This is a genomic window from Streptomyces sp. NPDC087300 (genome assembly GCF_044744425.1).
Taxonomy (GTDB): domain Bacteria; phylum Actinomycetota; class Actinomycetes; order Streptomycetales; family Streptomycetaceae; genus Streptomyces.
The window spans coordinates 55,002-112,672 of record NZ_JBIUYI010000013.1; the positions used below are offsets into that span (position 1 = coordinate 55,002).

The 57,671-nt window shown below is 70.9% G+C and carries 46 protein-coding genes and 1 pseudogene (2 of these 47 cut by a window edge); 12 read left to right on the forward strand and 35 right to left on the reverse strand.

From position 1 onward, the window contains the following. From ACIO9J_RS38975 to ACIO9J_RS38985, 3 genes are all read left to right on the forward strand, one after another. A protein-coding gene (locus tag ACIO9J_RS38975; RefSeq protein ID WP_402009874.1) for an HRDC domain-containing protein crosses the window boundary here: on the forward strand, positions 1 to 850 show its 3' portion. The gene continues 428 nt to the left of window position 1, outside the view; 850 of the gene's 1,278 nt are visible here — the last part of the coding sequence; the start codon falls outside the window, past its left edge; the stop codon is at positions 848 to 850. Between the two features lie 292 nt (positions 851 to 1,142). Further along, on the forward strand, positions 1,143 to 2,369 hold the full coding sequence (locus ACIO9J_RS38980; protein ID WP_402009875.1) for a thiolase family protein: 1,227 nt from the start codon (positions 1,143 to 1,145) through the stop codon (positions 2,367 to 2,369). Continuing rightward, positions 2,366 to 4,501 carry a 3-hydroxyacyl-CoA dehydrogenase NAD-binding domain-containing protein gene (locus tag ACIO9J_RS38985; protein ID WP_402009877.1) on the forward strand — a complete coding sequence of 712 codons (2,136 nt, stop codon included), beginning with the start codon at positions 2,366 to 2,368 and terminating at the stop codon, positions 4,499 to 4,501. Before ACIO9J_RS38980 ends, ACIO9J_RS38985 begins: the two co-directional genes overlap by 4 nt. 79 nt (positions 4,502 to 4,580) lie before the next feature. On the opposite strand, the gene ACIO9J_RS38990 is transcribed toward ACIO9J_RS38985, so the two are convergent. Next, positions 4,581 to 5,717: a hypothetical protein gene (locus ACIO9J_RS38990; RefSeq protein ID WP_402009879.1), complete on the reverse strand. Its 1,137-nt coding sequence runs from the start codon at positions 5,715 to 5,717 to the stop codon at positions 4,581 to 4,583. A 113-nt stretch (positions 5,718 to 5,830) separates the two neighbouring features. Here ACIO9J_RS38990 and ACIO9J_RS38995 point away from each other — a divergent pair, with 113 nt between their 5' ends. Continuing rightward, positions 5,831 to 6,238: an NTP pyrophosphohydrolase gene (locus tag ACIO9J_RS38995; RefSeq protein ID WP_402009881.1), complete on the forward strand. Its 408-nt coding sequence runs from the start codon at positions 5,831 to 5,833 to the stop codon at positions 6,236 to 6,238. Here the strand turns inward: ACIO9J_RS38995 and ACIO9J_RS39000 are convergent. The 7 genes from ACIO9J_RS39000 to ACIO9J_RS39030 all read right to left on the reverse strand — a co-directional run bounded on the left by ACIO9J_RS39000 (position 6,211) and on the right by ACIO9J_RS39030 (position 16,387). Beyond that, the gene (locus ACIO9J_RS39000; protein WP_402009883.1) at positions 6,211 to 7,701 is read right to left on the reverse strand and encodes an ArnT family glycosyltransferase; all 1,491 of its coding nucleotides are present in this window, start codon (positions 7,699 to 7,701) and stop codon (positions 6,211 to 6,213) included. The two genes, ACIO9J_RS38995 and ACIO9J_RS39000, sit on opposite strands and share 28 nt — an antisense overlap. An 84-nt stretch (positions 7,702 to 7,785) precedes the next feature. Further along, entirely contained in the window at positions 7,786 to 9,312 is a 1,527-nt protein-coding gene (locus tag ACIO9J_RS39005; RefSeq protein WP_402009884.1) for an amino acid permease, read from the reverse strand. Between the two features lie 114 nt (positions 9,313 to 9,426). After that, positions 9,427 to 11,358, reverse strand: a complete 1,932-nt coding sequence (gene dxs / locus ACIO9J_RS39010) for a 1-deoxy-D-xylulose-5-phosphate synthase (RefSeq protein WP_402009886.1) — start codon at positions 11,356 to 11,358, stop codon at positions 9,427 to 9,429. 318 nt (positions 11,359 to 11,676) lie between these two features. Then, a complete protein-coding gene (locus tag ACIO9J_RS39015) occupies positions 11,677 to 12,978 on the reverse strand; it encodes a sugar ABC transporter permease (RefSeq protein WP_402009888.1) in 1,302 nt (433 codons plus the stop codon). Further along, positions 12,975 to 13,775 (reverse strand): ATP-binding cassette domain-containing protein, encoded by an 801-nt coding sequence (locus tag ACIO9J_RS39020; protein WP_098245374.1) that lies wholly within the window; start codon positions 13,773 to 13,775, stop codon positions 12,975 to 12,977. Before ACIO9J_RS39020 ends, ACIO9J_RS39015 begins: the two co-directional genes overlap by 4 nt. Positions 13,776 to 13,967: 192 nt before the next feature. Next, a complete protein-coding gene (locus ACIO9J_RS39025) occupies positions 13,968 to 15,065 on the reverse strand; it encodes a substrate-binding domain-containing protein (RefSeq protein WP_402009890.1) in 1,098 nt (365 codons plus the stop codon). Positions 15,066 to 15,187: 122 nt separating this feature from the next. Beyond that, positions 15,188 to 16,387 carry an ROK family protein gene (locus ACIO9J_RS39030; protein WP_402009892.1) on the reverse strand — a complete coding sequence of 400 codons (1,200 nt, stop codon included), beginning with the start codon at positions 16,385 to 16,387 and terminating at the stop codon, positions 15,188 to 15,190. Between the two features lie 417 nt (positions 16,388 to 16,804). Here ACIO9J_RS39030 and ACIO9J_RS39035 point away from each other — a divergent pair, with 417 nt between their 5' ends. After that, positions 16,805 to 18,406 (forward strand): protein kinase, encoded by a 1,602-nt coding sequence (locus ACIO9J_RS39035; RefSeq protein WP_402009894.1) that lies wholly within the window; start codon positions 16,805 to 16,807, stop codon positions 18,404 to 18,406. A gap of 55 nt (positions 18,407 to 18,461) precedes the next feature. Here the strand turns inward: ACIO9J_RS39035 and ACIO9J_RS39040 are convergent, their stop codons facing one another. The 21 genes from ACIO9J_RS39040 to ACIO9J_RS39140 all read right to left on the reverse strand — a co-directional run bounded on the left by ACIO9J_RS39040 (position 18,462) and on the right by ACIO9J_RS39140 (position 42,724). Further along, a complete protein-coding gene (locus ACIO9J_RS39040; protein ID WP_402009895.1) occupies positions 18,462 to 19,460 on the reverse strand; it encodes a CHAT domain-containing protein in 999 nt (332 codons plus the stop codon). Between the two features lie 2,356 nt (positions 19,461 to 21,816). Beyond that, positions 21,817 to 22,287 carry a hypothetical protein gene (locus ACIO9J_RS39045; RefSeq protein ID WP_402009897.1) on the reverse strand — a complete coding sequence of 157 codons (471 nt, stop codon included), beginning with the start codon at positions 22,285 to 22,287 and terminating at the stop codon, positions 21,817 to 21,819. Positions 22,288 to 22,323: 36 nt separating this feature from the next. Next, positions 22,324 to 23,205 carry a carbohydrate ABC transporter permease gene (locus tag ACIO9J_RS39050; RefSeq protein WP_402009899.1) on the reverse strand — a complete coding sequence of 294 codons (882 nt, stop codon included), beginning with the start codon at positions 23,203 to 23,205 and terminating at the stop codon, positions 22,324 to 22,326. Further along, positions 23,205 to 24,152, reverse strand: coding sequence for a carbohydrate ABC transporter permease (locus ACIO9J_RS39055; protein WP_402009901.1), 948 nt, complete (start codon positions 24,150 to 24,152; stop codon positions 23,205 to 23,207). Before ACIO9J_RS39055 ends, ACIO9J_RS39050 begins: the two co-directional genes overlap by 1 nt. A gap of 99 nt (positions 24,153 to 24,251) precedes the next feature. After that, positions 24,252 to 25,514: an extracellular solute-binding protein gene (locus ACIO9J_RS39060; protein WP_402009903.1), complete on the reverse strand. Its 1,263-nt coding sequence runs from the start codon at positions 25,512 to 25,514 to the stop codon at positions 24,252 to 24,254. Positions 25,515 to 25,664: 150 nt separating this feature from the next. Continuing rightward, positions 25,665 to 26,558, reverse strand: coding sequence for a carbohydrate ABC transporter permease (locus ACIO9J_RS39065; RefSeq protein WP_402009905.1), 894 nt, complete (start codon positions 26,556 to 26,558; stop codon positions 25,665 to 25,667). Positions 26,559 to 26,579: 21 nt separating this feature from the next. Then, entirely contained in the window at positions 26,580 to 27,521 is a 942-nt protein-coding gene (locus tag ACIO9J_RS39070; protein ID WP_402010037.1) for a carbohydrate ABC transporter permease, read from the reverse strand. Positions 27,522 to 27,670: 149 nt separating this feature from the next. Further along, the gene (gene ngcE / locus ACIO9J_RS39075) at positions 27,671 to 29,104 is read right to left on the reverse strand and encodes an N-acetylglucosamine/diacetylchitobiose ABC transporter substrate-binding protein (protein WP_402009906.1); all 1,434 of its coding nucleotides are present in this window, start codon (positions 29,102 to 29,104) and stop codon (positions 27,671 to 27,673) included. 364 nt (positions 29,105 to 29,468) lie between these two features. Continuing rightward, positions 29,469 to 30,698, reverse strand: a complete 1,230-nt coding sequence (locus ACIO9J_RS39080; protein ID WP_402009908.1) for an MFS transporter — start codon at positions 30,696 to 30,698, stop codon at positions 29,469 to 29,471. After that, positions 30,695 to 31,969, reverse strand: coding sequence for an N-acetylglucosamine/diacetylchitobiose ABC transporter substrate-binding protein (ngcE, locus tag ACIO9J_RS39085; protein WP_402009910.1), 1,275 nt, complete (start codon positions 31,967 to 31,969; stop codon positions 30,695 to 30,697). Before ngcE (ACIO9J_RS39085) ends, ACIO9J_RS39080 begins: the two co-directional genes overlap by 4 nt. 123 nt (positions 31,970 to 32,092) lie before the next feature. Beyond that, positions 32,093 to 33,085 (reverse strand): LuxR C-terminal-related transcriptional regulator, encoded by a 993-nt coding sequence (locus ACIO9J_RS39090; RefSeq protein WP_402009912.1) that lies wholly within the window; start codon positions 33,083 to 33,085, stop codon positions 32,093 to 32,095. A gap of 188 nt (positions 33,086 to 33,273) precedes the next feature. Continuing rightward, a complete protein-coding gene (locus ACIO9J_RS39095; RefSeq protein ID WP_402009914.1) occupies positions 33,274 to 34,413 on the reverse strand; it encodes an acyl-CoA dehydrogenase family protein in 1,140 nt (379 codons plus the stop codon). An 88-nt stretch (positions 34,414 to 34,501) separates the two neighbouring features. After that, on the reverse strand, positions 34,502 to 35,365 hold the full coding sequence (locus ACIO9J_RS39100) for an HAD family hydrolase (protein ID WP_402009915.1): 864 nt from the start codon (positions 35,363 to 35,365) through the stop codon (positions 34,502 to 34,504). 21 nt (positions 35,366 to 35,386) lie between these two features. Further along, positions 35,387 to 36,799 (reverse strand): condensation domain-containing protein, encoded by a 1,413-nt coding sequence (locus ACIO9J_RS39105; RefSeq protein WP_402009916.1) that lies wholly within the window; start codon positions 36,797 to 36,799, stop codon positions 35,387 to 35,389. Beyond that, entirely contained in the window at positions 36,796 to 37,599 is an 804-nt protein-coding gene (locus ACIO9J_RS39110) for a 4'-phosphopantetheinyl transferase family protein (protein ID WP_402009918.1), read from the reverse strand. The genes ACIO9J_RS39105 and ACIO9J_RS39110 overlap by 4 nt, the downstream gene beginning before the upstream one ends. Beyond that, positions 37,596 to 38,405, reverse strand: coding sequence for a class II aldolase/adducin family protein (locus ACIO9J_RS39115; RefSeq protein WP_402009920.1), 810 nt, complete (start codon positions 38,403 to 38,405; stop codon positions 37,596 to 37,598). Before ACIO9J_RS39115 ends, ACIO9J_RS39110 begins: the two co-directional genes overlap by 4 nt. Next, the gene (locus ACIO9J_RS39120; RefSeq protein WP_402009922.1) at positions 38,393 to 39,145 is read right to left on the reverse strand and encodes a dihydrodipicolinate reductase C-terminal domain-containing protein; all 753 of its coding nucleotides are present in this window, start codon (positions 39,143 to 39,145) and stop codon (positions 38,393 to 38,395) included. The genes ACIO9J_RS39115 and ACIO9J_RS39120 overlap by 13 nt, the downstream gene beginning before the upstream one ends. Positions 39,146 to 39,186: 41 nt before the next feature. Then, positions 39,187 to 39,450, reverse strand: coding sequence for a hypothetical protein (locus ACIO9J_RS39125; protein ID WP_402009924.1), 264 nt, complete (start codon positions 39,448 to 39,450; stop codon positions 39,187 to 39,189). Beyond that, positions 39,447 to 40,943 (reverse strand): class I adenylate-forming enzyme family protein, encoded by a 1,497-nt coding sequence (locus tag ACIO9J_RS39130; RefSeq protein ID WP_402009926.1) that lies wholly within the window; start codon positions 40,941 to 40,943, stop codon positions 39,447 to 39,449. Before ACIO9J_RS39130 ends, ACIO9J_RS39125 begins: the two co-directional genes overlap by 4 nt. A gap of 5 nt (positions 40,944 to 40,948) precedes the next feature. Beyond that, on the reverse strand, positions 40,949 to 42,454 hold the full coding sequence (locus ACIO9J_RS39135; RefSeq protein ID WP_402009928.1) for a nitroreductase family protein: 1,506 nt from the start codon (positions 42,452 to 42,454) through the stop codon (positions 40,949 to 40,951). A 126-nt stretch (positions 42,455 to 42,580) separates the two neighbouring features. Further along, on the reverse strand, positions 42,581 to 42,724 hold the full coding sequence (locus ACIO9J_RS39140) for a hypothetical protein (RefSeq protein WP_402009930.1): 144 nt from the start codon (positions 42,722 to 42,724) through the stop codon (positions 42,581 to 42,583). A gap of 310 nt (positions 42,725 to 43,034) precedes the next feature. On the opposite strand from ACIO9J_RS39140, the gene ACIO9J_RS39145 reads away from it, so the two are divergent. Then, positions 43,035 to 46,913 (forward strand): GH92 family glycosyl hydrolase, encoded by a 3,879-nt coding sequence (locus tag ACIO9J_RS39145; protein WP_402009931.1) that lies wholly within the window; start codon positions 43,035 to 43,037, stop codon positions 46,911 to 46,913. Between the two features lie 265 nt (positions 46,914 to 47,178). Then, complete coding sequence (locus ACIO9J_RS39150) at positions 47,179 to 49,560, forward strand: hypothetical protein (RefSeq protein WP_402009933.1); 2,382 nt, start codon at positions 47,179 to 47,181, stop codon at positions 49,558 to 49,560. Positions 49,561 to 49,695: 135 nt separating this feature from the next. Here the strand turns inward: ACIO9J_RS39150 and ACIO9J_RS39155 are convergent, their stop codons facing one another. Both ACIO9J_RS39155 and ACIO9J_RS39160 read right to left on the reverse strand, forming a co-directional pair. Further along, on the reverse strand, positions 49,696 to 50,157 hold the full coding sequence (locus ACIO9J_RS39155) for a hypothetical protein (RefSeq protein WP_402009934.1): 462 nt from the start codon (positions 50,155 to 50,157) through the stop codon (positions 49,696 to 49,698). Positions 50,158 to 50,220: 63 nt separating this feature from the next. Continuing rightward, the gene (locus tag ACIO9J_RS39160; protein WP_402009936.1) at positions 50,221 to 51,204 is read right to left on the reverse strand and encodes a helix-turn-helix transcriptional regulator; all 984 of its coding nucleotides are present in this window, start codon (positions 51,202 to 51,204) and stop codon (positions 50,221 to 50,223) included. 112 nt (positions 51,205 to 51,316) lie between these two features. On the opposite strand from ACIO9J_RS39160, the gene ACIO9J_RS39165 reads away from it, so the two are divergent. After that, on the forward strand, positions 51,317 to 51,715 hold the full coding sequence (locus ACIO9J_RS39165) for a VOC family protein (protein ID WP_402009938.1): 399 nt from the start codon (positions 51,317 to 51,319) through the stop codon (positions 51,713 to 51,715). Here the strand turns inward: ACIO9J_RS39165 and ACIO9J_RS39170 are convergent. Next, complete coding sequence (locus ACIO9J_RS39170; RefSeq protein WP_402009940.1) at positions 51,629 to 52,138, reverse strand: ATP-binding protein; 510 nt, start codon at positions 52,136 to 52,138, stop codon at positions 51,629 to 51,631. The two genes, ACIO9J_RS39165 and ACIO9J_RS39170, sit on opposite strands and share 87 nt — an antisense overlap. 153 nt (positions 52,139 to 52,291) lie before the next feature. Here ACIO9J_RS39170 and ACIO9J_RS39175 point away from each other — a divergent pair, with 153 nt between their 5' ends. Together ACIO9J_RS39175 and ACIO9J_RS39180 are read left to right on the forward strand one after the other, a co-directional pair. After that, positions 52,292 to 53,077, forward strand: coding sequence for a Scr1 family TA system antitoxin-like transcriptional regulator (locus ACIO9J_RS39175; protein WP_402009941.1), 786 nt, complete (start codon positions 52,292 to 52,294; stop codon positions 53,075 to 53,077). Next, on the forward strand, positions 53,074 to 53,325 hold the full coding sequence (locus ACIO9J_RS39180) for a DUF397 domain-containing protein (protein WP_402009943.1): 252 nt from the start codon (positions 53,074 to 53,076) through the stop codon (positions 53,323 to 53,325). The genes ACIO9J_RS39175 and ACIO9J_RS39180 overlap by 4 nt, the downstream gene beginning before the upstream one ends. A 91-nt stretch (positions 53,326 to 53,416) precedes the next feature. Here ACIO9J_RS39180 and ACIO9J_RS39185 read toward each other — a convergent pair whose 3' ends face one another. Continuing rightward, a complete protein-coding gene (locus ACIO9J_RS39185; protein ID WP_402009944.1) occupies positions 53,417 to 54,586 on the reverse strand; it encodes a S1 family peptidase in 1,170 nt (389 codons plus the stop codon). Positions 54,587 to 54,957: 371 nt separating this feature from the next. Between ACIO9J_RS39185 and ACIO9J_RS39190 the strand changes: the two genes are divergently transcribed. Both ACIO9J_RS39190 and ACIO9J_RS39195 read left to right on the forward strand, forming a co-directional pair. Beyond that, positions 54,958 to 55,380: a cysteine/serine endopeptidase inhibitor gene (locus ACIO9J_RS39190; protein ID WP_402009946.1), complete on the forward strand. Its 423-nt coding sequence runs from the start codon at positions 54,958 to 54,960 to the stop codon at positions 55,378 to 55,380. Between the two features lie 76 nt (positions 55,381 to 55,456). Beyond that, positions 55,457 to 56,440 (forward strand): alpha/beta hydrolase, encoded by a 984-nt coding sequence (locus ACIO9J_RS39195; protein WP_402009947.1) that lies wholly within the window; start codon positions 55,457 to 55,459, stop codon positions 56,438 to 56,440. Between the two features lie 81 nt (positions 56,441 to 56,521). On the opposite strand, the pseudogene ACIO9J_RS39200 reads toward ACIO9J_RS39195, so the two are convergent. Next, positions 56,522 to 57,045 (reverse strand): annotated as a pseudogene (locus tag ACIO9J_RS39200) (AAA family ATPase). A 73-nt stretch (positions 57,046 to 57,118) separates the two neighbouring features. Beyond that, positions 57,119 to 57,671, reverse strand: partial view of an SMI1/KNR4 family protein gene (locus ACIO9J_RS39205; RefSeq protein ID WP_402009949.1) — the 3' portion only. It continues 1,328 nt past the right edge of the window; the window shows 553 of its 1,881 coding nt (coding positions 1,329–1,881); its start codon lies beyond the right edge, outside the window — the gene reads right to left on this strand; the stop codon is at positions 57,119 to 57,121.

The window sequence follows — 57,671 nt, forward strand, 5'->3', positions numbered from 1 at the left end:
GCTCGCGGGCCGGCTCGCCGGGTTCCCGCGCGTGGGACTCGGCGCGATGGTCGAGAGCGTCCTCGGCTACGTACTGGAGAAGGGCCACTCCGCGGTCGACTGGTCGACGCGGCCGCTGCCCGAGCCCTGGCTGCGGTACGCGGCGCTCGACGTCGAGCTGCTCGTGGACCTGCGCGACGCCCTGGAGAAGGAGCTCGACCGGCAGGGGAAGCTGGAGTGGGCCCGCGAGGAGTTCGACGCCATCGCGTCCGCGCCGCCCGCGCCGCCCCGCAAGGACCCCTGGCGTCGTACGTCAGGGATGCACAAGGTGCGGCGGCGCCGTCAGATGGCGGTCGTACGGGAGCTGTGGACCGCGCGCGACAAGGTCGCCCAGCGGCGTGACGTGTCGCCCGGCAAGGTGCTCAGCGACGGCGCGATCGTCGAGGCGGCGCTCGCCGTGCCGCCCAACGTGCACGCGCTCGCGGCGCTGACCGGCTTCGGGCACCGCATGGGGCGGCGCCAGCTGGAGCAGTGGCAGGCCGCGGTCGACCGCGCCAAGGCGCTGCCGGACGCGGAGCTTCCGCAGCCCGGACAGACGGTGAGCGGGCCGCCGCCGCCGCGCTCCTGGGCGGACCGGGATCCGGCGGCCGCGGCGCGGCTCTCCGCCGCGCGGGCGGCGGTCTCGGCGCTCGCCGAGCAGCTGAACATGCCGCAGGAGAACCTGATCACTCCGGATACGGTCCGGCGCGTCTGCTGGGAGCCTCCGGCTCAGGTGGACGGGGAGTCCGTGGCCTCCGCGCTGGCCGGGCACGGCGCTCGGCAGTGGCAGATCTCTCTCGTCACGCCCGTTCTGGTGACGGCTCTCGGCTGACTGCCGGTCGTCGTACGTCAGACCGCCGCTTCGCGGCGAATCTTTCCCGCCCACCCACCCAACACTCCGCACCGAGCGGTGAAGGGGTGGGTGGGTGGTTCCGGTTGTGGGCAGACGCCTCGCCCCGCTGTGCCCACGTTGCCGAGTTCCGGTACCGAGGCGTCAGCCAGTGTGACCTTCGCCTCGCCCACGGGGCGCAGGGCGGGCCTTGGCCGCATAGTTACTGGCAAGTAGGGTGGATGGAGGAAGCGCGCCGCAGGCGTGGCGCACCGCACCCTGGAGGAGAGCCATCGTGCCTCGTACCGTCAGGGACGTCGTCTTCGTGGACGGCGTCCGCACCCCGTTCGGCAAGGCGGGCCCGAAGGGCATCTACCACGAGACCCGTGCCGATGACCTCGTCGTGAAGGCCATCCGGGAGCTGCTGCGCCGCAACCCGGACCTCGACCCCGCCAAGATCGACGAGGTCGCCATCGCCGCGACCACGCAGATCGGCGACCAGGGTCTGACGCTCGGCCGCACCGCCGGCATCCTGGCCGGACTGCCGCAGTCCGTGCCCGGGTACTCCATCGACCGCATGTGCGCCGGTGCGCTGACCGCCGTGACCTCGGTCGCGGGCAGCGTCGCGTTCGGCGCGTACGACATCGCCGTCGCCGGTGGCGTCGAGCACATGGGCCGCCACCCCATGGGTGAGGGCGTGGACCCCAACCCGCGCTTCGTGAGCGAGAAGCTGGTCGACGAGTCCGCCCTGTTCATGGGCATGACCGCCGAGAACCTGCACGACCGCTACCCGAGCATCACCAAGCTGCGCGCCGACGAATACGCCGTGCGCTCGCAGGAGAAGGCCGCCAAGGCGTACGCCGACGGCAAGATCCAGGCCGACCTCGTACCGATCTCCGTACGCCGGACGAACGAGGAGGCCGGTGAGACCGGCTGGGGCCTGGCCACCGCCGACGAGCCGATGCGTCCGGGGACGACCCTGGAGAACCTGGCCGGGCTGAAGACGCCGTTCCGTACGCACGGCCGCGTCACCGCCGGTAACGCCGCGGGTCTCAACGACGGCGCCACCGCCTCCCTCATCGCCTCCGAGGAGTTCGCGCGGGAGAACGGCCTGCCGGTCAAGATGCGCCTGGTGTCGTACGCCTTCGCGGGCGTCGAGCCCGAGGTGATGGGCTACGGCCCGATCCCGGCGACGGAGAAGGCGCTCGCCAAGGCCGGTCTCGGCATCGGCGACATCGGCCTCTTCGAGGTCAACGAGGCCTTCGCCGTGCAGGTGCTCGCCTTCCTTGAGCACTACGGCATCGCCGACGACGACGCGCGCGTCAACCAGTACGGCGGCGCCATCGCGTACGGCCACCCGCTCGCCTCCTCCGGCGTACGCCTGATGACGCAGCTGGCCCGGCAGTTCGAGGAGCAGCCCGAGGTGCGCTACGGCCTCACGACCATGTGCGTCGGCTTCGGCATGGGCGCGACGGTCATCTGGGAGAACCCGAACCACAAGGACGCCGGAGGCGAGAAGTGAGCACCACGACCACCGCTGAGCTTCTGAAGGGTGCGGCCGAGCTGTTCCCCGACGAGGTCGTCACGCAGGCGCACGTGCGCCACCTCGACCTCCCCCACGGCGCCGGGCGCTTCGCGCTCATCACCCTGGACAACGGCTTCGACCACACCAAGCCGACCACCTTCGGCCCGGCCTCGCTCGCGAACCTGAACGCCGCGATCGACCAGGTCGAGAAGGAGGCGGCCGAGGGCGCCATCGTCGGTGTCGGCATCACCGGCAAGCCGTTCATCTTCGCCGTCGGCGCCGACCTCAAGGGCGTGGAGCTCCTCAAGCACCACGAGGACGCGCTCGCCATCGGCAAGGGCGGCCACGAGGTCTTCAAGCGCCTCTCGGGCCTGGCCGTGCCGACCTTCGCGTACTACAACGGTGCCGCGATGGGCGGTGGCGTCGAGGTCGGTCTGCACTGCACCTACCGCACCGTCTCCAAGGCGCTGCCCGCCTTCTCGCTGCCCGAGGTCTTCCTCGGCCTGGTCCCGGGCTGGGGCGGCTGCGCGCTGCTCCCGAACCTGATCGGCGCCGACAAGGCCGTCTCGGTCATCATCGAGAACTCGCTGAACCAGAACCGCCAGCTCAAGGGCAAGCAGGTCTTCGAGCTCGGCATCGCCGACGCGCTCTTCGAGGGCGCGGACTTCCTGGAGCAGTCGCTGATCTGGACGGCCTCCGTCCTGACCGGCTCGACCCAGGTCGTACGACCCGAGATCGACCGCGCCGAGGGCTGGGACGCCGCCGTCGCGCGCGGCCGTGCCATCGCCGACTCCAAGGTGCACGGGGCCGCGCCGGCCGCCTACCGCGCCCTGGAGATCATCGCCGCGGCCAAGGACGGGGACCTCCAGCAGGGCTTCGACGCCGAGGACACCGCGCTCGCCGACCTGATCATGGGCGGCGAACTGCGGTCGGGCATCTACTCGTTCAACCTCGTGCAGAAGCGCGCCAAGCGCCCCGCGGGCGCCCCGGACAAGAGCCTGGCGCGCCCGGTCACCAAGGTCGGCGTCGTCGGCGCGGGCCTGATGGCCTCGCAGCTGGCGCTGCTCTTCCTGCGCCGCCTCGAGGTGCCGGTCGTGCTGACCGACATCGACCAGGCGCGCGTCGACAAGGGCGTGGGCTACGTCCACGAGGAGATCGACAAGCTCCTCCTCAAGGGCCGCGTCAACCAGGACAAGGCCAACCGCCTCAAGGGCCTGGTCTCCGGTGTCCTGGACAAGGCCGAGGGCTTCGCCGACGCCGACTTCATCATCGAGGCCGTCTTCGAGGAGATCGGCGTCAAGCAGCAGGTGTTCGCGGAGGTCGAGGCGGTCGCCCCGGCGCACGCCATCCTCGCCACCAACACCTCCTCGCTGTCGGTCTCCGAGATGGCGTCGAAGCTGAAGCACCCCGAGCGGGTCGTCGGCTTCCACTTCTTCAACCCGGTCGCGATCCTGCCGCTCCTGGAGATCGTCCGCGGCGAGCAGACCGACGACGCCTCGCTGGCCACGGCGTTCGGTGTCGCCAAGAAGCTGAAGAAGACCGCGGTGCTCGTGAAGGACGCCCCGGCGTTCGTCGTGAACCGCATCCTCACCCGCTTCATGGGCGAGATCCAGAACGTGATCGACGAGGGCACCCCGGTCGCCGTCGCAGAGAAGGCCGTCGAGCCGCTCGGCCTGCCGATGTCGCCGCTGGTCCTCCTGGAGCTGGTCGGTCCGGCCATCGGTCTGCACGTCTCCGAGACGCTCAACCGTGCCTTCCCGGAGCGCTTCACGGTCTCCCCGAACCTCGCGGCCGTCGTCAAGGCGGGCAAGCGCGGCTTCTACGTGTACGACAGCGGGAAGCCGGAGCTCGACCCGGAGGTCGCCGCGCTCCTGAAGCAGGGCGACTCCGTCCTGACCGAGGAGCAGGTCCGCGACCGCGTCCTGGACGCCGTGGCGCAGGAGATCGGGCTCATGCTCGACGAGGGCGTCGTCGCCGAGGCCCAGGACATCGACCTCTGCCTGATCACCGGTGCGGGCTGGCCCTTCCACCTGGGCGGCATCACGCCGTACCTGGACCGTGAGGGCGTCAGCGAGCGGGTGAACGGGAAGCGGTTCCTGGCGCAGGGCGTGGCGAGCGTCCCGGCGTAACCTTTCGCCTGCCAGCAGCAGCACCAACGCGGCGGGGCCGTACGGGAGTTGATCCCGTACGGCCCCGCCGTCGTGCTGCTCAGACCCGCGTCCACGCCCCGAGCGCCAGGCCCGTCTCCGGCTTCTGCCGCGCGACGCGCAGCGTGCCGTCGACGCCGACGGCGGCGATGACGACCCTGCCCTGCGCGTCGAGCGCCAACGCCGGTGCGCCCAGGCACGGTTCGCCGGTCTCCGCCCACCACAGGCCCGCCGCCTCGTCCTCCGTGGGGAACGCCGCGATGGCGGGGCGGCCCGAGCGGGTGCGGTGGGCCAGGACCGTGCAGTCGTGGCCGTCTATGGTCGCGCGCAAGGCCGCCGTGGGGCCCTGGTCCGGTTCGCCGCCGAGCGGGACGGCGGCGTCGCCGGTCCCCGGGCGGTGCGCCAGGACGCCCTTCCCGGACGCGTCGACGGCGTAGTACGTGAAGCGGTCGTCACCGGTCTCCAGGGCCGTGCCTGAGCCGGGCGCGGGGGTCGGCGGGATGTCGTCCGCGCGCTTGAAGTCGCCGCCGCGCTTCTCCTGGGCCCAGTGCTCGGTGCCGTCGGCGGTGGGCGCGTAGACCTCGATGCGGCCGGTCGACGTGGTGAGGGCGACGATGCCGTCGAGGGCCTCGCTGCTCTTGAGGTCCTTCCAGTTCTCCCACTTGCCGCTCTTGTCCTCGCGGCGCAGCCGGACGCTGCGCACCCCGTCCCGTACGAAGACGTGGACGGTGCCCGCGGTGTCCACCGCGACGGCGGGGGCGCCGAGGTTCGGGGCGCGCTCGACGAGCTTGGTGTGCGGGTTCCCCGCGGTCCGCCAGTCCATGAGCGGGCGGCCCGACTGGTACTGGACGGTGTGCATGAGGTCGACGAGCTTCTTGCCCTCGCCGTCGCGCCGCTCGCGCCTGCCGATGAAGTGCACATAGCCGTCGTCGCCCTGCGCGAGCGTGAGGAACGTCAGGTCGGCGACCTCGAAGAATTCGGGTCCCGTCCACTCCGGGCCGCCGGGGCGCTCCTCGGTCCAGCGCAGGACTCCCCCCGCGGCGCGGGCGTACGCGGAGAGTCTGCCGTCCTTGCCGCGGAGCAGCCAGCGGCCGGTGTCGGGCGGGCCCGCGGCGGGGCGGGCGACGGTGGCTGCGGATTCCGCGACCGGAGGTCTGGAAGGCTTCCGCTCGGACTTTCGGGCGGACCTCGACGGCATGACTCGGCGCCAACCTTTCCACGTTCACCAGCGGGGGACATCGGTCCTTTAGTCTACGTTTGCCGTCCGCGAATGCGGCCGGGGGCACGGCCCGCGTGTGCCACCCTGGCGCCATGAGCACCCCGCACACCCTTCTCGTGGTCGACGCGGCGAACGTCGTCGGCTCCGTCCCCGACGGCTGGTGGCGCGACCGTCGGGGCGCCGCCGAGCGGCTGAGGGACCGGCTCGTCGGCTACGCGGCCGAGGGCCTGCCGGACCATCCGGGCCCGCTGGAGGTAGTCCTCGTCGTCGAGGGCGCGGCACGCGGCGTCGAGTCCGTGCCGGGCGTGCGGGTGGTCTCCGCGCCCGGCAGCGGCGACGACCGCATCGTGGAGCTGGCGGCCGAGGCCGCGGACAGGACGTGCCTGGTCGTCACGGCCGACCGCGAGCTGCGGCGCAGGGTCGGCGAGTGGGGCGCCGGGTGTCTGGGGCCGCGCACCGTGCACGGCCCGGGTCAGGCGCCCGGGTCCGCCCGTACGTAGAACACCGCGCCCTCGACCGTGAGCAGCGGCCGGTAGCCGGCCGCGAGGATCCGGTGCAGGGACGGCACCCGGTGCGGCGCGTACGGCTTGCCCTGGGAGTCGTCGACGACGAGCGCGGGCGGGTGGGCGCGCAGCTCCGCGCGGAAGACGGGCCAGGCACCCGCGACGCCGTACTTCTCGCCGACCCCGGGGCCGTTCCTGCCGCCGCTGTAGTTGGTGAGCAGTCCGGCCGTGAGGTAGCGGCTGGCGGGCGCGCGCCGGGCCAGCCAGTACGTCTCGGGGTGTATCCCCCACAGGAGCACCCGGTCGCCCGGGCCGGTGTGCGCCTGGACGACGGCGGCGAGCCGGGTCGCGTGCGCCAGTTCGGGCCGGGGCGCGAGCAGTCCCCAGGCCAGGAACAGCGCGCTCGCGCAGGCCGACACGGTCACCGCGCGTGCCGCGCGCCCCGGCAGGATCTGGAGCGCGGCGGCGCCCAACAGGGCGAGCGGCGGCATGAGTTGGAGGTAGTAGTGGCCGAAGAAGTGGAAGCCGAGCAGTACGGCGGCGACCGCGGAGGCGAGCCAGAGCCAGAGGTCGGCGGAGCCGGTGCGGGCGATGCGCAGGACGCGTACGACCGGGGGGACGATGCCCGCGCAGGCCGCGGCGAGGATCGCCGTGTTGCCCAACCCGCGCCCCAGGACGTGGAGTTCGGAGCCCGTGAAGGAGGCGTAGGCGCCCGAGCCCGTCACCGTCCAGAACAGGAAGCCGCCCGGGTCGGTCAGGAGGGCGGCGGCGACGACCGGGGCGGACAGGCCCGCGGCCAGGCGCAGGACGTCCCCGCGGGTCGCCCCGGACCGCCAGAGCAGCCAGCAGACCGGGAGCAGGACCGCTCCCCCGGTCTGCTTGGCGAGGAAGGCGCAGGCCACCGCCGCGCCCGCGGCGCCCCATCGGCGCCGGTCGGCGCACCACATGGCGGCGGCCGTGCAGGGCAGCATGAAGATCTCGAAGGTGGCCGCCTGCGCGTCCTCGGGGTTGAGGCCGATGGAGATCAGCAGGTGGAGGACGCCTGCGGTGCGGCCCGCGCGGTCGCCCCAGCGGCGCCGGGCGATCGAGGCGAGGAGCACCGCCGTCAGGAGCTGGGCGGCGACGGCGAGGACCTTCAGGGGCAGCAGCGAGTCGTCGCCGAAGAGCGCGAAGGCGCCCGCGTACAGCCAGGGGACGAGGGGCGGCTTGCGGTCGACGACCGTTTCGTAGAGCGTGCCGCCGTCGGCGAGCAGCCGCGCCTGGACGGCGAGATAGCCCTCGTCGGGGTTCCACAGGGGCCCCCGGAAGGAGGGCAGCCGGGTCGCGCACGCCAGCGCGGCAAGGAGCGGGAACAGCCGTGTCCAGTAGGGGTCGCGGAGGTCGGGGACGCACTCCGTGCGCGGGCCCGGCACCCGGGTGGCGCGTACGGAGCGTAGCGAGGCGGAGGGCGCGGCGGGCATACGGTGCACGCTATCCGGCCCCGCAGTTCCCGACGGAACGGGACATACGGGGCCGGTGAAGAAGCCTTGCCGAAAGGCCGGTGACTACCGTGCGTCGTCGGCGTGCGGGTCGCGCAGGTGCAGCCTGCTGTGCGAACGCCCGTACGCGAAGTAGATGACGACGCCGAGGACCATCCAGACGCCGAACCGCAGCCAGGTCTCCGCGGGCAGGTTGAGCATCAGCCACAGCGAGGCGAGGACCGAGAGGATCGGCACGTAGGGCACCAGCGGGGTGCGGAAGGCGCGCGGCAGGTCGGGGCGCTGCTTGCGGAGCAGGATGACGCCGAGGGCCACCACGACGAAGGCGAACAGCGTGCCGATGTTGACCAGTTCGGCGAGTTCGTCGATGGAGGTGAAGCCCGCGACGACGGCCACGATCCCGCCGAGCAGGACCGTCGAACGGTAGGGCGTGCCGAACTTCGGGTGCACCTTGGAGAAGGTCTGCGGGAGCAGTCCGTCGCGGCTCATCGCGAAGAAGACGCGGGTCTGGCCGAGCAGCAGGATCATGCAGACCGAGGTGAGTCCGACGGCCGCGCCGAAGCTGATCAGGCCCGCCCAGAAGGGGTGGTCGACGGCCTTGAAGGCGTCCGCGAGCGGTGCGTCCGTGGAGAGGTCGCTGTACTTCTGCATGCCGGTGACGACGACGGAGACGGCCACGTACAGGACCGTGCAGATGAGCAGCGAGCCGAGGATGCCGCGGGGGACGTCGCGCTGCGGGTTGTGGGTCTCCTCGGCGGCGGTCGCGACGATGTCGAAGCCGATGAACGCGAAGAAGACCACGGCCGCCGCGGTGAAGATGCCCATCACGCCGAAGTTCGACGGCGTGAAGCCGAAGATCAGCTGGACCAGCGGCGCGGTGATGCCGCCGCCGCCCTCGACGTGCTCGGCCGGCGGCACGAACGGGTCGTAGTTGGCGCCGGTGATGAAGAAGGCGCCGACGATGATGACCAGCAGGACGACGGTGACCTTGACGGCGACGATGACGTTCGTGACGCGCGACGACAGCTTCATGCCCGCGACCAGGATGGCGGTCAGGACGAGCACGAGCACGCAGGCCAGCAGGTCGAAGCCGAACTTCCCCTCGTGGGTGCCGCTGAGCGCCTGCGGCATGTGCAGGCCCGCGGTGTCCAGGAGCGAGCGCATGTACCCGGACCAGCCGACCGCGACCACCGCGCAGCCGAGCGCCAGCTCCAGGATCAGGTCCCAGCCGATGATCCAGGCGGGGAACTCCCCCAGCGAGGCGTACGAGAAGGTGTACGCGGAGCCGGCCACCGGCACGGTCGAGGCGAACTCGGCGTAGCACAGCGCCGCGAGGGCGCAGACGAGTCCCGCGACGACGAAGGCGAGGGCCACCGCGGGCCCCGCCGTCTCCTTGGCGATCTTTCCGGTCAGGACGAAGATGCCGGTACCGATGATGACGCCGACGCCGAAGACCGTGAGATCGAGGGCTGACAACGACTTCTTGAGCGCGTGCTCCGGCTCCTCGGTGTCCCTGATGGACTGCTCGACGCTCTTCGTCCTGAAGAGACTGCTGCTCACGGGCGTACCTCCCACGCTTGTCGTCCCCGACATGATCGAGAGGACGGGTACCCCGTAAGCCCCGGCACGGGCCCATTCACGCGAATGGGCCGGTCCCACCACCCGTACAGGGTGTGGAAACCGGCCCGTCGGCGGTGCGTGTTGACGTCAGTCGCGGGCGGGCTCCACGGAGTCCACGGCCGCGGCGGTGTTCCGCTCGAACCTGGCGTCCAGTTTGGCCACCAGACCCGTCACCTGGCGAGCGATGTCCGGGGCGGTCAGGCCGATCTCGGCCATGATCTCCTTGCGGGACGCGTGGTCGAGGAAGCGCGGCGGGATGCCGAAGTCGCGCAGCGGTACGTCGACGCCCGCGTCGCGCAGGGCCTGCGCGATCGCGGAACCTACGCCGCCCGCACGGGAGTTGTCCTCGACGGTGACCACGACGCGGTGCTGCTCGGCGAGCGGCGCCATCGCCTCGTCGACCGGCTTGACCCAGCGCGGGTCCACCACGGTCGTGGTGATGCCCTGCTTGTCGAGCAGATCGGCGATCTCCAGGCACATCGGCGCGAGCGCGCCGACGGAGACCAGCAGGACGTCCGCCTTGCCGGTGCCCGGCCTGCGCAGGACGTCCATGGCGCCGACCTTGCCGACGGCCTTGACCGCGGGTCCGACCGCGCCCTTGGAGTAGCGCACGACGGTCGGCGCGTCGTCCACCTCGACGGCCTCGCGCAGCTGGAGACGGACCTGGTCGGCGTCGCGCGGGGCGGCGATCCGCAGCGTCGGCACGCACTGGAGGATCGACATGTCCCACATGCCGTTGTGCGAGGCGCCGTCCGTGCCGGTGACGCCGGCCCGGTCCAGGACGAAGGTGACGCCGCACTTGTGCAGGGCCACGTCCATCAGGAGCTGGTCGAAGGCACGGTTCAGGAAGGTCGCGTAGACCGCGAAGACGGGGTGCAGTCCGCCGCTGGCCAGGCCCGCCGCCGAGACCGCCGCGTGCTGCTCGGCGATGCCCACGTCGTAGACCCGGTCGGGGAACGCCTTGGCGAACTTCGCCAGGCCGACCGGCTGGAGCATGGCGGCCGTGATCGCGACGATGTCCTCGCGCTCGTGACCGAGCTTGACCATCTCCTCGCCGAAGACCGAGGTCCAGTCCATGCCGCCCGCCGCGATGGGCAGGCCGGTGTCGGGGTGGATCGGGCCGATGCCGTGGAAGTGGTCGGCCTCGTCCTCCTCGGCGGGCTTGTAGCCCCGGCCCTTCTCGGTGATGCAGTGCACGATGACCGGGCCGCCGAAGCGCTTGGCGCGCTGGAGGGCGGACTCCAGGGCCTCGACGTCGTGGCCGTCGATCGGGCCGACGTACTTCAGGCCGAGGTCCTCGAACATGCCCTGCGGGGCGATGAAGTCCTTGAGGCCCTTCTTGGCGCCGTGCAGGGTCTCGTAGAGCGGCTTGCCGACGACCGGCGTGCGCTCCAGGAGGTCCTTGCCGCGGGCCAGGAACCGCTCGTAGCCGTCGGTCGTGCGCAGCGTCGCCAGGTGATTGGCGAGCCCGCCGATCGTGGGGGCGTAGGAGCGTTCGTTGTCGTTGACGACGATGACGAGCGGGCGGTCCTTGGCGGCGGCGATGTTGTTCAGCGCCTCCCAGGCCATGCCGCCGGTGAGCGCGCCGTCACCGATGACGGCGACCACGTGGTCGCCGTTGCCGCGCACCTCGTTGGCCTTGGCCAGGCCGTCGGCCCAGCCGAGGACCGTGGAGGCGTGGCTGTTCTCGATCACGTCGTGCTCGGACTCGGCGCGCGAGGGGTAGCCGGACAGGCCGCCCTTGGAGCGCAGCTTGCCGAAGTCCTGGCGGCCGGTGAGCAGCTTGTGCACGTAGCTCTGGTGGCCGGTGTCGAAGAGGACCTTGTCCTTGGGGGACTCGAAGACGCGGTGCAGGGCGATGGTGAGCTCGACCACGCCGAGATTGGGGCCGAGGTGGCCGCCGGTCTTGGAGACGGCGTCGACGAGGAATCCCCTGATCTCTCCGGCCAGCTGGTTCAGCTCCTCGGCGCTGAGCCGGTCCAGATCGCGCGGTCCCGTGATGCGGGTCAGCAGCGGCACCCGTGCCTCCTTGCAGTAGAGCTGAGATGTGCTGTTCGAGCGTTGCCGGGTCTGTCGAGTCTAATGTTCCGCGACTGACGACCGCGTCCGGGAGGCGTATTCCGGGTCACACGAACAGACGCACTGGACGAGGAACAGGTGTTCCTCGTCCAGTGCGTCTGGGGCGCCCTTCATGCCCCGGGGCTCCGCCCCGGACCCCGCTCCTCAAACGCCGGAGGGGCTGAAATTCGGGCCCCGTAAGGGGCGCGGGGAACTGCGCGACCAGCCAAAATCGGCCCGCAGCCAGAGAAGCGGCCCAAGGGACAGCTCAGGGGAACGCTACGCGCGCCCCGCGGACTTCTGCGTGCGCCGGGAGACGGAGTCGATGACCACCGCCGCGAGCAGAACCGCGCCCGTGATCATGTACTGAATCTCACTCGCCATACCCAGCAGGTTCAGGCCCTGCTGGATCGACTGGATCACCAGCATGCCGAGGAGCGCGGACCAGACCTTGCCGCGCCCGCCGAAGAGGCTCGTGCCGCCGATGACCGCCGCGGCGATCACCATCATCAGCGTGTTGCCGCCGCCCAGGCTCTTCGTCGCGCCGCCGGAGAGGCTCGCGATGAAGAGGCCGCCGAAGGCCGCGAGCATGCCGGATATGGCGAAGACGGTGATCCGGACCCGGTCCACGTTGATGCCGGCGCGGCGCGCGGCCTCCGCGTTGCCGCCGACCGCGAAGACCTGGCGGCCGAAGGTGGTGCGCCGGGCCACGAAGTCCGCGATCACCAGGACGGCGAGGAAGAGCACCAGGGCCAGCGGCAGGCCGCGGGCGCCCTCGGGCTCGTTCAGCTCGTAGGCCGCGCCGCCCGCGAGGACGGCGACGACGACGGTGCGCAGCACGATCTCGCTGACCGGCCGCGACGGCAGGCCCGCGGTCTTGCGGCGGCGGCTGTCCAGGAGCAGCGACCCGGCGTACGCGACGATGGCGACGGCCGCGAGACCGTACGCCGCGCCCTTCTCCGCGAAGAAGTGCCCGGTCAGGTCCTCGACGACGCTGCCTTCGGGCGTGTTGATGCTGCCCTCGCTGCCCATCAGCCAGATCTGCAGACCGCTCCAGCCGAGGAAGCCCGCGAGGGTGACCACGAAGGCGGGCACGCCGATCTTGGCGAAGAAGAAGCCGTGGGCGGCGCCGATGACCAGGCCGGAGGCGATGGCGATGAACACCGCGAGCCAGTCGTTCAGGCCGTGCGTGACGCTCAGGACGGCCCAGACGGCCGCGCCCATGCCCGCCACCGAGCCGACCGAGAGGTCGATCTCGCCGAGCAGCAGGACGAAGACGATGCCGACGGCCATGATGCCGAGGCCGGAGGTGAAGACCGCGATGTTCGCGAGGCTGCTCGCGTCCAGGAAGTGGTCGTTCTTCAGCTGGAAGATCAGCGCGATGACGATCAGGCCGATGACGACGGGCAGCGAGCCCAGCTCACCGCCGCGCATCTTGCGCTTGAACTCGGTCCAGTAGCCGGCCAGGCCCTCCTCGCGGATGAGCAGGCGCGGGTCGACGGCCGGGACGGGCGCCGCCGAGGCGTCGGCCGCGGCGGGCGCTTCGGTGTCGGGCTTCGGGGTCTTGGCGAGGTCGCTCACTTCGCGTCCTCCTTCGTAACCGTGGCCGTACGCGCCCTGCGGCGGGTCACGGCGTTGTCCGTGGCGCCGGTGATGGCGGCGATGATCTCTTCGTTGGTGGTGTCGGCGACGGAGAAGGTGCCGTTGTTGCGGCCGAGCCGCAGCACCGCGACCTTGTCGGCGACGGCCTTCACGTCGGCCATGTTGTGGCTGATGAGGATCACGCCGTGGCCGCGCTCGCGCAGCCGCTCCACCAGGTCGAGGACCTGGGCGGTCTGCTCGACGCCGAGGGCCGCGGTGGGCTCGTCGAGGATGACGACCTTGGGGTCGCCGACCAGCGCGCGGGCGATGGCGACGACCTGGCGCTGACCGCCGGAGAGCGCCGCGACCGGGATGCGGACGCTGGGGATGCGGATGGAGAGGGTGTCGAGGAGTTCCCTCGCCCGCTTCTCCATCTTGATCTCGTCGAGGACGGAGACGCTCTTCAGCTCGCTGCCGAGGAACAGGTTGGCGACGACGTCGAGGTTGTCGCAGAGCGCGAGGTCCTGGTAGACGGTGGCCACGCCGAGGTTCTGGGCGTCGTGCGGCCGTCCGATGCGGACGCTCCTGCCCTCCCACTCGATGGTGCCGTCGTCGATCGGGTGAACGCCCGAGATCGTCTTGACGAGGGTGGACTTTCCGGCGCCGTTGTCGCCGACGAGGGCGACCACCTCACCGGTGCGGATTTCGAGGTCTACGTCCGTGAGCGCCTGGACGGCGCCGAACCGCTTGGAGACCCCGCGCAACGCCAGCACGGGCGTAGCGGACACGTGAATCATCTCCTTCGCCGCCTGACCGGCGGGGATGGTGGTGCAACAAGGGCAGGTCCGGTGCCCGCCCCTCCGATTGCGGGGCGGTTTGCGGGGCGGGCACCGGGCCGGTACTGGAGGCCGTCGCACGTACGCGCCCGTGGAGCGCTCTCACGCTCCGGGGCACTCACTTCGTACGAACGGCTTTACCGCAAGCGGGCGTTACTTGATACCCGCCGCGTCGCACGCCTTCTTGTACTGGGCCGTGCAGATCTCGCTGACCTTGTAGACCTTGTCCTTGACGATCGTGTCGGCGACGTCGTCCTTGGTGATCGCCTCGGCGTCGTACAGCTTGGCCGGGATGTCCTTGAAGTCGCCGCTGAGCGAGTCGACCTTGCGGTCGGTGACGTCGTCGATGTCCTTGCCCTTGAGCAGGCGCACGGCGATCTCGGCGGTGGTCTGCGCCTCCGGCTTGATCTGCTTGTAGATCGTGTAGTCCTGGGTGCCGCTCAACAGGCGCTGCACGCCCGCGAGTTCGGCGTCCTGGCCACCGACGGGGACCTTGATGCCGCGCTGCTTGAGCGCGGTGATCACGCCGCCCGCCATGCCGTCGTTTGCGGCGTAGACGCCCTGGATGCCGTCCTTGCCGAGCTTGTCGATCGCGGAGGACATCTTGCGGTTCGCCTCGTCCGAGGACCACTCGGGGATGTCCTGCTCGTACGCGATCTTCTTGACGGCCTTGTCGAGGACCGAGTGGGCGCCCTTCTTGAAGAAGGGGGCGTTCGGGTCGGTCGGCGAGCCGTTGATCATGACGACGTTGGCGTCCTTGGCCTTGGCGCCGAGCGCCTTGACCATGGCACCGCCCTGGAGGCGGCCGATCTTCTCGTTGTCGTACGACACGTAGGCGGACAGCGGGCCCTCGGCCAGGCGGTCGTACGCGACGACCTTGACGCCCTGCTTGTCGGCCTGCTTGACCCACGACTTCGTCGACTTGTAGTCGACGGCGTCCAGGATGATCACCTTGATGCCCTGCGTGACAAGGGCGTCGAACTGCTTCTTCTGGGTCTCGATGTCCCCGGCGGCGTTGTTGTACTTCACGTCGCAGTCGGAGCAGAGTTCCTTGATCTTCGACTCCATGATGGGGCGGTCGAAGGTCTCGTAACGCGTGGTCTTGTTCTCGGGGAGCAGCAGACCGATGGTCTTGCTGTCGCCGCTGCCCTTGTCGTCGTCGCCGTCGCCGGCCTTGCCGCAAGCGGTCATGGCGAGTGCCATCGAAACCGCGGCCGTGCCTATGACGACGCGACGCGTCATTGCGTTCATGGTGGGGTGCCTCCCTGACGAGGCCGCGTCGTTGCGGCCGAGGTGGCTCGAAGTCAACTCGGCCGCCACACCAGCGTCAAGGAGTAAATCCTTAACGAGATGACAACGGTGCCATGCGTTATCTAAGTGAAGGCAGGTGCGCCCGCAGGGAGAGATCCGTCCAAAAGGGTTGAATCGCCCATCTCGCTGAGCGCGAGGGCCAGCGCGCCGAGCACCTCGGCCCGGCCGCCAAGTGCCCCGGGAAGGACGGACAGTTGGCGCGCGGCGCTCGGGATCGCGTACCGCCCGACCGACTCCCTGATCGGTCCGAGCACCAGCTCACCGGCCTCCGCGAGGTCCCCGCCGAGCACGACACGGGAGGGGTTGAGGAGGTTGCAGAGGTTCGCCACGCCGCTGCCGATGTGCCGCCCGACGTCCGCGATCACCCGGCGGCAGCCCGGGTCCCCGTCGCGCGCGAGACCGACCACGCGCTCCATGGTCAGATCGGTGCCGTGGCTCGACTGGAGCAGCGGCAGGACGTACCGGGCCGCGGTGAAGGTCTCCAGGCAGCCGCGGTTGCCGCAGCGGCAGACGGGTCCCGACTCGTCCAGGGTGATGTGCCCGATCTCGCCCGCGGTGCCGCCGGGCCCCCGGTAGATCCGGCCACTGATCACCAGGCCCGCGCCGACCCCGCTGGCGACCTTGATGTACGCCAGGTCCTTGACGCCACGGCCGCTCCCCCAGACCAGCTCGCCGAGCGCGCCGAGGTTGGCGTCGTTGTCGACGTGCACCGGCACGCCGAGCCTGCTGGCGAGCTCCTCGGCGGGCTTGGTGCCCGTCCAGCCCGGCAGGATCGACGTCGAGCCGAGCGTGCCCGACTCCACGTCGATGGGTCCCGGCACGCCGAGCCCGACGCCCGCGATCTTCGCGCGGTCCACGCCGGTGGCCGTGAGCAGCCTGCTGACCAGCTGCTCGGCCCGGTCGAAGCCCTGCGCGGCGGAGGCGTCCACGTCCAGCGGCTCGGACTCCTCGGCGAGCACCTGGTGGGCGAGGTTGCCGATCGCCACGCGCAGGTGGGTGTGGCCGAAGTCGACGCCGATCACGATGCCCGCGTCACCGCTCAGCGAGACGCTGCGGGCCCGCCTGCCGCCCGCCGAGGTGGGCGTGACCTCGACCGTGCCGCCGTCCTTCAGCTCCCGGACGATGTTGGAGACCGTCGCCGCCGACAGGCCCGTCGTCCGCGCGATCTCCGCCTGCGTGAGCGATCCGGCGAGCCGTACGGCGCGTACGACCCGTTCGAGATTGGCCCGGTGCAGAGAGGACTGCGACCCCGGAGTCTCCATTGACTCTCACCCTTTGCCCTATTTCGGGCTACCCCGAAGGCACCCGTGACGCCGGTCCCGGAAATGAGCACCGGGCCATGTACAAGTTGTGAACTCCAAACTCTGCTGAAGGAGATGCCGCAGTCAAGTCCTTGACGGAGATCCGGCCTGGGTGACCTCGCCTCCCGCGCGGGCCCGCTCACTGGACGGACCTGCTCCGCATCGCCGCTCCCGCACACGCTCACCACCTGTGCCCTCACCCCCTTCCGCGCGCCCGACCCGGCGAGGACGCGTGTAAGAGGTGTCGGCACGGCGCCCCCCTCCCCGCCGGTACGCCGACCGCCCTCCCTCCTCCCGCACCCGCCCTCTTGCCGGGGTTCACGGGGCACGAGACGCTGCTTGGTCCGTTGCGCGGCTCGTGCGACCCGAGGGGACCCGGTGGAACGACTGACGGCGAACGATCCGGCGGAGGTCGGGCGCTACCGCTCGCTCGCGGAGCTGGGCAGGGGCGGCATGGGCCGGGTCCTGCTGAGCAGCGCCCCGGACGGCAGCCTGGTCGCGCTCAAACAGGTGCACACCCAGTTCGTCGAGGACGACGGCTTCCGGGCCCGTTTCCGGCGCGAGGTGGCGGCCTCCCGCAAGGTGTCCGGCGCGCACACGTCGGCGGTGATCGACGCCGACGCGGATGCCGAAGAGCCGTGGCTGACCTCGGAGTTCGTGCCGGGCCCCTCGCTCCAGGAGGCCGTGACGGCCGTCGGTACGCTGCCCGAGGAAGCGGTCCTCCGCATGGCCGCGGGGCTCGCCGCCGCCCTGGTCGACATCCACCGGGCCGGGCTCGTGCACCGCGACCTGAAACCGTCCAACGTGCTGCTCACCGACGACGGACCCCGGGTCATCGACTTCGGCATCGCCCGTGCCACCGACGGCGGGACGGGCACCGAACTGACCCACTCCGGACGGCTCGTCGGCTCCCCCGGCTTCATGTCACCCGAACAGGCTCAGGGACAGCCCGTCGGCCCCGCCAGCGACGTGTTCTCACTGGGCACGGTCCTGGTGATGGCCTGCACGGGCGCGTGCCCCTTCGTCGGCCCCTCGATGCCACAGACCCTCTACAACATCGTGTACGTCGAACCGGACCTCGGCGCGCTGCCCGCGAAGGTCCGGCCGCTGGTGGCCCGTTGCCTGGCCAAGGACCCGGCCGAGCGGCCGAGCCCCGCCCGCCTCCTCGACGACATCGGCCGGATCGCGCGGCCCGCGCGGCCCTGGCCCACCGAGGTGCACGAGCTGATCGCGGCGCAGCAGGCCGAGATAGCCGCGCTCCAGGCGGAGTTGGCGCGGCGCACGGGAGGTCCCACCGATGCCACCGCTCCCACCGATCCCACCGCTCCCACCGATCCCACCGAGACGGCGCCCCCGCCCGGCCGGGACCGGCCCCGGTTGCCCGTCCTCGTGGGCACGGGGCTCGTGGTCGCCGCGCTGACCGCCGCCGTCGTCGTCGCCCTTGACCCCGGCGGCGGCCCCGACACCCGTACCGTCGAGAGGCCGCCACGGCCGACCGCCGCGGTCGAGCGGACGCCCGAGGCGCCTACCCGGGCGCCGACCACCGAGGCGCCGCCCGTCGAGGAGGCGACCGGGCCCGACACCGAGCCCTCGGCCGCCGACGAACCGACCCGGCGGGCCCCGACGCGGATCGAGACCCGGCCGAGCACCCGGCCCGCGGCCATCGCCGACTGCGGCGGACAGCCGCTGAACAGGCCCGGCACCCTGCTGGTGGCCTGCGGCGACGGTGGCGCCGGACTCAAGAACCTGACGTGGACGGGCTGGGGCTCGCCGGTCGCGCGGGCCCAGGGGCGGGGCTGGCAACGGATCTGCTCCCCCAGCTGCGCGGAGGGCAGGCAGGCGCAGTACTCGGTGGACGTGGTCGTGTCCGGCCTGAACGGGGGCCGCTATACGACGATGCGGGTCACGGCACCGCAGGCGCCCGGCGGGGGCGTCACGAACTACTCGCTCGACGCGTACGGGCCGACGCAGCGCGGCTGACCCGGCCCGCTCACCCGCCTCGTCCTCGGGCCATCCCCCCCTTGTCCCGGGCCGCTCACACGCCCCAGGCCGTGAACGCCCCCCAGTGGACCGGCGAGGCGAACGGGCGCTCCGTCGGGGGCATCGCGTGCGCCCCGTACCGTTCGCTCAGCTCGCCCAGGTGCCGGTGCGACCGGGCGTAGTGCGCGAGCTCCTCCCCCGTGAGGCGGCGCAGCCAGCCGCGCGAGCGGGCGAGGGCCGGTGCCGGACCGTGTCCCTCGGCGAGCAGTTCGTAGAACCGCGTCATCAGGAACGCCGTCGCCATGTCGTCCACCTGCCACAGGCTGGTCACCGCGCAGGCTGCGCCCGCCTGGAGGAAGGCGGCGGGCAGACCGAGGAATTCGTCGGGCGTCTCGATGATTCCGTAGTGCCCCGACTGACAGGCGCTGGCCACCGTCAGCCTGCAGAGCGGGAGTTGGTGCCGTACGAGGGTGTCCATGTCCAGCCGGCCGTCGGCGAGCGCGAGGGAACCGCCTGGACCGTCGGAGACCGCGCTGCCGTGACAGCTCAGATGCAGATACGAGGCGTCGGCGAGGTGGTCGAGCACCCAGCCCACGGTGGCCTCGTCGCCCACCGCGTGGCTGACCTCGCCGCACGGCCCGAACAGGTCGACGATCTCGGCGAGTTCACTGCGGCTGCCGGGCAGCGAGCCGTCGGGATCGGTGACGGCCACGAGGCGCGGCACGGCTTGGGGCGGACGCGCGGCCCTGGCGCGGGACGCGGCGTGGACGGCGGCGGAGGGGGCGACGATCAGGGTGCCGATGTCGTCGATGACGCGGTCCGCGCCGGGGTCGGTATCGGTGTCGGTGTCGGTGTCGGTGTCGGTGTCGAGCGGCACGGCGTGCAGCGGGACCAGGCCGAGCAGACCGGTGGGGATGACGACCGCTTCCCCGCCCGGCTCGTCCGTGAGGAGTTCGGCGAGCGGGCGCAGGAGCGGCGCCAGGACCGTGAGCCGCTCCAGGGTCGCGGGGAACTCGCGTCGCCGCTTGAGCCGGGGGCCTGCTGGACGAGCCACAGCCCGGCGGTCTCGTCCTCCGTGTTCACGACCAGGAGCTGGAGCAGGGTGATGCTGCTGATCTCGGGGACGTGCACGGCCCGCACGGCGGGTTCCGTGCCGGTGACCACCAGGACGTAGCTGCCCCAGGGCGCGTTGACCAGATACGCGAGCGGGGCGCCGCCCGCCGCCCTGACGATGTCGCGCAGTTCGGTGGTGCGCAGGAAGTCGTCGAAGCCGGGGATCGTCCTGATCTCCTCGACCACGGTGCGCAGTCGGCGTTCCGCGACGGCCTGTTCGCGTGCCTCGGGGGCGAGTCCGGTGGGCGTCGTCGCGGACGCTCCGGTGATCGAGGCTCCGTAGCGGGACCGCGCCTCGCGGTAGCGGCGGGCCATGACGGGGTCGACGCCTTCGAGCTCGGCGAGGTCCGCCGCGCCACGCCCGGCCACCACCGAGAGCTCGCAGGCGAGGCCGCGTTCGACGGCCTCCACCGCGCGCTCGGGGCGGCCCGCGCGGGCCAGCAGGAAGGCGGTCCAGCGGGCGAACCTGTCCACTTGCACGAGCACGCCGCGGCGGCTCGCGACGGTGACCTGGGCGTCGTAGAGGGCGCTCACGGCGGTGAGCATGCCGGTGGCGACGTCGGCCGCCTCACTCCACTGTTCCCTCTCGGCAAGGGAGTTGATGAGTTCCCTGGCGATGTTGAGATACAGGGAGGGCGCCAGGACGGGTGACACGGCGGCCAGGGCGGTGCGGCGCAGCCGGAGGCTCGCGGCGCTTTCGGGACCGTCGAGCAGATCGCTCGCCTGGGCGAGCAGCCAGGTGATGCGACCGGTGTTGAGGGGCCCGGGGCGCGCCGCGGACACGTCGAGCGCGGCGCTCGCGGCGGCCCGCGCGCCGCGGGCGTCAGGGGGATCCCGCTTGAGCAGGAGATCGGCCAGGTTGCACTGGGCCTGTGACCAGAGGGCGGGATCGTCGCCGGGGGCGAGGTGGTGGAGTGCGCCCCGGTAGCAGCGCTCCGCCTCGGGCAGGTCGTCGGGCTCGGCGCGGCGCTGGAGGAGCAGGCCCAGATTGACCATGGAGTAGGCCCAGTTGACGGCGGAGCGCTCCGGGGAGCGCTCTTCGAGACCGGCCCTCATGTGATCGATGCCGAGGGTGAGGTCGGCGGGTCCGCCGTCGGGGCGCTCCGAGAGGAGCAGGCCGTAGTTGGTCTGGATCCGTGCCCAGAACTCGGGGTGCTCGCCCCGGTCGAGCCGGCTGGCGCGGGCCAGCAGGTCGCGGGCGGCCTCCCAGACCTCCAGACGGTCGCCGTCGTCGCGCAGGTGGAGGGCGCTGGCGAGGTTGTTGGCGGCGCTCACCCACTCCAGGCTGCCCTCGGGCAGCCTCGCGAGGGCGTGTCCGACCAACTCGAAGACCTCCGAGATGTCGGTGTCGAGCCCGGCGTGGACGGCGCCCACCAGACGTTCGCAGAGCAGCTCGGTGAGCGCGGCCGCCGCTTCCTCGTCGCCGAGGTCGACGGCGAGCGCGAGCCCCTCGCGGGCCGCCTGGATGCTCGCGGGCCCCTGGGTGGCGACGGCCTCCTCGTACAGCTCCCCGAGTCGTTCGTAGAGATCGCCGCCGAAGCCGGCCAGGGACTCGAAGTAGCGTCGCAGCGCCTCGTCCTGCGGCGTACGGCCGTCGGTCAGTTCCTCCAGGAGTCGCTGGCGCCACCGCAGGAGCGGGGCCTGCGGGCTTCCTTCGGCCTCGCGCAGCTCCTCGCGTCCGGCGTCCCGCACCGTAGTGCCCTCGGTCAACTCCGGCCGGGTACGCAGGAGTTCATCGAGCTCGTCCGGCTTGCTCGTCATGACGGCGTACAGGAGGCCGCTCATCTCGGCGTCCGCGCGCTCCTGGGCGAGGTACTGGAGGAACATCCCGTAGTTGTCGGCCACCGACTGCCCCTGCGGCAGCACGTGCGCGTGGGCCGCCGCGGGGTCGGCCAGATCCCGGTCGAGGTCGCGGGAGAGGACGACGGCCAGGAGCTTGCGGGGCAGCGGGATCAGCTGTCCGTGGAAGACGTCCTCACGGAAGGCCCCTGCCTCGCCGGCCTCACCGAGGAGGGCGCGTGCGGAAGGGCCGGGGTCGCCCTGGAGCTCGGCGAAGGAGGTCCCGAGCAGCAGGGGCGCCGTCACCCCCGGCCGCAGGACGAGCAGCGGCACGTCGACGTCCGCCCGTGTCCCGCAGCCGGGGCAGTCGACCCAGCCGAGGCCGGGCCCCGGCGCCGCCAGGACGTCGGCGCGCTCGCGGGCGTCGACGACGCGCCACACCACGGCCGTACGCTCCTGGTCGCACCCGGCACAGCGCCACGCGTAGGTCACCCTCGCCGAGACCGCCATCCCGCCCCCTACTGACCCCCGCCGATCCGCGACAACAGCGCCGTGAACACCCGTCCGAGGGCCGCGTCCTTCATGGCCTTCTTATGGATGGTCAGGCTCCACTTGCCGCGCGTGTCCCGCTTCACGAGCACCTCGGTCTGCAGGAGCACGACGACGAGCACCGGCACCCCGACCGTCACGATCAGGGAACGCTCCCTCGGCGACCGTGCGAAGTCGGCCGCCTCGTTCACCGTACGCGCCATGTCCTCCCCCAGGGAGGCCGCGTACACCAGCGTGGCGCGCGCCAACTCCCCTTCAGAAGCTACCGGTTGGCCGGGGGTCAGATAGTCGGCGACATACCCGGCGTCGAGCGTTTCGCCCAACTCCGCTTCGCCCCAGTCGTACTGATGTGCCGCGTCGAGGAGACCGAGCTCCTCGACCACGACCGCGAGCGCCTGGACGGCGGCCTCGTCGGACAGTTCCCGGACGTCCTGCGTCAACTGATCCTGATCCAACTGGCCGCGTCCCCTCGTGCGTTACTTCACCGAACCCGCCGTGAGCCCCGACACCACATGCCGCTCGATGAACGCGAACAGCACGATGACGGGAACGATAGCTACCACGGACGCCGCGAACAGATAGTTCCACTGCACCGTGTAGTTGCCGATGAAGTTGTTGATGCCGACCGTCAGCGGCTGCTTGTCCGGCTCGGTGGTCAGGGTCAGGCCCATCACGAACTCGTTCCAGGACGTGATGAAGGTGAAGATCACGGCCGTCACCACGCCCGGCAGGGCCAGCGGCAGGGTCACCTTGATCATCGCGCCGAAGCGGCTGGTGCCGTCGACCATGGCGGCCTCCTCCAGCTCCGGGGGGATCGAGGAGATGTACGCCGTCAGGATCCAGACCGCGAAGGCGAGGTTGAACGCCGCGTTGGTGAGGATCAGGGTCCAGACCGAGTTGAGCATGTCCAGCTGGTGGAACTCCCGGTAGAGACCGACCAGGAGGGCCGTGGGCTGGAACATCTGGGTGACGAGCACGAGCAGCAGGAAGAGCTTGCGGCCCCGGTAGCGCATGCGGGCCGTGTAGTACGCGGCCGGCAGCGAGACGAGGAGGACCAGCAGCGTGGCGCCGCCCGCCACCAGGAGCGTGACCTGGAGGTTCTGGCCGAGGTCCGACTCCTTCCAGACGTCGATGAAGTTGGCCCACTCCAGGTTCTGGGGCAGGTACGTGCGGTCGCGCAGCTCTTCCTTGGGGCGCAGCGCGGTGACGATCATCTCCAGGTACGGCGCGAGGAAGATCGCCGCGAGGAGCCAGGCGAAGGCCGTGATGACCAGGGTGCGGGGGCGGAAGGTGCGCCGCGGCTTCTTGGGCCCGCCGTCCTTCCGGGGCGCGGGGCGGGTCGCCGTCGCGGTGGCCATCAGTCCTCCTCGTTCCACCGGCTGACCTTCAGGAAGATCAGCACGAGCACCACGACCATCAGGAAGTTGACGACCGACATGGCCGCGGACTCACCGATGTCGGTCTCCTTCAGCTTGTACATGAACACCATCGACGTGGAGGTGTCGTAGCCCGGACCGCCCTGGGTCATGGCCCAGATGATCGGGAAGGAGTTGAAGACGTTGATGAGGTTGATGACCACGCCGACGAGAAACGCGGGCCGCAGCATCGGCAGGGTGATGTGGCGGTACGTCTGCCAGGGTCCCGCCCCGTCGATGCGCGACGCCTCGTAGACGTCCTGCGGGATGGTCTGCAACCCGGCGAGCAGCGTGTACGTGGTGAACGGGAGCGAGACGAAGACGGCGACGGCCATCATCCACGGCCAGGCGGTCTCCGCCTTGCCGAGCCAGTCCTTGGAGCTGTCGATCAGACCGAGGTCCAGCATCAGGGTGTTGAGCACGCCCGCGGTCTGGTTGAGCATCCACTTGAAGCCGATGGCGGTCATCAGGACGGATGCCGCCCAGGGGGCGATGAGCGCCCAGCGGGTGATGCGGCGGCCGGGGAACTTCTGGTTGAACAGCTGGGCGAGGGCCAGCGAGAGCAGCATCGTCACGGTGACGACGACGACCGTCCACACCACCGTCCACGTGAGGACGGAGCCGAAGTCGCTCTCCTGGAAGAGCTTCTTGAACTTGTCGGTCCCGGCGCTGCCGCGCACCTTGCCGGCGATGGAGATGTTGAGGAACGAGGTACGGATCAGCTCGACGACGGGCCAGACGACCACGGCGAGGATCAGCAGGATGACGGGCGCGATCCAGGGCAGCGGACCAAGCCTGGCTATGCCGCTTCGGCGGCTGACCGGCCTGGGTGCGCGCCCGCCCCGTCCCCGGCCGGAACCGGCCGGGGACGGAGGGGCCTTCAGTGACACGAGGACTCCTTGCAACGGGCGCCCCGTAGGGGGCGTGGGGAACTGCGCGACCGGCCACGACGAACCCGAGGACGGTCGACGGTGCCTCGCGGCGCGGCGCTACTTGGCCTCGGCCGTCGCCGTCTCCGCCTTCTTCTGGAGGTCGCCGAGCACCTGCTTGGGGTTGTCGACGACGGCCTTGCCGCCGGTCTTCTTCATCTCGGCGGAGACGAGGTCCCAGGTGGTGTCGCCCAGCGGGTAGAACCTGGCCTGGGGCAGCACCTTGAAGAACGGCTCCAGGTCCTTGTGCTTGCCGCTGCTCTGCATGGTCTTCAGGGTGTCCTGGGTGACCGGCATCAGGTTGTACATCTCGTCGAACTGAAGCATCTTCTTGGAGTACGTGAAGTCCAGGAACTTCTTCACGCCCTCCTTCTCCGCGCCGCCGTCCTTGAACGCCATCATCCAGTCGGCCACGCCGAGCGTGCTGGCCAGCGGGCCCGTCTTGCCGGGGATGGGCGCGACGCCGTAGTCGACCTTGCCCTCCTTGGCCATCTGGATCAGGCTCGGGTGGCCGTTGAGCATGCCGACCTTGCCCGCCGCGAAGTCCGCGAAGGCCGTCTTGCGGTCCGTGGAGGCCGGGTTGGCGTACGTCAGGCCCGGCTTGACCAGGTTGGTCTTGAGCCAGTCGAAGGTCTCGACGTTCTTCGCGCTGTCGAGGGTGTACTTGCCGTCGGCGTCGGTGTAGCCGCCGCCGTTGCCGAGCTCCCACATGAGCGACTCGCCCTGGGTCTCCTCGGGGCCGAGCGGCAGCGCGTAGGGGGTCTCCGCGGCCTTCTTGGACTTGATCTTCTTGGCGTCGGCGGCGAGTTCGTCCCACGTCTTGGGCGGGGTCTTGATCCCTGCCTTCTTGAAGACTTCCTTGTTGTAGAACATCACGCGGCTGGAGGAGACCCACGGGATGCCGTACTGGGTGCCGTCGACCTCACCGGCCTTGGCGAAGGTGGGGATGAGGTTCTCGCGGGTCTTGGCGGACATCACCTCGTCCGCCTTGTAGAGCAGGTCGTCCGCGACCTTGTCGGCGTAGCCGCCGGTCTGGAGCAGGTCGGGCTCGTTGCCCGCCTGGATCATGTTCTTGACGGACTTGTCGATCTCGTTCCAGTTGATGACCTGGACGTCGACCTTGTAGCCCTTGTTCTCCTTCTCGAACTCCTTCTTGACGTCCGCCCAGTAGACCTTGGAGGCGTTGGACGCCTTGTCCCCGTAATCGGCCGCGACCAGCTTGATCGTCTTGCTGTCGCCGCTGTCGCTGTCGCCGCTGCAGGCGCTGAGTCCCATGGTCATGGCGAGCGTCGCCGCACCGGTGACGATTATTCGATTCCTCATTGCTGACCAACCCTTTGACATCGGTGTCGACTTGAACGCGGGCGCACATGCGCTCCCCCCGGCGGCGTGGCGCCGAGACTACTCGTCCTGTTTTTCCGCAACAGGCCTAGACCACTTTCGTAGCCAAGCTGAAATACCCCGCACCCGCGCTCACTTGATGGCGCCCGCGGTCAGACCGGCCTGGACCTGCCGCTGGAAGACCGCGTACACCACGAGCACCGGGACCATGGCGATGGTCAGACCCGCGAAGAGCGCGCCCCAGTCGCCCCGGTAGCCCTGCGAGACGGCCAGCGACGCGAGCCCCTGCGGCAGCACGTAGCTCTTCTCGTCCTCGTTGTTGAGCAGCAGCGGGAGCAGGTACTGGTTCCACTGGCCGAGGAAGTTGAAGATGCCGATGCTGACGAGCCCCGGCTTGGCCATCGGCAGCATGATCTGGAAGAAGGTCCGGGTGTGCGAGGCCCCGTCGACCATGGCCGCCTCCTGGACGCCGGTGGGCAGCGTACGGAAGAAGGAGGTCAGGAAGAACGTCGTGAAGGGCAGCGAGTACGCGATGTAGGCGATCATCAGGCCCGGCCTGGTGTCGAGGAGGCCGAAGTTCTCCATGACCGCGAAGAGCGGCACCAGGGCGAGGATGACCGGGAACATCATGCCGCCCGCGAAGAGCATGAAGACGACGCGGTTGCCCGGGAAGGTGAAGCGGGCGATGACGTACGCGGCCATCGAGCCGAGCAGCATGGTGCCGGTCAGCGAACCCGCCAGGATGATCAGCGAGTTGAGGGTGTACTGGCCGATGTTCGCCTTGTTCCATGCGTTGCTGAAGTTCTCCCAGTGGAAGGAGGAGGGCCAGCCCATCGGGTCGCTGAGGATCTCGGCCGAGGGGCGGAACGCGGTGAGCGCGACCCAGATCAGCGGCCCGGCGGCGAGGATCACCCACAGGACGAGGAAGGCGTGCGAGAAGACGTTCAGCGCGCCGCCCGCCTCGTTCTCACGGCGGGGCGCGGCGGAGGTCCCGGGGCGGGGCGCGGTGGTGGAGGTCGTGGTCATGATGCTGTGGCTCCCGCGGTCTCAGTATTCGATCCGGTCGCGGTTCCCGACCCGCATGACGATCAGCGAGAACGCCATGCTCAGGACGAGAAGGACGACGCCGATGGACGTGGCGTAGCCGTACTGGCCGTCCCTGAACCGTTCGTAGAGGAAGACCGGGGTCACCTTCAGTACGTGCGGGGGCACCATGACCAGGCAGATCGCGAAGGTGTCGAGCGCCTGGATGCCCATGTAGATCCAGCCGGTGCGCACCGCGTCCCAGATCAGCGGCAGGGTGACGCTGAAGAAGGTGCGGGCGCGGCCCGCGCCGTCCAGGAGCGCGGCCTCGTAGATGTCCTGGGGGACCGAGCCCATCGCCGCGGAGAACAGCACGACGTAGAAGCCGACGAAGCTCCAACTGATCACGATGAGCAGCGAGATCAGGCCGAGCGTCTCGTCGCCGCCGAGCCACGCGGGCCCGTTGACGCCGATCTTGTCGAGGCCGCCGTTGATCAGGCCGCTGTTGGTGTTGAAGACGCGTCCCCACACCACGGCGATGATGGCGACGGAGAGCACCTGCGGGAAGAAGTAGACGACCTTGTAGAGCGAGGAGCCCGCGACGCCCGCGATGGCCCGGCCCCTGCGGTGCCGGCCGCCCGAGGTGATCATGTAGGCGAAGAACATGCCGAGGACGAGGGTGATGACCGGCGCGATGACCAGGAGCAGCGTGCTGATCCGCAGGGAGTCCCAGAACCGTTCGTCGTTCCACATCTTCTGGTAGTTGTCGAACCCGACGAAGTTCGCCACCGGGCCGCCGGACCAGTCGGTGAACGAGTAGTAGATCGCCTGGAGGAAGGGCGAGATCACGAACAGCGCGTAGAACGCGAGCGGCACGGCGAGGAAGCCCACGATGAAGCGGTACTTGTCGAGCGTGCGGTAGCGCCGGTCGTAGCGGACGCGTTCGGGTGTGAAGCGGGGCGGCAGAACGATGGCCAGGGCGAACAACAGCCCGTTGGGCGGCTCGGGTTGTGCCCTCGGGCCCGCCTGCTTCTTCGGAGGTGGGGAATCGTCCACCCGGGTGTCGGTCTTCACTCTGCTCAGCCCCGCCCGCTCGTTCACGTCCCTACCGTGGATCAGGCCTTCTTGATCTTGTCGATGTCGGGGTCCTTGAGGATCCGGTCCGAGGCCTTCTGCATGGTGTCCATGGCCTGCTTGGCGCCGATCTGGCCCTGCATGAACTTGTGGATCATGTTGTTGAAGTCCTCGCGGAACAACTCGTTGTACCAGTCGAAGAACTTGGGGATGACGATGTTGTCCCCGGCCGCCTGGATCGCCGCGTGCGCGCTGGCCGTGCCCGAGGGGAGCTTCTGGCCGTCGATGGCGCCCTTGACGACGGGCATCGACCCGATCTCCTTGAACAGGTTGAGCGCGGCCTCCTTGCTGTACATCATCCGCATCCACTCCAGGCCGCCCTGGCGGTTCTCGGCCTTGGCCGGGACGATGAAGGGCTCACCCGCGGGGGCGTAGAGCGTGCCGAACGGCATCTTGTCGCCGGAGTCGAGCGACGGGGTGGCACCCACGGTCATCTCGAAGTCCTTGGGCGTGGTGTCCTTCGCCTCGTTCTCCACCCAGGAGCCGTCGGGCACGAAGACGCACTTGCCCTCCTTGGTCCAGGCGGTCTGCATCTCGGTGTGCGCCTCGGTGCCGTCGAAGCCGGTCAGCACGTACTTCTTGGCGACCAGTTCCTCCCACGCCTCGAAGACGTCCTTGACCGCGTCGTTCTTCCAGGCGCTCGGCTCCAGGTAGTCCATCGCCTCGATGACCTCGCGGCCGCCGCGCTGCGCGAACATCGCGTACATGCTGAAGAACATGTAGCGCGGGTGGCCGCCCGGGTAGCTCCAGCCGTGGATGCCCTTGGCCTTGGCCTTCTTGCAGACCGCGAGCATCGCGTCCCAGGTCTTCGGGTACTCCGAGTCGAGCCCCTGCTCGAGGAGCTTCTTGGAGTACCAGTTGCCGTACACCGTCAGGGCGATGTTGAGCTGGTAACACGCCTTGCCGCCGAAGCGGCCCATCTCCTCGACGATCGGCACCAGGGTCTCGCGCACGGTGACGTTCGGGTCGTCCCAACTGGGCGCGTCGAGCACCTCGGTGAGGTCGGCGACCTGCTTGTTGTGCACCAGCTTGCCCGGGTTCATCTGGTCGGCGCCTGAGTTGTTGACGACGTCCGCCGTGGGCTTGCCGCGGACGATCTTCGGCTGGACCTGGGTGGCGATCTTCTCGGTGGGCTTCTGCTCGGCGTCGGCCTTGGGGTACTTCTTGGCGTACATGTCCGTGACGAACTGGGCGTACTTGTCGCCGTATCCGCCGTTGAAGATGTAGACCGTGAGCCCCGCGTCCGTCTTCACGCCCAGCGGGTTCTTCTTGGACTTCTCGCCCTTCTCGGCCTTGTTCTCGTCGCCGCCCCCGCTGGCGCAGGAGCTGAGCGCGCCGACGGCCGGCACCGCGAGCAGCCCGGCGGCCGCCGCCCTCTTCATGACCTCACGACGGTTGACGCTGGTGGATCCCATGCTCAAGTCCTCGCTCTCCAGGACTCAGGCGGTGAACCGGACCCTCCCCGGCACCGCGGTGGTGTGAAGCTGGGGTCGTGCGGTGAAGCTCTGAAGCGCCGGGATCGGCGGTGGGGCAGGGCAGTTGGCCCGCAAAGACCCCCTGTTCCGACCCTTCTCGGGGCCGCGCCGTTCGAACGGCCACGCGGACGTGCGACAGGTATAGTCCACTTCCCTCCGGGTGGGCAAGATCGAATACATATTTGGCGGGCAGCCTTATCCGGGTTGAGACCTCACCGAAACCGCAGGCACGCGGAAGGGCCGCCCCCATTTCTGCGGGCGGCCCCTGCGGCGCTCGGGCGCCTGTTCCTACGGCGCGGGCGGGTCAGCTCACCCTGCGCAGGCCCCGGATGGCCGGGGCCGCCAACAGGCAGACACAGCCGAGGAATCCGGCCACCGTCGACACCGCGAGGACCTCGCGTCCGCCGAGGGTGTCCGATGCGGGACCCGCGAGGGCCCGGCCGAGCGGCTGCATCATGATCGACCCCGCCACGTCGTAGGCGTACACGCGGTTCAGCACGGCGGCGGGCACCTGGGTCTGCACCGTGGTCGACCACATCACGCCCCAGAAGGCGATCCCGACCCCGGCCGTGAAGTGCCCTGCCCCGATGACCAGGACGGACTGGTCGGCGGCCATCGCCCACGGCTGGAGGGGATAGGCGAGCATGGCGACGGCACCGGCCAGCAACTGCCGTTCGGGGCGCACCCGCAGGCCGATGAGCCCGCCGACGACCGTGCCCGCGCCGAAGGCAGCGGTCACCAGGCCGTACACCGAAGAGCCGTACTCGGGGATGATCAGCCCGGCGGCCAGCGGCAGGACGGGACCGTAGGCGATCAGGCCCCACAGGGCGAAGATCACGATCACGCCCCACAGCCAGGCCCGGGAACGGAACTCCTGCCAGCCGTCGCGCAGGTCCCGCACCATCGAGGTCCTGCTCTCCGCACCCGCGTCGGTCAGCGGCGCGAGGCGCAGCAGCAGCAAGGACACACCGCTGACCGCGAAGGTCCCCGCGATCACGCCGAAGACGGTGCCCGCCCCGGCGAAGGCGACGAGCACACCCGCGGCGGCCGGGCCGAAGAGCAGGGCCACCGCCTCGGCCACCCGCAGCACCGCGTTCGCGCGCTGCACGTCGGAGGCGACGCGCGGGACGGTGCTCGCCACCCCCGGCTGGAACATCGCGGTCGCGGCGCCGCCGACGGCCTGGAGCAGGCAGACCGCCCACAGCGCGGGGTTCCCCGAGGCGAAGGCGACCGCCATCACCGTCACGGTGACCACCCGCACGGTGTCGGCGCCGACCATCATCCGGCGCGGCGTGAACCAGTCGGCGAGGACCCCGCCGACCAGGACGAGGCCCGCGAAGGTCGCCATCCAGGCGCCCAGCGCGTAGCCGACCGCGCTGGTGCCGTGGCCCGCGGCGAGCAGCCCGGCCGAGAGCGCGACCGGCAGCATGCCGTCGGCGAGCGCGGCCATCACCCTGGCCGTGAAGTAGAGCCCGAAGTCCCTGGACCACAGCTCACGCCGCCGGGCGAGCGCGGTCTTCTCCCCCAGCGTCACCTGGTGTACTTCGGCACGTCCGCGTCGGCCGCGAGGCCGTCGGCGAGCCGCTGGCACTGCCGGCTCCACTCGTCGGGCGTCCACTCGCCGCTCATGAGCCGCGCGGTGGCGTGCCCGAGCGCGGTGTCGAACTCGCGGTACCAGAGGTGGAACATCAGGAAGTAGGTGTGCTTGCCCGCGGCGTCGAGCGCGGCCCGCGCCGATGCCAGCGCGGGTGTCAGGGGCACTCCGTCCGCGGCGCCGTCCACACAGGTCAGGGCGCCGGTCAGCTCGGTGAAGCGACGCGCCTGCGAGCGGGAGACCATGATGCGCAGCAGTTCGAGGCCGCCGCGGGAGTTGGCCGCGTCGGCCGGCACCAGGAAGGGCTCGGCGGCGACGGCCATGACGGCCTCCTGCGGGACGGTGGCATCGGCGGTGGCGCCGAGGGTGGGCGTCGGCGTGATGACCATGTCGAAGCCGTCCGGGGTGACGCCCCGCATCTCGTTGTCGAGCCAGGAGCCGCACGGGATGAACGCGGCCCTGCCGTGCACGAACTCGGCCTGCGCCTCCAGGTAGGTCAGCTTGTCCGTGCCGGGCAGGATGTATCCCTTGCGCACGAGCTCGTGCATGGCCTCGGCGGCCGCGAGGACGGGCTCGGTGCGCCAGGCGCCGGGGGCGAGGTTGTCGATGTCGCTCAGGACCCGGGCGCCGCCCTCCTTCATGGCCATCATGAGCAGCGACCGCAGCAAGGGGAGCAGATAGCTGCCGCCGTACGTCCACGGGGCGATGCCCGCCTTCTTGATCTCCGCGCAGAGGCCGAGCATGGCGTCCCAGGTGCGGGGGAACTCCCAGCCGTGGCGCGCGAAGAGGGCCGAGCTGTGGAAGAGCCCGTACACGTTGTAGGCGTAGTTGAGCGCGTAGCACGTGCCGTCGTACACGCCGATGTCGACGGTGCCGGGGAGCAGTGTCTCCTCGACCGTCCTCGTCGGGTCGTCCAGGGACGGCGCCGCCAGCAGCTCGGTGAGCGCCAGCAGCTTCCCGTCCCTGATCAGGGCCCCCTGGTCGAGCTGATTGGCACCGGCGGAGCTGACCAGGTCGGGCGGGTTCCCCCGCGCGAAGCGGGGCAGCAGCGCCTCGTCGATCGACTTGAGGCCGGTGTGGGTGAGGGTGGCCGAGGGGAACCGTTCCTGGTAGGCCCGCTCCGCCGCCACGATGAACGCGTCACCGTAACCGCCCTTGTGCACGGCCACTTCGAGCGGCGTGTCTGCCTTGGTACCCAGCGGATTCTGCACGCGCCTCGCTCCTTCGCACGGACCTCGACTTCCGATGGGCGATCCTGCCCGCCGCCTCAGGCGCGGGACAGATCATCGCCGAGGCCTGATGCGGCCATGGCACCAGTCGGCCACGGCGGCCGCTCACCCGCCGCCCAGGAGCCCGCGCACCTGCGCCGCGACTCCCGCCTCGAACCTGCTCGACACCCCGAGCCTGCCCATCAGGTCGGACATGGCCCGGCGCAGGGTGCGGGTGGAGATGCCCAGTTGGCGGGCGATGCCCTCGTCGGTCCTGCCCGCGGCGAGCAGCCGCAGGATGGCGTGGTGCTGGGGCGTGAGTTCGGTGTCGTCGCCGTCCGGCGCCTCCGGCCCGCTGCGCGGCACCGCCATGGCCCAGCAGAAGTCGAAGATCCCGCGCAGCAGGCGTACGACATGGGGGTCGCGGACCAGCAACAGCTGGATGGAGTCGGCGTCCGCCGTCGGCACCATCGCGATCGCGCCGTCCACCAGGATCATCCGGAACGGCAGCGTCGAGGCGAGCCTGAGCCGCACCCCCGCGTCCTGAAGTCCCTGGAGATGCCGGTCGGCGTAGGCCACCCGCGTCATGGAGAGCAGGTGGATGCTGCGCATGGTCACGCCGCGGGCGAGCACCCGTTTGTTGCGCCGCATGCCGGCGCTCAGCATCTCCAAGGGAGGCGTGTTCCCCGGATGCATGCTGATGATCTCCTGGGTGGCGAACGCCGTGGCGTCCTCCAGCACGGCGGAGACCCGCTCGACTCCCCGGATGACCTCGGTGCCCGCCGTCGCGCTCCGCTCCTGGAACTGTTCGAGCAGGCTCGCGGTGGCCACGTCCATCCGCTTGAGCAGCGTCTCGTTCTCCCGCATGCGGCCGACCAGTTGGGCCCGCTCACGTTCGATGAGCCGGGCGAGCACGGCCTCCGGCGTCGCTCCCGCGAGCCGGTACTCACCGCCCTTGGAGGAGATCAGACCGATGTCCTCCATGTTGCGTACGACCTGAAAGACGAACTCCAGTTCGACATTGAAATCCCTGGCGACCTGTTCCAGACGCCAGTCCGTCTCCCCAAGAGCCTGCCCGTAAAGATGCTTGGCCACTTCGCGCGTGACACTCGATCCCACGACCCCCTCCTGCCCCTGTGCCCACCGTACGACGGGTTCGGACTCATAGGTCTACACCACAGCTTTCGCCAGGCCAAGGGAGGAAACGAGGGCGAAAGCGACCCTCGGCAGGGCCGCTCTCCACGCCAAACGGGGCAACTCCTCCGAACTTCGCCGGAGGCGCACGACGAGCGAACGGCGGCGTCGGATCAAGAAAGGGACCGGGAGATCACCAGCCGCTGGATCTGGTTGGTGCCCTCGACGATCTGCAGGAGTTTCGCCTCGCGCATCCAGCGCTCGGCGGGAAAGTCCTTCGTGTAGCCGTAGCCGCCGAGCACCTGGACGGCGTCGGTCGTGACCCGCATGGCCATGTCCGTGGCGAACAGCTTCGCCTTCGCGGCCTCGGTGGAGAACCGCTCGCCGCTGTCCCGCAGCCGGGCCGCGCTCAGTACGAGGGAGCGGGCCGCCGCGACCTGGGTGGCCATGTCGGCGAGGAGGAAGCCGAGCCCCTGGAACTCGATGACCGGCTGCCCGAACTGCTCGCGCTCCTTGGCGTAGCCGACGGCGCAGTCGAGCGCGGCCTGCGCGAGGCCGACCGCGCAGGCCCCGATGCCGAGCCTGCCGATGTCCATCGCCCCCATGGCGAGCAGGAAGCCGCGGCCCGGTCTGCCGATCAGACGCTCGCGCGGCACCCGCGCCCCGTCGAGGACGATCTGGGCGGTGGGCGAGGCCGAGACGCCCATCTTCCGCTCAGGGGACTGCGGGAGCAGGCCCGGTGTGTCACCCGGCGCGAGCAGACAGGAGATCCCCGCGGGCCCCGAACCACCGGTCCTGCAATAGACGTTGTAGAAGTCGGCCACTCCGGCGTGCGACACCCAGGCCTTGGTGCCGTCGAGCACGTAGTCGTCGCCGTCGGCCACCGCCCGCGTGGTCATGGCGGCCGCGTCGGAACCGGCGGCCGGCTCGGATATGCAGTTGGCGCCGAGGAGTTCGCCGCCGAGCATGTCGGGGAGCAGCTCCTTGCGCAGGGCGTCACCGCCCGCGGCGTGCAGCGGGTGACAGGCGAGCGTGTGGATGTGGATGGACTGCGCGACACAGAGCCAGCGGGCCGCCAGGATCTCCAGGACGTTCAGATAGACCTCGAGCGGCTGTCCGCCGCCGCCGTACTCCTGCGGGTAGGGCAGTCCGAGGAACCCGGACCTGCCGAGCATCCGCAGCAGCTCCCTCGGGTACTCCCCGCGCTCCTCGAAGTCGGCTGCGCGCGGCGCCAGTTCGGCATCGGCGATCTCGGTGGCGAGGCCGATCAGCTGACGGGCCTCGTCGGTGGGCAGAAAGCGGTGAACGCGCACGTGGGTCTTCCTCGCAGTCGGATGGGTCGCCACTCGGCGGGCGGCGGGGCGGCGCGGTGGGGCGGGACGGGACGGGCGCGCCGGGGAGTCAGCCGCGCACGGACTCCGCCGCGAGCCGCTCGGACACCAGACGTTCGAGGACGACGGCCACCCCGTCGGCGTCGCAGTCGGGGGCGATCTCGTCCGCGTGGTGGCGCAGCTCCGGCGCGCCGTTCGCCATGAACACCCCGTGCCCCGCCCAGCGGATCATGTCGATGTCGGCGGCGGTGTCCCCGAAGGCCGCGACCTCGTCGGCCCGGATGCCGCGGCGCTCACACAGCCCGCGCAGCGTGTCCACCTTGCCCACGCCAGGCGCGACCAGATCGACGAACCCGTCGCCGAAGTGGGCGATCTCCACCTGGCCCGCCAGCGCGTCGAGGAGGAACTCCGGCCGCTCGCGGCCCAGTTCGGGACCGACGGCGAAGAGCTTGAGCACCGGCTGGCCGATCTCCTCGGGGCTGCCGCGGTAGGACTCGCCGAGCAGCGGCGGCCGCGAGTAGGCCGGCTCGTAGCCGAGCGGGCCGCTCTCCGGCACCCAGGCGAGTTCGAGCCCGGGAAACTCCCGCTTGATCCGGACCGCCACCTCGGCCACGGTCCGCGGGTCGATCGAGCGCGCCCACGTCAGCCGGCCCGAGGGGAATTCGTGGACCGCCGCGCCCAGACAGCACACCGCCTCGCCGACCAGGGCGAGGTCGGGGTAGTGGTCGAGCGCCGCCAGGTGCCTGGCCGTCACGAACACGGTCTCGATCCCGGCGCCCCTGGCCGCGTCGAGCGCGGCCCTGCTCCGCCCGGAGAGCGTCAAGTCGGACGCGAGGAGCGTCCCGTCCAGATCGATCGCCGCCAGCCTGCACACGGACACGCCGACCTCCTTCACGATGTCATCGATGCCGTTGATGCTCTTGATGCCGTACATGCCGTCGTCGGAATCGGCCGGTCAGAACACGCTCCTGAGCCGGATCTCGGGGTTCTCTGTGGCCTTGCCGAGCAGCCTGTGCAGATCGGCCATGAAGGCGCCCGCCCAGCCCGCCGAGTACCGGTCGCCCCGGTAGCGCAGCTCCAGGGTCATGCCGTCGCTCAGCTCGTACCCGATGATCCGCAGGCCGCCGCGCGGCACCTCGGGGTTGGGGATCGTGACCACCCGCACCGCCAGACCGGGCGGCGGTGCGAGCGGCTCCTGCGCGGTCTCCAGGAGGTCGAAGTCGAAGTTCATGTACGACGGCGTCGCCTTGGGGTCGCGGTAACGGGCCCCGTACAGCGGCGAACCGATCTCCTTCATGATCAGCGAGTGCGGGATGCGCTGGTGCCGCAGGGCGTTCCACAGGGTCCGCGCGTCCAGCGCGACGAGTTCGCGGAAGGTGTTGTCGCGGTCGAAGACCGTCCGCAGCGTGGCCACCGTGGCGAGGTATCCGACGGTCTGCTGGGTCTCGGGGCGCGACCGGTTGGCGAGCGAGCCGAACGTGGCCACGTCCGCGGCGCGTTCCTCGCCCACGCTCTCCCGCCGGTGCTGCCACATCGTGGCCTTGACCGCCGCGGACACCACCGCGGTGACGCTGGTGTTCTCCTCCCGTGCCAGCTTCCGCACCGCCTCGGTCAGCGGGGCGCCCAACGACCGGGGCAGCTTGACGAGTTCGGGGGTGCGCGGCGCACCGGCCATCGCCGGATCCACCAGGCCGGAGGCCGGGATCGCGTCGATTCCGTCGAGCTGCTTGCGCCAGTAGCCCACGAGCCGGTCCAGCGCCTTGCCGCTGAGGTACGCGCGCTCCCAGGCCGCGAAGTCGGGGAACTGCACGGGGACGAGCGGCAGTTCGGCGTCCCGCCCGGCGGCGAACGCCGTGTACGCGGCCAGGATGTCGTCGATCATGAGCCGTACGGACCAGGCGTCGATGACGACGTGGTCCATGGCGAGGCAGAGGACGTGGCAGTGCTCGTCGACACGGGCGACCGCGGCCCTGAACAGCGGCCCCTTGGCCAGGTCGTAGTCCCGGCAGGCGTCCTGGGACAGTCGGCGCAGTCCGTCCCGCAACCGTTCCCCGGCATCCGCCCCCGTCGCGTCGAAGACGCGCAGTTCCGTGCCCGAGTCGGGCGCCACGCTCAGCCGGTGTCCGGCCTCCACCACGGGGAAGGTCAGCCGCAGCGCCTCGTGGCGCGCGGTGAGCAGGCCGACGCACCGCTCCAGGAGCCCGAGGTCGAGCGGGCCGTCGAACCGTACGCCGACGGCGATCTTGTTGTTCACCAGCTGCACATGGCGGCCGGTCTCCAGGCGCTCCTCCTGCGTGAAGGAGACGGGCATGAGCTCGGTGCGCGGAACCGGAGTGACCTCCAGTGGCGCCGCTGCGTGCGTGGTCATCGCGTCCTCGCTGTCGTGTCGTGGGCGTGTCGCGGGCCGGTCGGCCGGAAGTCGGGGGCGTACCGCGGGCCGGTCGGCCGGAAGGGGAACGCGCGGTCGCCGCGTGCCGTGCGCGGCACGGAGAGCACGCGGATCGAGCGCGGCGGGGCGTCCGCGCAGGAGACCGCGACCGCGGCGGCCTCCCCCGCGGTGCGCGGCAGGCTGCGCCAGAGGTGTCCGGCCCATCGCCCGTACCGCTGGAACACCGGGACGGGCACCCGCCCCGGCGCCCAGCGCACACCGTCGCCCGTCGCCTTCAGGCACGCCTCCTGGACGGTCCAGATCGCGCCGAAGGCCCTGGCCCGCGCCTCGGGGCGCAGGGCGGCGACCCGCTCCCTGTCGGCCGGAAGGCAGCTGCGCAGGACGAGGCCCGGCGTCGGGCAGGCCGGCGGTTCGACGTCGACGCCGACCGCGCGGCCCGGTGCGACCGCCACCACGAGCAGGCGCCTGCTGTGCGCCACGCTGATGCCGACCGCCGGGGCGCCCGTCAGGAGCGGCTTGCCCCGGAGCGAACGGGCGATGCGGGAGGCGCCCGCCGTCCGGCCCAGCGACCTGCGCAGCGCCCAGCGCAGCAGCGCCCTGCCGTCCTGGAACTCCTGGGACCGCAGCGGCGGCAGCCCGTCGGCCTCCGCCAGGTCGGCCGCGGTGAGGAAGCGCCGCGGGGCGGGTCCTCGACCGCGTTCGGCCACCGCGATCAGCACGTCGTGGCGGCCGAACTCGGGTGCTCTGCGGGCGCCCCCGCCGGGGCGCGCACCGCTCACGCCGTGAGCCATTCGGCGCTCTGCGGCCACACCCGCTGGACGCGCCGGACCGCGTAGTCCCAGTAGGAGCGCACGGACAGGTCCGCGTAGATGAAGTCCTGCTTGAGGGCGACGTCCCGTTCCGTGCTGTGCGCGTAGGCGACTCCCGTGCTCTGCGCGAGGAGTTGGAGACGGCAGGCCCGTTCGAGGACCTGCGCGAACACCGCGGCGTGCCGCACGCTCTTGCCGGTGACCACGCCGCCGTGGTTGCGCATCAGGGCACCGTGTCCCGTACCGATCGCCTCCGCGATCAGCTCGCCCGTCCCGATGTCCAGGACGGTGTTGCTCGTCTCGGTGAACAGACCGAGCCTGCCGACGAAGTACGCGCCCTCGTGCGACACCGGACGGAGCGTCAGATCGGTGGTGCCGAAGACCAGGGTGTGCGGGGCGTGGCTGTGGACGATGGCGTTGACGTCCGGACGGCGCCGGTAGATCGCCTGGTGCAGCGGGAGTTCGGGCGGCGCCAGCTTCGGCGCGGGCGCCTCGTGGTCCACGGCGGCGAGGACGATCTGGTCGGGCGTCGCCTCGTCGAACCCGCACAGCGCGTTCTTGATGTAGAAGGTGTCGCTGCCCGGCAGACGCGCCGATATCTGGCCCTGGTTGAAGTCGTCGTGCCCGTCCAGGGACAGCATGCGCGCGCCGAGGGCGATCTGTGCGCGCAGCCTGCGGTGCGCGGGAGAGGTGCCCGGCACGGGCGGGGCGGCCGCGGCGCTCCGGCCGGCCGGGGCGCGGCCCGGTTCCGCGTCCTGCTGGATCAGCTCTGGCATCGTTCTCGCTCCCGCGCGCTGTGCGCCAACTCGTCGAATACGGCGGATACGTCGGTGATCCCCGGCGGCCCGCCCACGGCCCAGCGGGCGGCCGCGAGGGCGCCGAAGGCCGCGGCGTCGAGCGAGGCCACGGAGTGACGGACCGTCAGACTCTCGGCCCGCCAGGCGAATTGCACCTCGTGGTCGCTCACCGGGCCCCCGGCGCGCCGCGAGTCGACGCTCGCGGCCGGGTGGCCGGACGCCTCGCGCCACGCGTCGGCGAGCCGCACGGCCGACGCGCTGGGGCGGTGGGCCTTGGTGACCGGGTGGCGCTCCCAGACCGTCGCCTCCGGCGGCTGGGCGCCGATGGGGTGCAACGCGCCGACCAGACGCACCAGTTGTCGTTGGACGTGATGTCCGAGGGACAGGTTGGGCGCCCGCACCACCGGCACCCGGGTGGCCAGTTCACCGAGCGCCGTCCACTGCGCGGCGCTGAGGTTCGAGACGCATTCGACCAGGGCGGTGCCCTGCTGTGCGCAGTGGTCGAGCAGGGCGGGCTGGGCTTCGGGGGCGCTGGCGTCGATCAGGACGGGCGGCGCGTGGTCCCCGGTGGGCCATTCGCCCCAGCGGCCGATCTCCACGACCCGTAGCCCCTGCTCCTGGGCCGCCCGCGCCACCGCCCGGCCGAGCCGGCCCAGACCGAGGACTCCGATGCGGGTGAGCGCACCCTGACCCGAGCCGTCGTGCGGCCCTCCTGACACGCCGCCGTACGGCCCTCCTGACGCGCCGCCGGGGTCCCCGCTCACGCGCCCGGTTCCGAGCTCTCCGCGATCAGCCCGAGGATGCCGTCGACGGACGAGAAGCGTTCGGTGTCGGCCTCGGGGTCGAGATAGACGCCCAGGTCGTTCTCGATGGCGTCGATCAGACGCATGTAGGACAGGGACGAATAGTTGAGGGCGGTCAGCGAGTACTCGGCCTTCTCCAGGTCGGCGAGGCTGAGCTCACCGTCCCCCGAGTCGATGACGAGGCGCATGAGCTGACCGCGCAGGTCGGTGCTGGTGGTCACTGAGGGTCCTCCGGGTTCTCGAAGAGTCGGCGTAGTGCGGTCAAGGACGGCTTTCCGGTCGATCCGCAGGGGATCCGGGGCACCGAGCGCAGCAGGGCGGGGGCCTTGTAGGGGGCGAGGCGCGCGGCCACGTGCCCGCGCAGCACGGCGTCCGTCACCCCGGTGTCGCCCACGTAGACCGCGGCCACCACGGGGTCGCCGCGCCGGTCCGCGGCTTCGAGCACCACGGCGTCGCGCACACCGGGGACTTCGCGCAGCACGGCGCCGACCTCGACCGGGTCGATCTTGCGTCCCGCGACATTGATCATCCGGTTGGTGCGGCCGGTCAGCACGAGGCCGTCGGCCCCGAGGTAGCCGGTGTCCCCGGTGCGGTAGAAGCCCGCCTCGTCGAGCCGGGACTCGAAGACGCCGGGTGCGTTGAGGTACCGGGAGCCCATCGACTCGCTGCGCACCGTGATCGCGACGGGCCGCTCCGCGCTCTCCCCGGCGCGCAGCGTCACTCCGGGCAGCGGGACGCCGAGCCCGGTGCTCCCGCCCGCGCCTGTCCCCGCTGCGAAGGTGAGCGGTCCCGTCCCCGCTGCGAAGGTGAGCGGTCCCGTCTCCGCCGTGCCGTAGTAGTCACTGACCGGCACGCCGGTCAGTTCGGTGAAGCGGGCCCTGACCTCGGGCCGCAGCGGGGCGGCCGAGGAGATCGCGAGGTTCAGCCGGCGGACGGCCGCCGCCGTGCCCGGGTCGCCGCTCCCGCGCCGCACCACGGACTCGTACAGGGCGGGGAAGCCCACGAGCCTGCTCGCCCCGGTCTTCTCCAGGAGCCGCGTGACGCGTCCCGCGGTGGGCAGCCCCTGGCTCAGGTGCAGCCGCGCGCCGACGAGGAAGGCGGACAGGAGCGAGGTGTTGAAGGCGAGGCCGTTGGAGAGCGCGGCGAAGCACGCGATGCCGTCCGACCGCGTCAGGCCGGTGCCCTCGGTCCAGTTGCGCGCGGCCCGTTCGACGGCCCGCGCCGAGAATTCGATGCAGCTCGGCCTGCCGGTCGAACCGGAGGTGAACCGGCACACCTCGGTGTCGGGCAGCAGCTCGGGGCGCGGCCCCCCGCCCCGCACCCGGGTCAGGCGCAGCCCTTCGACGGCGCCCACGGCCTCGGTGTCGGCCCCGGGCAGCTCCGGCGGGCCCGGCACGTCGTCGTGCAGCAGGAGATCGAGCCCGCAGTCCTCGACGATCATGCCGAGTTCCGTGGCGCCCAGGGACGCGTCGATCAGAAAGGGAACACATCCGCTGCGCAACAGCGCGACATACGCCGTCACATATCCGACGGAGTTGGCCGCCTTGATTCCCACCCGCGTTCCTTCGCGCGGCGCGCCGTGCGGAAACAGCGCCTTCTCCGCCACGCGGGAACGGCCGTCGAGGGCTTCGTACGTCACCGTGGCGAAGGAGTCCGTCAGGGCTACGCGCCCCTTGTGCTCACGCAGCGCTTCGGTGAAGAGATCGGCAAGCACGGTCGTCACCTCTCATTCTGCGCGTAGGCAACATGCAGGCGGTCGAGTTTCATGGCACCGGAAACACCGGGAACACCGGAAACATCGGAATCCGGCGCCGACGTGCCGATCACGAGGACGTAGAGGACTTCTTCGTCCGCGGCGAGATCGGCCACGGCCCGCCATCGTGCGGAGTCGAAGCCGCCGATGGCGGTAATCGACAACTCGGCCTCGGCGGCGCCCAGATAGAGCAGGTGGCCCAGTGCCCCGGCCCGGAACAGCACCCGGTCGATGCCGCTCGGCCCGTCCCTCAGGAGCTCCTGGCGCCGCGCGTGCAGCAGCACGAAACCCGCCGCGTGCCGCAGGTGGTCCTGGCCCATGCAGATCTCGACGAGTTCCTCGTCGGTGACCGCCGTCGGCGCGAGACCGGGGCCGGCCGCGCCGGTGCCGGTGCCGGCGCCGGCGCCGGTCAGACCGATGCTGCCGACGCCGAGGCCCGTGACGTCCCTGGCCACCAGCGTGGCCCGGACCGGGTCACCGCCCGGCAGGTCGGTGCGCAGCTCGGCCCGCATCGCCGAAAGCACCACCCCGAGGTCGTGCCGGGACACGGCCCCCTTGGTGAACGTCTTCGCGGACCTGCGCCGGGCCGCGAGCCCCGTCCTGCTCTCTCCGGAGGCGAAGGGGCGGCCACCGAGCAGCTCCGAGGCCCTGCTGACCAGCGGTTCGGGGACGACCTCCGAGTCGGCGGGCCGACCGCGCTCCCGGAAGGGTCCGATCAGCCCCCAACATGCCTGCTCCAGCCAGGACACCGGGGCGAAGGCGGCGCCCCCGCGGGTCTGCGACCAGCCGTCCCGACCGGTGTCGGGGCCGGTTCCGGTGCCGTGACCGGCGTCGGGGCCGCGCCCGCCCCTGCCCGCCCCGACGGTGAGCACCGAGTGGATGAAGCGGCAGTGGCGGTCGAGACCGAGGAGCGCGGCGAGCGGTCCCGTGTCGAGCCGGGTGCGCAGCGCGGCCCGCTCGTCGGCGTCCGCCGCGAGGCCGAGCAGATGGACCGCGAAGTGGGCGGCGTCGAGCTGGGTGTAGAGGTAGCCGCGGTCGCCGTACTTGCGGATGGACAGCCACGGGCGGGCCACCACGAGCAGCAGCGCGCCGCCTTCGGGAACCGCAAGACCGCTCTCGTCCAGGGCCCGTCCGGTCTCGGGCCCCTCGGTGAGCAGGGCACACGTCCTGCGCACCGGGTCGGCGGCGAACACCGCGGCGCCGGTGCCCGTGCCCGTGACGACCAGGCATTCGTACGGATGCAGCGCGCCCGCGGAGGGCGCGGCGGGCATCCCGGCCCGGCCGCCGTGCCAGGCCGCCTCCAGGAGCCGCAGCGCGGGCCCGAGCCCCGCGGGGGCCGCGCGCGGGGACGGCGCGCGGCGGGCCGGGGCGGTCAGCATCATGCGGTCCCAGAAGGCGGCCGCGGACGGGCCCTCCGCGGGGCCGGGGCGCGTGGCCTCCCAGGTTCTGTCGCCGCCTTCTGCCAGAAGCATTTCCACGGACTTCAACCGCCGATCCTCTCCCGTTGAAAGACACAGCCGAAAGACACAGTCGAATGACATCGATTCCGTGAGCAGCCGGGGAGACGACACCTCGGCATACGTCAGGGAGCGGACGTCTCAACCCCAGATCAGGTCCTTCTCCGGCCCGTCGGCGGCCACTTGGACGGACCGGGTCTCCGCCTTCGGCGTATCGGTTTCGGCCTTCGCCACGGGCCCGGCGACCAGCAGCCCGAGGAGTACGGCCAAAGAGAATCCGGTCATTTTCTGCTTTGTGCGAAGTGTTCCGTTCACAGTTCTACTGCTCCCCCACCGAACAATTGATGCACGTAGAAAGGACACACGAAGAGAATCGGCCGCTGTCGCGCCGGACTTCGGTCCACAACGGCGACGATCTTTGCAGCCCTATTCGGCCAGGAGAAGTTTCCGCAACGGCCGAGTGCGGACATGGCCATATCAGGCCACCGTCCGCGGCCCCTCACAACACCCTTGACACGCGCGCAACTTGACTCCCTACTAGACCTTGCGCACTGCTCGTGACAACGTTGTCCAACTTGCAAGGGGAGGGCTCGGGATGCCGCACAGGGCACGTAGACCCCGATACAGACACCACCGTTCAGCCGCGGGCGTCGGCGCGCTGGGGCTCGCGCTCGTCGTGGCGGCGCAGGGGGCCGCCGTCGCCGGGCCCGAGCAACCGGCGCGCGCCGACCGGGGGTTCGCCTCGTCCTTCGAGGAGGGGCAGGCCCAGCCGGACTGGCTGAACACCGTCGAGACGGGGTCCGACGGGAAGAAGAAGGCATCGGGCGTGAACGGCGAGTTCAGCTCGGGGCTGCCCGGGAGTGTGAACGACCACGTCACCGAGGTCCGGGCCAGCGGCGAGAACACCGGCTCCGGCGAGGTCGCCGCGAACCTCGTCGACGGTGAGGCCACCAGCAAGTGGCTGACGTTCGCGAAGGACGGCTGGGCCGAGTTCGACCTGGACGAGCCCGCCAAGGTCGTGACGTACGCGCTGACCTCGGCCAACGACCACGCCGAGCGCGACCCGAAGGACTGGACCCTGAAGGGTTCCGCCGACGGCAAGGACTGGAAGGTCCTCGACGAGCGCAAGGGCGAGACGTTCGACGGCCGGCACAAGACGAAGAAGTACGACTTCGAGAACGCGGAGAAATACGCCCACTACCGCCTCGACGTCACCGCGAACAACGGCGCCGACGACGCCCTCCAACTCGCCGACGTCCAGCTGTCGGTGGGCGGCACGCAGGCCCCCGCCCCCGAGGACATGCTGAGCCTGGTGGACCGGGGCCCGAGCGGCTCCCCGACCGCCAAGTCCCGCGCCGGGTTCACCGGCACGCACGCGCTGCGCTACGCGGGCAGCCACAAGGCGGACGGGCGCGGCTACTCGTACAACAAGGTCTTCGATGTGAACGTGAAGGTGCGCGGGAACACCGAGCTCGGGTATCGCGTGTTCCCCTCCATGGCCGAGGGCGACCTCGACTACGCCGCGACCAACGTCTCCGTGGACCTCGCCTTCACCGACGGCACGTATCTGAGCGACCTCAAGGCCGTGGACCAGCACGGCTTCCCGCTGACTCCGCAGGGCCAGGGCGCGTCCAAGGCGCTCTACGTCAACCAGTGGAACAACATCGAGGCGCGCATCGGGCAGGTCGCGGGCGGCAAGACGGTCGACCGGATCCTGCTCGCGTACGACGCCCCGAAGGGCCCGGCGAAGTTCCGCGGCTGGCTGGACGACGTGTCGCTGAAGGAGAAGGCGCCCGCGAAGCCGAAGGCGCACCCCTCCGACTACGCCGACACGACCCGCGGCACCAACTCCAGCGGCGGCTTCTCGCGCGGCAACACCTTCCCCGCCACCGCGGTCCCGCACGGCTTCAACTTCTGGACCCCGGTGACCAACGCGGGCTCCCTGAGCTGGCTCTACGACTACGCCCGCGGCAACAACGACGACAACCTGCCGACGATCCAGGCGTTCAGCGCGAGCCACGAGCCGAGTCCCTGGATGGGTGACCGGCAGACGTTCCAGATGATGCCGTCGGTCGACAAGGACACCCCGAGCGCGTCGCGCACCAAGCGGGCGCTGGCGTTCAAGCACGAGAAGGAGACGGCGCGCCCGCACTACTACGGCGTGACGTTCGAGAACGGTCTGAAGACCGAGATGGCGCCGACCGACCACGCCGCGATGATGAAGTTCACCTTCCCCGGTGACGACGCGAGCGTGATCTTCGACAACGTCTCGGAGAAGGGCGGCCTGACCCTCGACAAGGAGAACGGGGTCGTGTCCGGCTACTCCGACGTCAAGTCCGGTCTGTCGACGGGCGCGACGCGCATGTTCGTGTACGGCGTCTTCGACGACGACGTCACGGCGGGCGGCAAGCTGGAGGGCGGCGGTGGCGGCGACGTCACCGGCTATCTGCGCTTCGACGCGGGCAAGGACCGCACGGTCAACCTGCGCATAGCCACCTCCCTGATCAGCCTGGACCAGGCGAAGGACAACCTCGCCCAGGAGATCCCGTCCGGCACCTCCTTCGACCGCGTGAAGAACCGCGCGCAGGGGCAGTGGGACGACATCCTCGGCAAGGTGGAGGTGGAGGGCGCGAGCGAGGGTCAGCGCACCTCCCTCTACTCCTCCCTGTACCGCCTGTACCTGTACCCCAACTCGGGCTTCGAGAAGGTGCGTTCGGGAGGCGGCGGCAAGTCCACGTTCAAGTACGCTTCCCCGTTCTCGCCCCAGACCGGGCCCGACACCCCGACCCACACCGGCGCGAAGATCGTCGAGGGCAAGCCGTACGTCAACAACGGCTTCTGGGACACGTACCGCACGACCTGGCCCGCGTACTCCCTGCTCACCCCGAAGAAGGCGGGCGAGCTGGTCGACGGCTTCGTGCAGCAGTACAAGGACGGCGGCTGGACCTCGCGCTGGTCGTCGCCCGGCTACGCGGACCTGATGACCGGCACCTCCTCGGACGTCGCGTTCGCCGACGCGTACGTCAAGGGCGTGAAGTTCGACGCCGAGGCCGCGTACGACGCGGCGGTGAAGAACGCCACGGTGGTGCCGTCGAATTCGGGCGTCGGCCGCAAGGGCATGGAGCGGTCGCCGTTCCTCGGCTACACGCCCAGCGAGACCCACGAGGGCCTGTCCTGGGCGTTGGAGGGCTACCTCAACGACTACGGCATCGCCCGCATGGGTGAGGCGCTCTACAAGAAGACGGGCAAGAAGCGCTTCAAGGAGGAGTCGGCGTACTTCCTCAACCGCGCCCAGGACTACGTGAATCTCTTCGACGGCAAGGCCGCGGGCGCGGGCACCGACCCCGGCTTCTTCCAGGGCAAGGACGCCAAGGGCGGCTGGCGGGTGCCTTCGGACAAGTTCGACCCGCGCGTGTGGGGTCATGACTACACGGAGACCAACGCCTGGGGCTACGCCTTCACCGCCCCGCAGGACTCGCGCGGCCTCGCCAATCTGTACGGCGGCCGCAAGGGCCTCGGCGACAAGCTCGACACGTACTTCGCGACCCCCGAGACCGGCTCCGCCGAGTTCGCGGGCTCCTACGGAGGCGTCATCCACGAGATGACGGAGGCCCGCGACGTCCGCATGGGCATGTACGGCCACTCCAACCAGGTCGCCCACCACGCCGCGTACATGTACGACGCGGCGGGACAGCCGGCCAAGACGCAGGAGAAGGTCCGCGAGGTCCTCTCGCGGCTCTACACCGGCAGCGAGATCGGCCAGGGCTACCACGGCGACGAGGACAACGGCGAGCAGTCCGGCTGGTACCTCTTCTCCTCGCTCGGCTTCTACCCGCTGGTGATGGGCAGCGGCGAATACGCCATCGGCTCGCCGCAGTTCACCAAGATGACCGTGCACCTGGACAACGGCCGCGACCTCGTCGTCAAGGCGCCGAAGAACAGCGCGAAGAACATCTACGTGCAGGGCCTCAAGGTCAACGGCAAGGCGTGGAAGTCGACCGCGCTGCCGCACGAGATGATCGCGCGCGGCGGTGTCCTGGAGTTCGACATGGGCCCGAAGCCGTCGGCGTGGGGCACGGGCAAGAACGCCCAGCCGACGTCGGTCACCAAGGACGACAAGGTGCCGTCGCCGAGGAAGGACGCCCTCAAGGGCGAGGGCGCGCTCTTCGACGACTCCTCGGCCACGGACGCCACGTCGGACTCGGCGATCGAGCTGCCGGTCGGCAAGGGGACGAAGGCGGTGCAGTACACGCTGACGTCGTCCACCGACAAGGCGAAGGCGCCGCGCGGCTGGGTGCTCCAGGGCTCGAAGGACGGCGGGAAGTGGAAGGACCTGGACAAGCGCTCCGGTGAGTCCTTCGCCTGGGACAAGCAGACCCGGGCCTTCACGGTGGCCGAGCCGGGCACGTACGCGCACTACCGGCTCGTGCCGGACGGGAAGGGGACGCTCGCGGAGGTGGAACTCCTGAGCTGAGCCGTCCCGTCCCGGCGGGTTGACCGGGTGAACCGGGTGATGTGAGGGCGGGAGTGGCACGTTCACTCCCGCCCTTTCCCATGCCCGGGGCCATGGATCCGGTGCCCGCGGCCACGGATCCGGTGCCCGGGGCCTCAGATCGAGCCGATGGCCGGAACCCCCCTGTCCCCACTCCCCCCACGGCTGGACACTCACCTCGTAGCGCACCTTTTGTCATGATCACGCCATCACGTCACGCCTTCACCGACCGACAGGAGACCCAGCCGTGTTACGAAGATCGGCCAGACCCCCGTCAGGACGCCGCGGAAGAAAACCGGGCGCCCGCTCCAGGGCCGTCGCCGTCATCGGCGCCCTCGCCATCGGCGCCCCGCTCACCGTCCTCGGCCCCGCGTCCGCCGCGCCCGCGAAGGCGCCGGACCGCACCTGTACGGTCCCCGACGGCTGGTCGAGCTGTGTGCGCGTGACCACGCACCTCGACCGGGCCCCCTCGGTGGGACGGCAGGCCCGCGTCGACGTCACCGTCGAGACCCGCGTCGACCTCGCGGGGGCCCGCGTCCAGGCGGACCTGCCCGCCGCCGTCGACTGGGCGTCCGCGCCCGCCGGATGGCAGCTCAAGGACCTCGGGCAGCTGCTGCCCGAGGACGGCGGCGCGGTGCACCGCGCGCAGCGCGCCATCGACCTCAAGGCGGGCGCGACCGCCCGCTTCTCGTTCCGGGTCAAGGGCGTCAAGGCCGCCGCCACCTCCGTGCGCGCCCGCGTGGACGGGCCCTCGGCCGAGCCCACCGACCGCGACGAGCACATGGAACTGCTCACGGTCGGCGCCACGCCCGCCGAGTCGTACGTGGGCTTCGACCAGCGCCGCAACTCCACCGCGCTGCGCGAGCTGCCCGCCGACGTGAAGCTCACCCCCGCCGAGCCGGAGCGCCCGTTCGAGACGGTGCGGGGCAACACGAAGCTGCCGAAGCCGCACAGCGACGACGCCGCGTCCACCGAGCCCTCGGCGCGGGCGCTCTCCTGTGTCACGGGGACGGTCGGCTACTCGGAGCCCGGCGGCGCGCACCCCTCGCCGAACATCCAGGTCGAGGCCTGGGACTACGACAGCTTCGGCGCCGACGACCTGCTCGACTCGGCGCTGACCGACGGCAGCGGCGGCTTCCGGATGTGCTTCGACAACGACGACGCCTCCGGCGGCCAGGACGTCTACGTCAAGGTCCGCACCGAGAGCGGTCTGTGGCGGATCGTCGAGGACCACTGGTACGGCCGTGAGGTGTACGAGTTCCGCTCCGGCCGGCACGACGACATCGGCGACGGACGGACGGTGAACCTCGGCCGCATCGCCCCCGGCGACCAGACGATGAACCGGGTCTTCCACGCGTTCGACCTGGCGAACCAGGCCAAGACCTGGACGCCCGGCGAGTGCTGGGACGCGCGCGACACCGGCGACTGCCGCCGGATGGAGATCATCTATCCGGACGCCGACGACGGCGACAACAGCCGTTACGAGTGGGGCGACAAGACCGTCCGGCTGGAGAACGGGACTCCCGACGACCGCACCGACACCGTGCACGAGTACGGCCACGCCGTGATGGCGGACGCCTACGAGGACGACAAGCCCGAGACGCCGGGCTGTAGCCCGCACGCGATGAACAAGCGCAGTTCGAAGGGGTGCGCCTGGGTCGAGGGCTTCGCCAACTTCTACCCGATGGCGATCTTCAACGTGGACGACTACCGCGGCTGGCGCGTCGAGGACACCTCGTCGTACGACAGCGGTGACGACACCGAGGGCCGGGTCACCGGCTCCCTGTGGGACCTGTACGACCCCGCGGGCGAGCGCTACTGGGACGACTGGCAGGAGCCCGCGCAGGGCGCCATCTGGGACACCCTGCTCGACCGCAGGTCCACCACCTTCGAGGAGTTCTGGACCCAGCGCGGCCAGGAGGGCCACGACGTGGGCTCGGGCCCCGGCGGCGCGCTCTACCAGAACGGCATCGACTACGGCTTCCGCAACCAACTCGCCGACGGGCGCTCCAAGACGCTGCCCACGCCCGATCCGCAGCACAACTACCGCTACGACACCACCTTCCGCTTCTGGTCGGTCGTGGCGCTGCGGCCCCCGTCGGGCGTCGACTACGACCTCGACCTCTACGACGACCAGGCACTCACGCAGCGGCTCGACGTCAGCCTCGCCACGGGTGACACGGTCGACTTCATCGCCGTCGACTCCAACGCGCGCGGCCCCGGCGACTACTACCCCGTCGTCAAGCGGCCGCTCGGCGGCACGGGCACCGGCGAGTACCGCATCCAGCTCGCCGACAGCGGCAAGCTGCTCATCGGCTCCGACACCAAGGCGATGAACGGCGCGGACGACGTGGCGTCGGTCTGGGACACCTGCCCCGCCGCGGGCAAGGAGGTCACCATCACGGCCACCCCGTCCGACCCGGGCCAGGACGCGGAACTGTTCCTGATGGACTCCGACCCGGCCGACGCCAAGACGGCGGTCCGCGGCCGCTACGCCGCGAGCGCCTCTTCGTTCGGCAACGGTCCCGGACAGGCCGAGTCCTTCACGTTCACGTCACAGGGAGGCTGTTACGGAGTGGTCCTCATCAACAAGGCGGGTTCCGGCACGTACACGGTGACGGAGTCCTGAGTCCCCTGCCCGAAGGGGAGCCGCGCATGCCGATGCCGTGACCGGCGGGAGAACCACCCCGCCCCACGCGCGCGCATGCGCGGCTTCCCACTCTCCGCGGCGGACGCCTTGTACGGTCACACCACCAACGCGGCGTCAGACGCCCGCACTTGGGGCGCCGTCACCGGTCGACACCTGCCCGGACACGTCGCCGCCCACCGCCACCGACCGCTCCCCCGAAGCCCGTACCCCACCCTCCGGCGGTGCGCTCGGCGCCGCGGATGACGGCGGTCCCGGCGTGGGCGTCGCGCCCGTCCGCGCCCCGTCGCCCGTGACGACCGCCCCGGAGACACTCCCGCCCACCGCGGCCGACCGCGCTCCCCCGGCGACGACCCCGCCCACCGACGAAGGCGAAGGGGACGGTGTGGGCTGGGAGTTGAGCGCGTAGAGCGAGACGCCGAGGCCGGCCACCCCCACCACCGTGCCCACGATCCCCGCCACCTGCCCGGCCGTGTCCAGGTCGGCCGCCACCACCAGCACGATCAGCCCCACGGTCACGAGACCACCGACCGTCACGCCGACCCATGCCCATCTCCGCCTGCTGCCCGGTTGCGCCATGCCACCATCGTCTCCTCTCCGCCACGGCCACGTCTCGTACTCGGCGCGGACGGCCCCGTGCCGTCAGGGCAGTTGACGGGCCCGTGCCGCGAACCGGTCGGCGAACTCGACGACCAGGTCGCGGAGTTCGTCGGGCCCTTCGACGGTGAAGGGGCGGTCGAGGGAGGCGAGCGTCGGGGGAATCCAGTCGAGCCGCTCGGAGCGGAGTCCGACGACGCGCCAGCACTCCGCCCCGGGCTCCGCGCCCTCGGCGGGTGCGAGTTCCGCGACGCTCGCCGGGAGCCGCGCCCGGATCTGGTCCACCGTTCCGTGGATCCGCAGGGTCACCTCGTACCGGTACGCCGCCGTGGCGAACCCGGACAGGACCCGCCGCACCGGGTCCGGCCCGTCGGGCTCCTCGAACGTGCCGGGCAGCGCCCTGGCGTCCGTGACGCGGTCGAGGCGGAACGTGCGGTCCTCGCCGATCCCGGGGTCGGCGCCCGTGACGTACCAGCGGCCCGCGTGCGACACGACCCCGTAGGGGTGCAGGGTGCGGACACTACGCCGCCCCTCGCGGTCGGTGTACCCGATCGAGACCGGCCGACGGTGGCGTACCGCGTCGGCGACCGTGAGCAGCACCGTGGCGTCGGGGACCGCGGGCTCACCGGCCGGCTCGGTGAAGGCGAGGGACTCCAGGAGCGCGTCGAGCCGCCGCCCGAGCCGCTGCGGCAGCACCCGCCGGATCTTGGCCGCCGCCGTCTCGCCCGCCGTGGCCGTCGTCGTCATCAGCCCCGACCGCCGCCCGGCGACCAGGCCGAGCAACACGGCGAGCGCCTCGTCCTCGCCGAGCATGAGCGGCGGCAGGCGGTGTCCCGGAGCGAGGCGGTAGCCGCCGTACCGGCCGCGCACCGCCTCGACGGGCACGTCGAGGTCGATCAGCTGATCCACGTACCGCCGCACCGTGCGCCCGTCGACGCCGAGCCGCTCGGCGAGTTCGGTGATGGTCCGGGTGCCGCCCGACTGGAGCAGCTCCAGGAGGGTGAGCACGCGGCCGGTGGTTCCGGGCATGGTCCGCACCCTCTCGCCAATAGTGGACGGAATCTGTCCACTATATGTTCTAGCGTGCGAGGTGCCAGGACGGCGCCGCATCCGCGGGGCCGTGAGCTACAGGGAGAGCACCATGGACTTCACCTCCGTCCGGATCATCACCGGCGACGTCGCGCGCCTCGTCGAGTTCTACGAGAAGGCCACCGGGGTCCCGGCGACGTGGGCCACCGAGGACTTCGCCGAACTCCGCACCCCTGGCGCCACCCTCGCCCTCGCGAGCACCCGCACCGTCCCGCTCTTCGCCCCGGACTCGGCGCGCCCGGCCGACAACCACAGCGTGATCATCGAGTTCCGCGTCGACGACGTGGACCGCGTGCACGCGAACCTGACCGGCCTGGTCCCCGAGTTCGTCACCGAGCCCACCACCATGCCCTGGGGCAACCGCTCACTGCTCTTCCGCGACCCCGACGGCAACCTCGTCAACTTCTTCGCCCCGGTCACCGCGGCCGCGGCCGCCAGGCTCGCCCGCTGACACCCGGCCGGGGCCGAACTCGCACCAGACGATCTTGCCGGGGTCGCGTTCCGCGACGCCCCACTTGTCGGCGAGCGCCGCGACGAGCAGCAGCCCGCGCCCCGACTCGGCCTCGGCGTCCTCGCCGACCACCGGGCCGAGCACGGGCCAGCCGTCGCCGCTGTCATGCATCTCGATGCGGAGTACATCGCCTGCGCGACTCAGGAACAGCCGGAAGCCCCGCCCGGACGGGACACCGTGCAGCAGCGCGTTCGTCGCCAACTCGCTTACGCAGAGCACGATGTCGTCCGAGCGAGCGCTGATCCCCCAGCAGTTCAGCGCGGCACGCGCGAAGGCGCGGGCCTTCGGCACGGACTGGCGTTCGCGCCGGTAGAAGCGTTCACGTGGGTCCCGTCGGGACGGGAGTGGAGTTTCGTCATTCACGTGACGAGGGTCACAGTGCGTGGCCATCATGAAGCAGTACGTGAAGTCGTACGGGCGTCTTGTACGGGTTCTCGGCGTGAATACACGGCTTCTGGTGGGGAGTTGGACCGCATGAGCAACCCAAAGCGACGGCCACGGAGGAACGCCTCGGCGATGAGGATGGTGGGCGCGCTGCTCGCCGTCCACCGCGAGGCGGCGGGTCACACACAGAAGTCGCTGGCCGAGAAGTTCGTCATCGGCGAGGAACTGATCGCCTCCGTCGAGCAGGGGCGGCGGCCGCTGAAGATGGACCTCGCACAGCAGCTGGACGATCTCCTCGGCACGCACAAGACGTTGCAGACGGCCGTCGAGCACATGCCGGAGGTGGATCTGGTTCCGCGGTGGGCGGAGGAGTATCTGGAGTGTGAGCGGGAGGCGATTGCGATCTCCGTGTACGAGAGTCTGCTCGTGCCCGGACAGTTGCAGACCGAGGGGTACGCGCGCGCCGTCTTTCGCAGCCGAATTCCGCTTCACGACGCGGACGAGATCGAGCAGTTCGTGGCGACGCGCATCGAGCGGCAGGCGATTCTTCACCGCAAGGTCCCGCCAATCACCAGCTTCGTGATCTGGGAAGCGGCGCTGCAAGACCGGCTCGGCGGCGAGGACGTCTACCTCGAACAGCTCCGCCACCTACGCGAGTACGCCGAACTGCCGGGCCTGACCTTGCAGATCCTGCCACTTGGACGCACGGCACACGCTGGCCTCGAAGGCCCGTTCGTCCTGCTGGAGACCCCTGAGCACCAGCGGCTCGCCTATACGGAGACTCAGCGCGGAAGCAAACTCATTGCTGATCCAGACGAGGTAGCGATCCTCACCCAGAAATATGCGATGCTGCGAACGCAGGCCCTCAACCCCGAAGACACTATGGGCCTGTTGGACCGTCTGCTAGGAGAGCAATGAGCGGCAGCACCGCGCTTGAGTGGTTCAAGTCCAGCTACAGCGGAAGCGAAGGCGGCGCCTGCCTCGAAGTCGCCTGCGCCTGGCGCAAGTCGAGCTACAGCAGCGGCGAGGGCGGTCAGTGCCTGGAATTCGCCGCCCACCCCACCGCCGTACACATCCGCGACTCCAAGAACCCGGAAGGCCCGCACTTCTCGGTCGCCCCGGACGCCTGGACCGCCTTCCTGACGCTCCCCCGGACCCGCACCTAGAGGGCAGTTGGGGTCCACACACGAGAACCGCCCACCCCCACCCGGGACTTGAGCCGGGCGGGAGCGAGCGGTTCGGGCGAAACGGGTGAGGTCAGGCGGTGTGCAGCGTGAGCCCGTACCGCTGAAGGATCTCGTTCACCGGCTGGAACCACGTCTCGCCACCGCTGCTGCAATTGCCCCAGCCGCCGGACGTCACGCCCTGGGCCTGGTCGCCGCTGATGAACGAGCCGCCGGAGTCACCGCCTTCGGCGCAGACGCTGGTCTTGGTGAGCTGGTGGACGATCGTGCCGTCGGAGTAGTTGACGGTCTCGTTCTTGGCGAGGAGATTGCCGCAGTGCCACTTGGTGGTGGAACCGGAGCGGCAGATCGAGGTGCCGACCGGCATCTCCGTCGAGCCCTTGACGAGGCGGTCGGGGATCGCGCCCCAGCCCAGCACGACCGGTACGGTCCACCAGCCGTTGCCGACGGACACCCACGCGTAGTCGTTGTCGGGGAACGAAGAGCCCTGGAACGTACCGATGGTGGAGTTGTCCCAACCGCGCACGCCCGCGCCGGCCTTGCCGCAGTGCCCGGCGGTGACGAAGCCGCCGTGCACCGAGAAACCGATGGAGCAGCGGACGTTGCCGGTGTAGTACGGGTCGCCGCCGACGGTTCCGGCGGCGAAGGTGGTCGGCCCCTGGGGGACCGTGCCGACCTGCACCGGGGTGGCCGCGGTGGCGCGGGCCTTGCGCAGGAAGGTGGTGACATCGTTGTCGGCACGGTGGCCCTCGACGACGTCGACGACGAGCCGGTTGGCCTTGGCGTCGACCCGCCAACTGGCCACGGAATCGGGCGCCTTGAGCTTGTCGATCCGCTTCTTCGCCGCGTCGAGGCGCGCGGCGGAGTGCTCCACCATGCGTACGTCGGCACCGGCCTCACGCACCTCGGCCGCGGCCCGCCGCTCGGTCAGCGCGACGGTGAGCCTGCCGCTCTTGGCGTCGAACCAGGAACCGCCGTACGCCGCGCCCGCCGCCTTCCGCGCGGCACGCTCGGTCTTGACGGCCTGGCGCTCGTCGGCGAGCCGCTCGCGGGCCTCGGCGGGCGTCAGGCCGAGGTCGCGCCGCATGGCGTCGAGGAGGCCGGGCGATGCGACCGCCTTCGGCGTCGCGCCGGAACCGGTGCCCGCGTCGGCGGCCGCGGAGGGGGCGAGTCCGGTGGCCGCGCAGGTGGCTGTCAGGAGGAAGGCGGACAGGCCGAGGCGTGTCGTGGTCTTGCGTCTCACAGGGGGGACCTCTCGTCGTTCCAACGGTGGGGTGGTGGAGCGGAGTTGAGTTCTGAGAGCGCTCTCGACCGATGGTGCGGGAGAGCACGGTGGGACCGTGAGAGGTAGTCCGGACGCTCGGCGGCACATCTCGGCCGTTCCTGCGGGACCGGTGGACCGGGTGCCGGCGGGGGCGTCCGGCACCGCTCCGGCGCGGCGGCCTCCGGCGGAACACTCGCGCCGAGGCCTTCAACTCCCCTTGCCTTTCAGGCCAGTTGACGCGCATGTCCCTTCGGTCCTGATTGCGGCCACCACCGTACGGAGCCACGCTCGGGCGCGTCTGAGAACGCTCTCACAGCCGCCGATCACAGCCCCCAAGGGGAGGAACCCTCATGCGCAACGGAACCCGCCTGAGACGCGTGGCCACGGTCGGCGCCGCCGCGCTGGTCGGCATCGCCGTGGCGACCGGGACGGCCCACGCCGACATACCGATCGGGCAGCCGATGACCGGCAAGATGACGTACTACAACGACAAGGGCTACGGGGCCTGCGGCACCCCCATCGACGCGTCGACGCAGGACCTGGTGGCGGTCCCCGCATCCTGGTGGACCACGCCCAACCCGAACAACGACCCGCTCTGCCAGGGCATTTCGGTGCAGGTCAGCTACAACGGCAGGACCATCACGGTCCCGGTCAGGGACAAGTGCCCGTCCTGCGCGGCGACCCACATCGACCTCAGCCAGACCGCGTTCCAGAAGCTGGCGCCGCTGGACGTGGGCGTGGTGAACGGCATCACGTGGAAGTTCGTCCGCTGACGCACGGGGTGGTTCTGGGTGCACCCCTGTCGGGGTGCTGGACCGCTGGCAGGCCGAACTGGCCGTTCATAGCGTTGTGTTCATGACGAATGACACGAACGAAGAGCGAACAGGTGCCACCCGGCGGACGGCTCTGCGCGGGCTGGGACTCGCGGTGGGAGGCGCGGCGCTGGCCACCGGTCTCGGCACCTCGCAGGCCGCGGCGGCCCCGCGTCACCGCCTCGGAACGTACGTACTGGTGCACGGCACCCACAGCGCGGGCGCCTTCTGGACGCCGATCGCACGGGAACTCGCGCTGCGCGGCCACCGCGTCGTCACGGTGGACCAGCCGGGGCACGGCGCGGAGGCCTTCGTGGCGGAGGCGTACCAGCGGCAGGACCTCAAGGCGATGGCGGTCGAACCCTCCCCGCTGAAGGGCCTCGACCTCGACGACTACGAGGCGCGCGTCACGGGCATCGTGCGGCGGGCCGCACGGAACGGCCCCGTGGCGCTGGTCGGGCACAGCCTGGGCGGCGTATCGGTGAGCCGTGTCGCCGAAGCCGTCCCGCACCTGCTGCACCACATCTGCTACATGGCGGCCTTCTGTCCCAGCCGCGCCCTGCCCACGGCGGACGCCTGCACGGCGGCACCCGAGAACGCGAACGCCGTCAGCCCGGTGGAGCTGACGGTGGGTGACCCGGACCGGCTCGGGGTGCTGCGGCTGAACTTCCGTACGGGTGTCAGGGGCGAGTTGGCCCTCCTGAAGGAGATGATCTGCGCGGACTACCCCGACGCCGACTTCCGCCGGGTCCTGTCCGACATGCAGACCGACGAGCCCGTCGCCGCCTATGCGGGCCGAGCGGTGGGCCGGGCCGGCAACTGGGGCCGCGTTCCCCGCACGTACCTGCGTTTCGGCAAGGACCGTACGATCGCCACCGCGCTCCAGGACAGGATGATCGCGGAAGCCGACGCGTCCACACCCGGCAACCGCTTCCGCGTCCACGATTTCCCCGAGGCGTCACACATCGGCCCGCTGGATCCCACCCCGGTGGTGAACGCCCTGGACGGGCTCGCGGGGTAGGGGGCCAGCGGCTGCCGCTGCGGCTGGGGCCGGGGCCGCCACAGCCCCAGAGCCGAGTCGCACCGCGTCAGGCCGGAACGGTCACGCGAACGACGGCCACCGGTGGGCGGCCCACTCCCGCCAGTCCGCGTAGCCGGGGGGCGGGCCGGCGACACCGTGGCCGCGCAGCTCCGCCGCGTCGGGCTCCTCGAAGTGCGCTCGCCCGTGCAGGATGTCGGCCTCGGTCATCGGGAACGTCTCCTCAGGGACGGTCGCCCGGCGACGGGCGACGCGGGCGCGTTGGGCCTCGTCGCTCACCGGCAGGTAGACCATGCGGCAGCACGCGCCCTCGGCCTCCGCCGGCCAGCGGATCGCGGACCGCTCGTCCCGGGACCAACAGCCGTAGTCCACCACCACGTTGGTGCCCAACCTGACCGCCGCCAGGCGAGCCAGAGCATGCGCCCCTCCAGCACGTCGCGCTTCCCGTCCGCCTCCGCCTCGCCGAACAGGGGAATCATCCAGTCGTCGGGGGTCAGGCGCAGCGCGCCGTGCCGCTCGGCGAGCTGCCGGGCCTTCGTGGTCTTTCCGGCCCCTGGCAGGCCGACCATCAGGAACAACGTGGTCACACCCGGATCGTGTCAGGGCAGCCGGGCGGACGACCACCGCTTTGTCCGCCGGACAGGCCCTGGCTCCACCCCGTCAGCCCCACCCCATCGTCGCGTACGCCTCCCCCGGCCCCGGCGGCCTGATCCACGGCCGGGTCAGGACGGTCGGCAATCTGCCGTCGTCCAGGGCGAACCTGGGCAGGGAGACGCCGAACGTCTCCGCCGTCGCGTGCAGCGCGCGGGCCTCGTCCGCGCGGTCGGCGGCGGGTCCCGCGGGATCGGGGAAGAGGAGGTCGGGCGAGAGGGCGGCGGGCAGGGTGCCCGAGCGGTCGCGCCGTGGCCCGTGGACCGTGAAGGCGCCCCGCTGCTCGCCGTCCTCGGCGCAGGCGAAGTGGAAGAGGCCCGGCTCCCACCAGACGGTGAGGGCGCGCGTGCCGTGCGACAGGGCGGTGCCCGGGTGGGTCAGGCGGTCCGGGTCGTAGCGGGCGTAGCGGCCGGACTCGAAGGCGAAGCTCCAGCCCTCTCCCCCGGTGCCGATCCTGGCCATCGGGAGGGGGCGCTGTCCGCGTCGCTGGGCGGCCTGGAGGTGGTGGAGGTCCCGCTCGCCCGCCACCGGACCCAGCGGCTCCACGCCGAACCGCTCCGCG

What these genes read in the sequence shown, in the direction of transcription:
- ACIO9J_RS38990 (WP_402009879.1), bottom strand. Translation starts at nt 5,717, where the DNA reads ATGCCGTCGAGGTCCGCCCGAAAGTCCGAGCGGAAGCCTTCCAGACCT.
- ACIO9J_RS38995 (WP_402009881.1), top strand. Translation starts at nt 5,831, where the DNA reads ATGAGCACCCCGCACACCCTTCTCGTGGTCGACGCGGCGAACGTCGTC.
- ACIO9J_RS39000 (WP_402009883.1), bottom strand. Translation starts at nt 7,701, where the DNA reads ATGCCCGCCGCGCCCTCCGCCTCGCTACGCTCCGTACGCGCCACCCGG.
- ACIO9J_RS39005 (WP_402009884.1), bottom strand. Translation starts at nt 9,312, where the DNA reads ATGTCGGGGACGACAAGCGTGGGAGGTACGCCCGTGAGCAGCAGTCTC.
- ACIO9J_RS39020 (WP_098245374.1), bottom strand. Translation starts at nt 13,775, where the DNA reads ATGATTCACGTGTCCGCTACGCCCGTGCTGGCGTTGCGCGGGGTCTCC.
- ACIO9J_RS39025 (WP_402009890.1), bottom strand. Translation starts at nt 15,065, where the DNA reads ATGAACGCAATGACGCGTCGCGTCGTCATAGGCACGGCCGCGGTTTCG.
- ACIO9J_RS39030 (WP_402009892.1), bottom strand. Translation starts at nt 16,387, where the DNA reads ATGGAGACTCCGGGGTCGCAGTCCTCTCTGCACCGGGCCAATCTCGAA.
- ACIO9J_RS39050 (WP_402009899.1), bottom strand. Translation starts at nt 23,205, where the DNA reads ATGGCCACCGCGACGGCGACCCGCCCCGCGCCCCGGAAGGACGGCGGG.
- ACIO9J_RS39060 (WP_402009903.1), bottom strand. Translation starts at nt 25,514, where the DNA reads ATGAGGAATCGAATAATCGTCACCGGTGCGGCGACGCTCGCCATGACC.
- ACIO9J_RS39065 (WP_402009905.1), bottom strand. Translation starts at nt 26,558, where the DNA reads ATGACCACGACCTCCACCACCGCGCCCCGCCCCGGGACCTCCGCCGCG.
- ngcE (WP_402009906.1), bottom strand. Translation starts at nt 29,104, where the DNA reads ATGGGATCCACCAGCGTCAACCGTCGTGAGGTCATGAAGAGGGCGGCG.
- ACIO9J_RS39100 (WP_402009915.1), bottom strand. Translation starts at nt 35,365, where the DNA reads ATGTACGGCATCAAGAGCATCAACGGCATCGATGACATCGTGAAGGAG.
- ACIO9J_RS39105 (WP_402009916.1), bottom strand. Translation starts at nt 36,799, where the DNA reads ATGACCACGCACGCAGCGGCGCCACTGGAGGTCACTCCGGTTCCGCGC.
- ACIO9J_RS39115 (WP_402009920.1), bottom strand. Translation starts at nt 38,405, where the DNA reads ATGCCAGAGCTGATCCAGCAGGACGCGGAACCGGGCCGCGCCCCGGCC.
- ACIO9J_RS39135 (WP_402009928.1), bottom strand. Translation starts at nt 42,454, where the DNA reads ATGCTTCTGGCAGAAGGCGGCGACAGAACCTGGGAGGCCACGCGCCCC.
- ACIO9J_RS39140 (WP_402009930.1), bottom strand. Translation starts at nt 42,724, where the DNA reads ATGACCGGATTCTCTTTGGCCGTACTCCTCGGGCTGCTGGTCGCCGGG.
- ACIO9J_RS39145 (WP_402009931.1), top strand. Translation starts at nt 43,035, where the DNA reads ATGCCGCACAGGGCACGTAGACCCCGATACAGACACCACCGTTCAGCC.
- ACIO9J_RS39155 (WP_402009934.1), bottom strand. Translation starts at nt 50,157, where the DNA reads ATGGCGCAACCGGGCAGCAGGCGGAGATGGGCATGGGTCGGCGTGACG.
- ACIO9J_RS39160 (WP_402009936.1), bottom strand. Translation starts at nt 51,204, where the DNA reads ATGCCCGGAACCACCGGCCGCGTGCTCACCCTCCTGGAGCTGCTCCAG.
- ACIO9J_RS39165 (WP_402009938.1), top strand. Translation starts at nt 51,317, where the DNA reads ATGGACTTCACCTCCGTCCGGATCATCACCGGCGACGTCGCGCGCCTC.
- ACIO9J_RS39175 (WP_402009941.1), top strand. Translation starts at nt 52,292, where the DNA reads ATGAGGATGGTGGGCGCGCTGCTCGCCGTCCACCGCGAGGCGGCGGGT.
- ACIO9J_RS39180 (WP_402009943.1), top strand. Translation starts at nt 53,074, where the DNA reads ATGAGCGGCAGCACCGCGCTTGAGTGGTTCAAGTCCAGCTACAGCGGA.
- ACIO9J_RS39190 (WP_402009946.1), top strand. Translation starts at nt 54,958, where the DNA reads ATGCGCAACGGAACCCGCCTGAGACGCGTGGCCACGGTCGGCGCCGCC.